Here is a 55,958-nt window from a genome sequence, read left to right on the forward strand (position 1 = left end):
GCGGGCAAGTGTGGCGAGCGTCCCTGCCCTGACAGCTTCGTCAACATGATGACCGAGAAGTTCAAGCTCGACGAGCCGCTCATCGTGCAGTACGGCAACTACATGAAGAACCTGATGCAGGGCGACTTCGGCCAGAACTTCGGCGGTCGGGAGATCGGCGACATCATCGCCACGGCGTACCCGAACACCCTGAAGCTGGCCCTGGTCGCGCTGGCCATCGAGGCGGTCATCGGCCTCGCCGCGGGCGTGCTGACCGGCCTGCGCCGCAACGGCTTCCTGGACAACCTCGTCCTGGTCTCGACCCTCTTCCTGATCGCGCTGCCGGTCTTCGTCATCGGCTTCGTGGCCCAGTGGCTGCTCGGCGTGCAGTGGGGCATCGTCAAGCCGACGGTCTCCAGCGAGATGCGGTTCTCCGAGCTGATCGTGCCCGGCTTCGTGCTGGGCAGTGCCTCGATGGCGTACATCGCCCGGTTGGCCCGGACGAGTATCGCGGAGAACCGCCGCGCCGACTACGTCCGCACGGCGATCGCCAAGGGCCTGCCGATGCGCCGGGTGGTCGGGGTCCACCTGCTGCGCAACTCGCTCATTCCGGTGGTGACCCTGCTCGGCACCGACCTCGGCGCCCTGATGGGCGGCGCGATCGTCACCGAGGGCATCTTCCAGATCAACGGGATCGGCCAGCAGGTCTACCGCGCGATCGTCACCAAGGAGAGCGCTACCGTTGTCTCCATCGTGGTGGTCCTGGTGCTCGTCTACCTGCTGATGAACCTGCTGGTCGACCTGCTCTACGCCGCCCTGGACCCGAGGATCCGCTATGAGTGAGCGCAGCGAACGAACCATCATCGCGGTGTGCGCGGGCGCTCGTGCCCGTGCCGAGCGGAGCGAGGTGCGGGCATGAGTGACCCGAGTGCCGCCTCGATCGTCAGCACGCCGCCCGCGCAGGCGCCGAACGCACTCGGTGCGCCGACCAACGCGGGCCTGCCGGAGAACGCCCGCCAGGAGAAGCCGCGCGGCCTGCTCGGCGACGCCTGGCGCGACCTGCGCCGCAAGCCGCTGTTCTGGATCTCCGCGACGTTCATCCTCCTCTTCCTGCTGATGACCGCCTTCCCCTCGCTGTTCAGCTCCGGCGACGCGGAGAACGGCAGCCTGCAGAACAGCCTCGTCGGCCCGTCGTCGGAGGCGTGGTTCGGCTACGACCTCCAGGGCCGCGACGTCTTCGCCCGGGTGATCTACGGCGCCCGCGCGTCCATCGTGGTGTCCGTGCTCTCCGTGCTCGGTGTGCTGCTCTTCGGCGGTGCCATGGGCATCATCGCGGGCTACATGGGCGGCTGGGTCGACGCGGTGCTCTCCCGTATCGCCGACGTCTTCTTCGGCCTGCCGTTCGTGCTGGGCGCCATCGTCATCCTGACCACCTTCAACGGGTCGGGCACGAGCAACGGCAAGACGGAGATCATGGCTCTGGTGAGCATGTCGCTGATCGTGCTGGGCTGGCCGGTCGTGATGCGGCTGATGCGCTCCTCGGTGCTGGCCACCAAGGAGGCGGACTACATCGTCGCGGCCCGGGCGCTGGGCGCCAGCACCGGTCGGATCATCCTCAAGCACCTGCTGCCGAACTGCCTCGCGCCGCTGCTGGTCTACGGGACGATCCTGGTCGGCTCGTACATCGGCGCCGAGGCGACGCTGTCCTTCCTGGGCGTCGGCCTGAAGAGCCCGGTGGTGTCCTGGGGCATCATGATCAATGAGGCGCAGAGCCTCCTCCGCGTCGCGCCGTACCTGCTCTTCTTCCCCGCCGGGTTCCTCGTCACCGCCGTGCTGAGCTTCGTGATGCTCGGCGAGACGGTCCGCGAGGCCCTCGATCCGAAACTCCGCTAGGGGAGATTCAGTTGTCCGACATTCTGGTGTCCGAGCAGTCCGCGACCGGCGCGTCCGGTCGCCCCTCGGGCAGGTTGCTCGAGGTCGACGACCTCCGGGTGGAGTTCCGCACCCGGGACGGCGTCGCCAAGGTCATCAACGGGGTCACGTACCACGTCGACGCGGGGGAGACCCTCGCCGTGCTCGGCGAGTCCGGCTCCGGTAAGAGCGTCACCGCGCAGACCGTCATGGGCATCCTCGACACGCCGCCCGGCTTCGTCACCGGCGGTCAGGTCCGCTTCCACGGCAAGGACATGCTCGCCATGGCCTCCGAGGAGCGGCGCCGCATCCGCGGCGAGGGCATCGCGATGATCTTCCAGGACGCGCTCTCGGCGCTGAACCCGGTCTTCACCATCGGGTTCCAGATCGCCGAGCAGTTCCGGGTGCGGCGCGGCATGAGCCGCTCCGACGCCAAGAAGCGCGCGATCGAGATGCTCGACCAGGTCAAGATCCCGAACGCCAAGGGCCGGTTCAGCAACTACCCGCACCAGTTCTCGGGCGGTATGCGGCAGCGCGCGATGATCGCGATGTCGCTCGCCCTGGACCCCGAGGTGCTGATCGCCGACGAGCCGACCACCGCGCTCGACGTGACGGTGCAGGCGCAGATCATGGACCTGCTCGCCGAGCTCCAGCGTGAGCGGCAGATGGGCCTGATCCTGATCACCCACGACCTCGGCGTGGTGGCCGACGTCGCGGACCGGATCGCGGTCATGTACGCGGGCCGGATCGTCGAGGAAGCCAACGTCTACGACCTGTACGCCAAGCCGGCGCACCCGTACACGATCGGCCTGATCAACTCGATTCCGCGACTCGACGAGCGGGGTCAGCAGCTCCGGACGATCAAGGGTCTCCCGCCGAACCTGATGAACATCCCGCCGGGCTGCCCGTTCAACCCGCGTTGCCCCATGGTGCAGCCGGTCTGTCGGGAGAAGATCCCGCCGCTGCTGCAGGTCGGCTCCGGCCGGGCCAGCGCCTGCCACTTCGCCGAGGAGCTGGTGAACCGTGACTGAGAACATCCTCGAGGTCCGTGACCTGGTCAAGCACTATCCCGTGACCCGGGGCGTGGTGCTCAAGAAGACCATCGGTCACGTCAAGGCGGTCGACGGGGTCTCCTTCGAGCTCAAGGCCGGCGAGACCCTGGGCGTGGTCGGCGAGTCGGGCTGCGGCAAGTCGACGCTGGCCCGGGTCCTGATGAACCTGGAGAAGCCGACCGGCGGCAGCGTCCACTACAAGGGCCAGGACATCTCCAAGCTCTCCGGCCCGGCGCTGCGCCGGCTGCGCCGGCAGATCCAGCTGGTGATGCAGGATCCGTACACCTCGCTGAACCCGCGGATGACGGTCGGTGACCTGATCGGCGAGCCGTTCGAGATCCACCCGGAGGTGGCGCCGAAGAGCAGCCGCCGGGACAAGGTCAAGGAACTGCTCGACCTGGTGGGCCTCAACCCGGAGCACATCAACCGGTACCCGCACCAGTTCTCCGGCGGTCAGCGGCAGCGCATCGGCATCGCCCGGGCGCTCGCCCTGCGGCCCGAGATCATCGTCTGCGACGAGCCGGTCTCCGCCCTGGACGTGTCGATCCAGGCGCAGGTGATGAACCTGCTGGAGAAGCTCCAGGGCGAGTTCGGCCTGTCGTACGTGTTCATCGCGCACGACCTGTCGGTGGTCCGGCACCTGTCGGACCGGGTCGCGGTGATGTACCTCGGCAAGATCGCCGAGATCGGCACCGAGGACGAGATCTACGAGCGGCCGACCCACCCGTACACCCAGGCGCTGCTCTCGGCCGTGCCGGTGCCGGACCCGACCGTGCGGGACAACAAGGCGATCATCCGCCTCACCGGTGACGTGCCGTCGCCGATCAGCCCGCCGTCGGGCTGCCGGTTCCGGACCCGGTGCTGGAAGGCGCAGGACATCTGCGCCGAGCAGGTCCCGCTGCTGGAGATCCGTAAGGGCTCGGACCACCCGAGCGCCTGCCACTTCGCGGAGAAGCGCGAGATCGTGCAGACGCACGAGGCGTGACCCCCACGGAACCGCCGGCCGACGTCATCGCGACGACGGCCGGCGGTTCCGTCGTTTCCGGGTCACCGTCACCGCCGCGCCCACCCCGGCCCCGGGGGAGCGCGGCGGGCCCGCCGGCCGCTGCCGCCGTACGCCTCACAGGGGGCCGCGGCCGGCGCGGAGCAGCAGCAGCGCGAGCTGCGTGCCGTCGGCGCCGAGGGCGGCCCGGAAGCGCTCCAGGATCTCCCGTTCCCGGGACAGCACCAGCCGGGTGCCGCCGGAGGCCATCCGGGTCACCCCGACCTCCTGGGAGAGCCGGGCCCGCTCCTGCCACAGCTCGATCAGCGCCCGGTCGATCTCGTCGATCCGCTCCCGGATCTCGACGATCCGGGCCGCCGCGGTCGGCTCCGGGGTGCCGGTGCCCGCCTCCGGCTTCGTGTCGTCGGCACCTCCCGGCACGTCGGCCGGGGACCCGGAGGCGCCGGGGCCGGGCCGGCCCGCCTCGGGGCGCGCCAGGCTGCCGTCGGACTCCACCACGTCTGTCATCATCGGATATCCCTCGCCGTCTGGTGCCCGGTGCCCGGATCCCGGGACGGAGAAAGCCCCGGGCTTCAGGAGCCCGGGGCTTTCTCGTAGGTCTGGTTGATCAGGCGCGACCTACGGCTGCCGGACTTCCGGTGCCGTAGTAAAAGTAGAAACGCTGACCGAACACGTCGTCGAGTATGCCGGCCCCCGGCCGGCCCGCGCAAGGATTCGGCGCAACCCGTGCCCGGACGGGCGGTCCCGGCGCCGTCGCGACGCCGGGACCGCCCTCGTCTCAGCCGAGGCGGGTGATGCGGTCGGCGGGCCCGGGGGCGACCGGGGTGCCGGTGCCCAGGTACGCCACGAGCGCGTCGACGTCGAAGCCGGGGGCGGTGGCCCGGTCGGTGCCGGCCTGCAACTCGGTGAAGCCGTCCCCGCCGTTGGCCAGGAAGTCGTTCGTGGTGACCCGGTAGCTGGCTGCGGGGTCGACCGGCGCACCGCCGAACGCCAGGGCGCTCACCCGCGAGCCCGCCGGGGCGGTGCTGTCGTAGGAGTAGGTCAGTCCGACGGAGACCTGGAGGATGCGCTGGGTGGTCTGCCCGTTGAAGCCGACGAACTGCTGCTCCAGCACGTTGCGCAACTGCGCGCCGGTGAGGGTCTGGGTGACCACCAGGTTGTTGAACGGCTGGACGGTGAACGCCTCGCCGTAGGTGATCTCACCGGGTGCCTCGCCCCCGGCCGAGGCCGCGTACGGCAGCGACGCCCGGATTCCGCCCGGGTTCATCAGGGCGATCTGTGCCCCGTTCGACCGGGTGTACGCGAGCTGCGCGTCGGCGATCACGTCACCCAGCGGGCTCTCCCCGCTGGGGCGGGCGTCGCGGACGATGTCGGCCGAGATCCGGCCCACGACCCGGTTGGCGATGGGCGCGACGGCCGCCCGGTACTTGTCGGCCAGCGCCTTGGCGCCCGGGTCCACCAGATCGGGGTTGCGCACGTACGCGCCCGGCGCGCTCTGCTGCCAGCTGCCGTCCGGGTTGCGGACGCCGTTCTCGACGACGACGTTGCGGGCGGTGATCCCGGTGAACCGGCCGGTGCGCCGGTCCAGCGAGTAGTCCACGTCGGTGATCAGCTGGCCGTTGTTGCCGGCGCTGGTGACCACGCTGCGGGCGCCCGAGGAGTTCGGCAGGGAGCAGGAGTAGAAGCGGTGGGTGTGGCCGGAGACCACCAGCCCGAACTCCGGCCGCAGGCCGCGGACGATGTCCACGACCGGGCCGGAGAAGTTGGCGCAGTCCGAGACGCCCGGGGTGGCCGGCGGCGGCGACTGGGCGCCGCCCTCGTGCACGAGCAGCACCATCGCCTTGACGCCGAAGAGCTTGAGCAGGCCGCCCCACTTGTTGGCGGTCGCCACCTCGTCGGTGAACTTCACGGAGGCGATGCCGGCCGGGTTGACGATGCTCGGGGTGCCCTCCAGGGTCACGCCGACGAAGCCGACGGGCACGCCGTTGACGAACCGCACGTCGATCGGGGGCAGGATCGGCAGGCCGGTCTTCTTGCTGACGGTGTTGGCGGCCAGGTAGGTGAACTTCGCGCCGGCGAAGCCGTCGCCGTCCTGGCAGCCGTCGACCGGGTGGCAGCCGCCCTTGTTGATCCGGATCAGCTCGTCGACGCCCTCGTCGAACTCGTGGTTGCCGACGGAGCTGATGTCCAGGCCGATCTCGTCCATCAGCTCGATGGTCGGCTCGTCGTGGAAGGCCGCGCTGACGAGCGGGGTGGCGCCGATCAGGTCGCCGGCGCCGACGGTGGTCGTGCCGCGCCCCTCGGCCCTGGCCTCGGCGCGCAGCTTCTTCAGCCAGGTGGCGAGGTACTCCACGCCGCCGGCGGGCGTGCCGTTGACCGTCGCGCCGCTGCCGCCGGGCGGGTCGATGGCGCCGTGGAAGTCGTTGTAGCTCAGGAAGTTGCCCTTGACCTCCCCGCCGGTGGGGGCGGCGTAGGAGACCGAGACGGGGGCGAGGGCGGCCCACTGGTCGTCGGCGGGGGCCGGCGTGGGTCGGGAAGCGGTCGACAGCGTGGCGACGACGGCCAACGCGAGGGCGGGCGCGGCGAGGTGGCGCAGCGCCCCCCGACCGCGCGAACGCGGCTGAGTCATGGTCGTTCTCCCAGTCGTGTACGGGGGAGGATCCGGATTTTCACCGTCATCGTTCTGCATGGGGGACGCCGACACCAGACGCGACAGGGTGACATCTTCGTCTCGACCGGGTGTAAGGGAGGGTCCCTTTCTGACCCGATGCGTCAGGAAGGGACCCTTCCTGACACCCGAACGGGCAGGGGTGGTGGCGGTTGGATCGGCCTGGACGGCGGCTCGGGTGTGCCGGGGGTGTGCGCGGCGGGGAAGTGTCCGCCCGGCGGCATAGACTCGCCGTGCGATGCATCCTCTCTTCGACATCCCCGTGTCCCCGCCCGCGTCGGCGCCTGCCCCGACCTCGCCGCACCGGCCCAGGTCGGCGGCCGTCCACCTCGATCCGCAGGCGCTGGTCGAGGGCTTGAACGGGCCGCAGCGTGACGCCGTCACCCACGCCCGCTCGCCGCTGCTGATCGTGGCCGGTGCGGGCTCGGGCAAGACCCGGGTGCTCACCCATCGGATCGCCTATCTGCTGGCCGCACGGGATGTGCACCCCGGTGAGATCATCGCGATCACCTTCACCAACAAGGCCGCCGGTGAGATGAAGGAGCGGGTCGCCCACCTGGTGGGTCCCCGCGCCCGGCTGATGTGGGTGTCGACCTTCCACTCCGCGTGCGTGCGCATCCTGCGCGCCGAGCACGAGCACGCCGGGCTGAAGTCGACCTTCTCGATCTACGACGCGGACGACTCCCGCCGGCTGATGCAGATGGTCACCAGGGAGCTCGACCTCGACCCGAAGCGCTATCCGGCGCGTGGGCTCGCCGCCCAGGTCTCGAACCTGAAGAACGAGTTGGTCGACCCGGAGGAGTTCGCGGGCCGAGCCAAGGGCCCCAACGAGCGGGCGCTGGCGGAGGCCTACACGCTCTACCAGCGGCGGCTGCGCGAGGCGCACGCGCTGGACTTCGACGACCTGATCATGGCGACGGTGCACCTGCTCCAGTCCCATCCGCACGTCGCGGAGAGCTACCGTCGGCGGTTCCGGCACGTGCTGGTGGACGAATACCAGGACACCAACCACGCCCAGTACACGCTGATCAAGGAGCTGGTCTCCGGCACGGAGGGGATCGAGCCGGCGGAACTCTGCGTGGTCGGTGACGCCGACCAGTCGATCTACGCGTTCCGGGGCGCCACGATCCGTAACATCCTGGAGTTCGAGCGCGACTTCAGCGACGCCCGGACGATCCTGCTTGAGCAGAACTACCGCTCGACCCAGACCATTCTCAACGCGGCCAACGCGGTGATCGACCGGAACACCTCGCGTAAGCCGAAGCGGCTGTGGAGCGAGGCGGGCGCCGGCGAGCCGATCGTCGGCTACGTGGCGGACACCGAGCACGCCGAGGCCGACTGGGTGGCCCGCGAGATCGACCGGCTGGTCGACGCCGACGAGACCCGCCCCGGCGACGTGGCCGTCTTCTACCGCACCAACGCCCAGTCCCGGGTCTTCGAGGAGGTGTTCATCCGGGTCGGACTTCCCTACAAGGTCGTCGGCGGGGTGCGCTTCTACGAGCGCAAGGAGGTCCGCGACGCGCTGGCCTACCTGCGCGCGGTGGTCAACGACGACGACACGGTCAGCCTGCGCCGGGTCCTCAACACGCCGCGCCGGGGCATCGGCGACCGGGCCGAGGCGTGCGTGGAGGCGCTGTCCAGCCGGGACCGGGTCTCCTTCGGGGCGGCGCTGCGGCGGGCGAAGGACGCCCCGGGCATCTCCACCCGGGCGGCCAACGGCATCGCCGACTTCGTCGCCCTGCTCGACGGCGCCCGCGAGCTGGCCGAGACGGGCACTCCGGAGGAGGTTCTGGAGACGCTGCTGACCCGCTCGGGCTACCTCACCGAGCTGGAGGAGAGCCTCGACCCGCAGGACGCGGGGCGGGTCGACAACCTCCAGGAGCTGGTCAGTGTCGCCCGGGAGTACACGGAGCGGATCGAGGCGATCGGCGAGGAGGGGGAGCGGGCGACCCTGGCCGGCTTCCTGGAGCAGGTCGCGCTGGTCGCCGACGCCGACCAGGTGCCGACGGACGACCCGGACCACCAGGGCGTGGTGACCCTGATGACGCTGCACACCGCGAAGGGCCTGGAATTCCCGGTGGTCTTCCTGACCGGCCTGGAGGACGGCGTCTTCCCGCACCTGCGCTCGCTGGGCGACAGCCGGGAGTTGGAGGAGGAACGCCGGCTGGCGTACGTCGGGATCACCCGGGCCCGCCAGCGTCTCTACCTGTCCCGGGCGGTCACCCGCTCGGCGTGGGGGCAGCCGGCCTACAACCCGCCGTCGCGGTTCCTGGAGGAACTCCCGCCGGAGCTGGTCCGCTGGGAGCGCACCGAGGGGTCGTACACCTCGTGGGCCGGCGGGGGCGGCGGCGTGGGTGGCCGCGCGGACCGTGTGCCCGGCGGGCGCGGGGGCTTCAACGGTGGTACGCCCAAGGCGGCGCAGCTGGCGAAGCGGCTGGGGGTCGACGCCAGCCGGCTGACCACGGCGAGCGAGTTGCCGCAGGGGCCGAAGGTCTCCGCCGGCGACCGGGTCAACCACCAGCGCTACGGCCTGGGCCGGGTGCTGGCCGTGGAGGGGCACGGCCCGGGCGCCCGGGCGCAGATCGACTTCGGCGACCAGACGATGTGGCTGGTGCTCCGGCACGCCCCGGTCGACAAGCTCTGAGACCCGGCACGGCCCGGTTCGGCAGCGCGCCGGACCGGGCCGTTTCCGGTGGTACGGGTCAGCAGGCCACGTCGATGCCCCGGGCGCGCAGGAACGGCGCGGGGTCGATCTGGTTCCACATCTGGCCCTGGTGCACCTCGAAGTGCAGGTGCGGGCCGGTGGAGTCGCCGGTGGACCCCTCCAGGCCGAGGGTCTGCCCGGCAGCGACCTTCGCGCCCACGCTCACCTTGGCGGTGCTCAGGTGGGCGTAGTGGGTCAGGTAGCCGTTGCCGTGGTCGACGAAGACGGAGATGCCGTATCCGTCGCCGACGTCACCGGCCTTGGTGACGGTGCCGCCGAAGGCCGCGCGGACCGGGGTGCCGGCGGGCAGCGCGAAGTCGATGCCGGCGTGCTGGGTGCCCCAGCGCGGGCCGTAGCAGGAGGTGATCGCCGCGCCCTTCATCGGGATGACCCAGCTGGGCTTCGGCTTGCTGGTCTGCTTCGGCTTCGGCTTGGCGGTGGTCGCCTTGGGGCTGGGCTTCGCCGTCGGGCTGGCCTTCGTCGGGCTGGGCGTCGGGCTCGCCGAGGGGGTGGCCGGTGCGGTGGTCTCGCGGGTGGAGCGGTCGGCGCGGTCGGCGGCCTCCGCGCGGGCCTGCGTGTCGACGGCGGCGGCGGGGACGGAGGGCTCGTCGTTCCCGGTGGCCGCGAAGGCGGCTCCGCCGAGGCCGAGCCCGGCCAGGGCCGCCGCAGCGATGATCACGCGGGTGCGGCCGATCCGCCGGTGCCGGACGGGGGCGTCGGGGGTGTTCTCGTTCCGAATGTCTTCCTGCACGGCGGACCTTCACTGATCGAGGGGGCACTGGACCTCGAAATACTGGTGTCGGTACGTGGCGTGACGGGTAGTGGGAGGGGACCTGGGTCGGCCGGTGGCGCGCGCTGCCGCCCGTTTTGTGTATTTGCGTAGCCTTCGACCGCAAAAGTGATCATGGGTGGCAATGGCGTCGACCACAATCACGACCGTGACCCGTATCACTTTCGGCGTGGGGTGACAACGAAAAACCGCCCGGATCGACAGATCCGGGCGGCTGGCGGGCGATACGCAGCGTCAGGGTGCGGCTACCTCGCTGTAGTACGCCTCGACTTGTAGCTGGATGTCCACTCCGTGCTTCTTGAGCCACGGCACCGGGTCGCGCGGCTCGCCCTTGACATGCACCTCCAGGTGCAGGTGGGGGCCGTAGGAGTGGCCGGTGTTGCCGACGAGGCCGAGCTGGTCGCCCGCCTTCACCTGCTGCCCCTCCTTCACGCTCAGCGCGGAGGAGTGACCGTAGATCGCCTCGGCGCCGTCGGCGTGCTGGACGATCACCGTGTAGCCGTAGCCGCCGAACCAGCCGGCCTTGGTGACGGTGCCGCTGTGGATGGCGACGTAGGGCGTGCCCTCGGGGGCGACCAGGTCGACGCCGGTGTGCATCTTGCCCCAGCGCATGCCGTAGGGCGATTTGAACTCGTAGCCCTGGAGGGGGAGCAGCCAGGCCTCGGGCTCGGCGGATTCGTCTGCTCCGGCCCGGTCGCTGTCGCGGGAGGCGCGGTCGTCGGCGTCGGCGCGGGCCGCGGCGTCCTGGTTGATGGTCGAGGCGGCCTTGAGCTCGTCAAGGACCGACGGGCTGACGCTCTTGGCGTCCGGCAGGGCTCCGGCGCCGATGGCGACGATGCCGGCGCCGACGAAAGCGGTGGTGACGACGGCTGCGTAGCGGCTACGCGGGGGGGTGGGTACGCGGCGGCGACCGCGATATCGATCGGGCTCAGACGACAGGCGCTGGCGCACGCACACCCTCCGTTGTCGGGGATCCGATGCGGCTTTCCCAACGCCCGTGAAGCACTGGTGAACGTTGGCTGGCCGCGTCGTCACCCGTCGGTGGACCTGATGACAACCGTGGACACGTTAGCCAACGACCAGTCCCGTCACAAGCCGAAGCGCCGAATTGCCGCCGCGTTCTGTCCCTTTGCGTCCGGGATTGTCATGGCTCATACCCATCGAACGGTGTCCCCCTAACTGCCCGTTCGTCGCGCAGCGTGACCGAACGGCGGAGTCGTCCGGCTTGACGTCGAGGGTCGTCGTGGTAGGGCGTACCTGTCCGGCGTGGGGTCGGTCGGGCCGCGCGCAGCCAGGTTCGCCTCCCGGATTTCCCGGGCCGGGTCGGTCGGGTTACCGTTCGTTCAGGAAGCCGCGAAGCCGGTGAAAGGGATGCGCTGATGAGCTCTCGTGTTCGGGTCGTCGTCGCCAAGCCGGGCCTGGACGGCCACGACCGTGGCGCAAAGGTCGTCGCGCGTGCCCTTCGGGACGCCGGTATGGAGGTCATCTACACCGGCCTGCACCAGACCCCGGAACAGATCGTGGAGACCGCGATCCAGGAGGACGCCGACGCGGTCGGGCTGTCCGTGCTGTCGGGGGCGCACATGACGCTGTTCCGGCGGGTGCTGGAACTGCTCGGTGAGCGCGACGCCCGCGACATCGTCGTGTTCGGCGGCGGCATCATCCCCAACGCCGACCTGCCGGAGCTGGAGCGGCTCGGGGTCGCCAAGATCTTCACGCCGGGCGCGACCACCCAGTCGATCGTCGAGTGGGTCCGGCAGAACGTCGCCCAGCCGGTCGCCTGACCGGCGGTCGCGGGCCGAGAGCGGACTGCACAGGCCGGCGATCGCGTACTGCGGGCCGGTGGCCGGTCGGCGGCTGACGTCGGACAGGGGGAGGGGCCGGACGCACCCCTCACACGTCCGGCCCCTCTATGCACGATGCCCCGCCGCCACCCCTCGACCGACAGGGCATCGGCCGTCTCCCGTCGCCGCGCTGCATCAGCGCTCCGACACCTGACTCAACGACGCCCCGACGGAGGGGTTACGCACCCCCGGCAACATCGCCCGGACGGCTGACATCGGGCCGAAGTCGCGGAAAGGCCGCGCGCCGCCGCCGATTGTGCATTACCACACAACGCGCACCCGCTCGGTTGCCGGCGGTGTCCACCTCGCTAGGCTGCGCCCAATGGCCTGTTTCAACTGATGACAGGCGTCAAACTGTTTTCCATACGCTGGTGGCGGCGCGACGGCGCGCCGCGGAGACGGGACGGGACGCGCAAACGTGGACCTGTACGAGTACCAGGGGCGGGACCTGTTCGAGCGGCACGGCTTGCCCGTGCTTGCCGGCGGCGTTGCCACGACCCCGGAGGAGGCCCGCGCGATCGCCGAACGCCTCGGCGGTCGGGTGGTCGTCAAGGCGCAGGTGAAGGTCGGTGGCCGCGGCAAGGCCGGCGGCGTGAAGCTGGCCGAGGGCGCCGAGGAGACGGTGGCCCGCGCCACGGACATCCTCGGCATGGACATCAAGGGCCACACCGTCCACAAGGTCATGATCACCGTGACCGCGGACGTGGCCGAGGAGTACTACTTCTCCTACCTGCTCGACCGGGCGAACCGCACCTTCCTCTGCATCGCCAGCGTTGCCGGCGGCATGGACATCGAGCAGGTCGCCGTCGAGACCCCGGAGAAGGTCGTCAAGGCCCCGATCGACGCCAACACCGGCGTCGACGAGGCGAAGGCGCGCGAGATCGTCACCGCCGCCAACTTCCCGGCCGAGGTCGCCGACCAGGTCGTCGCGGTCGCCGTGGACCTGTGGAAGGCCTTCGTCGCCGAGGACGCCACGCTGGTCGAGGTGAACCCGCTGGCCAAGACCGGCGAGGGCAGGCTGCTGCTGCTCGACGCCAAGATCACCCTCGACGAGAACGCCGCGTTCCGGCACCCGGACCACGAGGCGCTGGTAGACCAGGCCGCGGTGGACCCGCTGGAGCAGGCCGCCAAGGCGAAGGACCTCAACTACGTCAAGCTCGACGGCGAGGTCGGCATCATCGGCAACGGCGCCGGCCTGGTCATGTCGACCCTCGACGTGGTCGCGTACGCCGGTGAGCGGCACGGCGGCGTCAAGCCGGCCAACTTCCTCGACATCGGCGGCGGCGCGAGCGCCGCCGTGATGGCGAACGGGCTGGAGATCGTCCTCTCCGACCCGTCGGTGAAGAGCGTCTTCGTCAACGTCTTCGGCGGCATCACCGCCTGCGACGAGGTCGCCAACGGCATCGTGCAGGCGCTGGCCCTGCTCGAACAGCGCGGCGAGCAGGTCACCAAGCCGCTGGTCGTCCGCCTCGACGGCAACAACGCCGAGGCCGGCCGGGCGATCCTCGACGGCGCGAACAACCCGCTGGTCCAGCGGGTCGACACGATGGATGGCGCGGCCGAGCGGGCCGCCGAGCTGGCGGCTGCGGGGGTCTGACAATGGCTATCTGGCTGACCAAGGACTCGAAGGTCATCGTTCAGGGGATGACCGGTTCCGAGGGTTCCAAGCACACCCGGCGGATGCTCGCCGCGGGCACCAACGTCGTCGGCGGCGTCAACCCGCGCAAGGCGGGCCAGACGGTCGACTTCGACGGCACCGAGCTGCCGGTCTTCGCCGGCGTCGCGGACGCGATGGCACAGACCGGTGCCGACGTGACCGTGATCTTCGTGCCGCCGCAGTTCACCAAGGGCGCGGTCGTCGAGGCGATCGACGCCGGGATCGAACTGGCCGTGGTGATCACCGAGGGTGTGCCGGTGCACGACACCGCCGCGTTCTGGGCGTACAACGTCGCCAAGGGGGAGCGGACCCGGATCATCGGTCCGAACTGCCCGGGCATCGCCTCGCCGGGTGCCTCCAACGCCGGCATCATCCCGGCCGACATCACCGGCACCGGCCGCATCGGCCTGGTCAGCAAGAGCGGCACGCTGACCTACCAGATGATGTACGAGCTGCGCGACATCGGCTTCTCGACCTGCGTCGGCATCGGCGGCGACCCGATCATCGGCACCACCCACATCGACGCGCTCGCCGCGTTCGAGGCCGACCCGGACACCGACGCGATCGTCATGATCGGTGAGATCGGTGGCGACGCCGAGGAGCGGGCCGCCGAGTTCATCAAGGAGAACGTGACCAAGCCGGTGGTCGGCTACATCGCCGGCTTCACCGCGCCACCCGGCAAGACCATGGGTCACGCCGGCGCGATCATCTCCGGCTCGGCAGGCACGGCCGACGCCAAGAAGAGCGCGCTGGAGGCCGTCGGCGTCAAGGTCGGCAAGACCCCGACCGAGACCGCCAAGCTCATGCGGGAGATCATGTCCGCGGGCTGAGCCCTACTACCGACGTACGACCGGAGGGCCGACCGTTCGCGGTCGGCCCTCCGGCCGTCGTGGGGCGGGCGGCCTCAGTCGTTGTAGAGCGGGTAGTTGCCGCCGGCCCAGAGGATGCCACTACCGATGATGTTGAGCACACCGAACGCGATTGCCAGGTAGCCGAGCACGGGCGACTGGCCGAACCGCTTGGCGTCCCGGATCGACAGGTAGCCGAAGACGATCCCCAGGATGCCGCAGCAGAGCAGGCCGAGGATGATACCGAGCACGCCCCAGAGGACCGTACGGTTCTGGCCGGCCGCGGCCGGTGGCGGCGGGGGCGGCGGATACGGAGTGTTCACGGCTCTCCTCCGGACGTCGGTGCCGCGACCCTCGGTCGCGTCCCTGCGCCCGAGGCTAGACCGGATCGGGGGCGGGGGATGGTGGATCACGGAACTCGTCGCCGCCGCGGGGCGGTATCGGACTGCCACCGCCGGCCCGACATGCCAGAGTAGACGCGATGTCCTCCGTCACCCCTGATCAGCCCAGCCGCTCCGGCGCGAGAGTCGGCCCCGACGCCCGGCCGGCCGCACCCGCCGGGCGGGGCCGGCGGGTGCCCGGGCCGCGCGCCGGCGAGCCGCGCCGCAGCCGCGCCCCGCTCGTCGTCGCCGCCGGGGTCGCGGCCGGCTGGGCGGCGCTCACCTCGTGGCTGCCGGTCGTGGTCGTGCTCTGGCTCTTCCAGCTCAGCGAGGGTGCCGCCTCCGTGCCGGGCGCGCTCCGCGCCGGGCTGGCCGGCTGGCTGCTCGGGCACGGCGTTCCGCTGGACACCGCCGCCGGTCCTCTCGGGCTGGCCCCGCTGGCGCTGACCGCACTGGTGCTCTGGCGGCTGACCCGGGCGGGCGTGCACGCCAGCCGGGCCATCGGCGCGCGGGGCGGGCGGTCACCCCGGCAGACGCTCCTCGCCGCCGGTGCGGTCGGCCTGGCGTACGCGCTGCTCGGGGTGCTCGGCGCGCTGCTCGTCGGCACGTCACCGGTCCGCGCCGGGCTGACGTTCGTGGTGCTCGGCACGCTCGGGGCAGGGGTCGGCTCGGCCCGGACCACGCAGGTGGCCGGTCTGCTCGGCGCGCGATCCCCGGAGCCGCTGCGCGACGGGATCCGCACCGGTCTGGTCGCCGGGCTGCTGCTGTTCAGCGCCGGGGCCGGCGCGGCGGGGCTCGCCGTGGCCACCGGTGGCGGGGACGCCGCCGACCTGATCGGGGCCTACCGCACCGGGGTCGCCGGCCAGGCCGGGATCACGCTTGTCAGCCTCGCCTACGCGCCCAACGCCACGGTCTGGTCGGTCAGCTATCTGCTCGGCCCGGGCTTCGCCGTCGGCACCGACACGGCGGTGCGTACCAGCGAGGTCTCCGTGGGGGCGCTGCCGGCCGTACCACTGCTGGCCGGGCTGCCGCGCGGGCCGGTCGACGGGCTCGGGGCCGGGCTGCTCGCGGTGCCGGTCCTCGCCGGGATGGCCGCGGGTTGGCTGCTCGCCCGCCGGCTGCTCCGGCTCGCCGCCGACGACCGGGCGCCGCTGCGCTGGCGGCCGCTGCTCGGGCCGGCGGCGCTCGCCGGCCCGGTGGCCGGCCTGCTGCTGGGCGCCGCAGCGGCAGCCTCCGGCGGGTCGCTCGGCGGCGGCCGGCTGGCCCAGGTGGGGCCGGTCGCCTGGCAGGTGGCGGCGGTGGCGACCGCGGTCGTCACGGTCGGGGCGCTGGTCGGCGCCGCCGCGACCCGGGCGCTGTCCCGCCCGCCCCGCTGAGGGCCCGACAACGCCGAAGGGGCGCCCCGGACGAGCCGGAACGCCCCTGTCGCGTGCCGCTCAGGGCTGATTGGGCAGGTCGAAGGCGCCGAGGCTCAGCACGACGATCTGGAGCAGGCCCAGCACGACGCCGATGGCGCCGCAGATCAGGCCGGCGAGGGCCTGGCCGTTGTTGTCGGCCAGCCCCTGGGCGGCCTTCTGCTTGCCCAGCCAACCGGTCACCAACGCGGCGATGCCCAGCGGGATGCCGATATAGCAGCAGACCAGCGGGATCGACGCGATGCCGAGGATCATCGACACCAGCCCGAGGGTGTTCTGCTGTTGCCCCGGCCCCTTCCCGGCGAACCCCGCGTTCGGGTACATCGGCGGTGGGTACGCCTGCTGGCCGTACGGGTCCTGGTACGGCTGCTGCCCGTACGGCTGACCCGGCGCCGGCTGGCCGTAGGGCTGACCCGAGGTGGGCGGCTGGCCGTAGGGCTGACCCGAGGTGGGCGGCTGGCCGTAGGGCTGACCCGAGGTGGGCGGCTGGCCGTAGGGCTGACCCGAGGTGGGCGGCTGGCCGTACGGGTCCGGCTGGCCGTACGGGTACTGCGGCGCCGCGTACGGGTCGTTCGGCTGCCCGGAGGTGGGCTGCTGACCGTACGGCGCCGCCGGCGGCGGAGCGTACGGGTCGTGGTGCGGCGGCACGGCCGGATCCTGGTGCGGCTGCTGGCCGTACGGATCCTGTCCGGGGTAACCGGGCTGCATGCGACTCCTCGTCCGATCTGTCAGTAGCTGCTGGTGGAGGTGCTGCCGCCCACCACACCGGCGAGGCCACCGAGCAGGCAGCACACCAGCACGATCACATACCAGCTGATGCCCACGATGAGCGCCCACTTGGACCACTTCTTCGACTCGGCGGCGGCGGCCTGGGCGCCCGCGTAGTCGCCCTGCTGGAGCAGGGGGTTCACCTTGGAAGCATTGATGATCGCCGGGATGGCCAACGGCCAGAAGAGGAAGATGGCGACGATCGACATCGTCATGTTGTTGTCGACGGACGGCGGCTGCTGCGGCTGGTATCCGGGCTGCATTTCGGCGTACTCCTCATTCCACTCGACACCCGGTGGGGCGTCGGATCACTGACGGGTGCGGGCCGGACGCGCGCCGGGCCCGAGCGCCGGCAGCGTACCTGGTCGAGGCCGATCACGTCGTCGGTGAATGTCGTATTGCCCAGCGGATGGGCCCCCCGGCCCGCCCGATAGGCTGGCCCGGTGACCGAGCCCGCGTCCGTCGCCCGCATCGTCGTCCTCGTCTCCGGCTCCGGGAGCAACCTCCAGTCCCTGCTCGATGCGAGCGCCGATCCGGCGTACGGGGCCCGGGTGGTGGCCGTCGGCGCCGACCGGGACGGCATCGCGGGCCTCGACCGGGCCGCCGCGGCCGGGGTGCCGACCTTCGTCGAGCGGGTCGCCGACCACCCCACCCGCGAGGACTGGGACGCCGTGCTGACCGCCCGCGTCGCCGAGCACCGGCCCGACCTGGTCATCTCCGCCGGTTTCCTCAAGCTGGTCGGCCCGCGCTTCCTGGCCGCCTTCGGTGACCGCTACCTGAACACGCACAACACGCTGCTGCCGGCGTTCCCCGGCATCCACGGCCCGCGCGACGCCCTCGCCTACGGCGTGAAGGTCACCGGGGCCACGCTCTTCTTCGTCGACGCCGGAATGGACACCGGCCCGATCGTCGCGCAGGTCGCCGTGCCGGTGTGCGACGACGACGACGTCGAGACGCTCACCGAGCGCATCAAGGAAGCCGAGCGGCGCCAGCTCGTCGAGCAGGTGGGCCGCCTGGTCCGCGAAGGTTGGACGATCACCGGAAGAAAGGTCACTGTTCCGTGAGTTCCACTCAGGACGTACGCCGCCCGATCAGGCGGGCGCTGGTCAGCGTCTACGACAAGGCCGGCCTGGTCGAGCTGGCCCGGGCGCTGCACGCGGCCGGGGTGGAGATCGTCTCGACCGGCAGCACGGCCTCCGCCATCGCCGACGCCGGGGTGCCGGTGACCCCGGTGGAGACGGTGACCGGTTTCCCGGAGATCCTCGACGGCCGGGTCAAGACGCTGCACCCCAAGGTGCACGGCGGGCTCCTCGCCGACCTCCGCAAGGACTCCCACGTCGCCCAGCTCGACGAGCACGGCATCGCGGGAGTCGACCTGCTGGTGTCCAACCTGTACCCGTTCCAGGCCACGGTCGCCTCCGGTGCCGACGTCGAGGAGTGCGTGGAGCAGATCGACATCGGTGGTCCGGCCATGGTCCGGGCGGCAGCCAAGAACCACGCCTCGGTCGCCGTGGTGACCGACCCGGCCGCGTACCCGGCGCTGCTCGCCGCGCTCGACGAGGGCGGCTTCACGCTGGCCCAGCGGCGGGTGCTGGCCGCCCGTGCCTTCGCCGTCATCGCCGAGTACGACGTGGCGGTGGCCGAGTGGTGCGCCGCCACGCTGGCCCCTGAGGAGAATGGCTGGCCGGACTTCGCCGGGCTGTCGCTGCGCCGCTCGGCGGTGCTGCGTTACGGCGAGAACCCGCACCAGCCGGCGGCCCTCTACGTCGACCCGTCCAGCCCGGCGGGGCTCGCCCAGGCCGAGCAGTTGCACGGCAAGGAGATGTCCTACAACAACTACGTCGACGCCGACGCCGCGTGGCGGGCGGCCAACGACTTCGCCGACCAGCCGGCGGTGGCGATCATCAAGCACGCCAACCCGTGCGGCATCGCGGTCGGCGCCGACGTGGCCGAGGCGCACCGCAGGGCGCACGCCTGCGACCCGGTGTCCGCGTACGGCGGGGTGATCGCCGTCAACCGGCCGGTCTCCGTCGAGCTGGCCCGGCAGGTCTCGGAGATCTTCACCGAGGTGCTGGTGGCGCCCGGGTTCGACGAGGGCGCGGTGGAGATCCTCCAGGGCAAGAAGAACATCCGGCTGCTGCACGCGCCGGCCTTCGACCCGCTGCCGGCCGAGTGGCGGCAGGTCACCGGCGGCGTACTGGTGCAGACGGCCGACCGGATCGACGCCGAGGGCGACGACCCGGCCAACTGGCGGCTGGCCACCGGCGGGCCGGCCGACGAGGCGACCCTGCGCGACCTGGCCTTCGCCTGGCGGGCGGTACGCGCGGTGAAGAGCAACGCGATCCTGCTGGCCAGGGACGGCGCGACCGTCGGCGTCGGGATGGGCCAGGTCAACCGGGTCGACTCGGCGCAACTCGCGGTCAACCGGGCCGGGGCAGACCGGGCCCGGGGTGCGGTCTGCGCCTCGGACGCGTTCTTCCCGTTCGCCGACGGCCCGAAGATCCTCATCGACGCCGGGGTCCGCGCGATCGTGCAGCCGGGCGGCTCGATCCGGGACGAAGAGGTCATCGCCGCCGCCAAGGAGGCCGGCGTCACCATGTACCTCACCGCCACCCGCCACTTCTTCCACTAACCCACCCCACCCCCCGCGCTGCCCCACCCCACCCCACCCCCACCCCACCCCACCCCACCCCCACCCCGCGTCGATCTTGCACTTTCCGCCCGGGTATTCCGGTCGAAGCGGGCAATCTGCGGGCGCAAAGTGCAAGATCGGCGGCGCCGAGGCTTCGCCCCGCGTCGATCTTGCACGTTGTGCCCCGGCGTATAGGTGAAATCGGACAGGCTGTGGGCATTAAGTGCAAGATCGTGGGTGTGGGTGTGGGTGTGGGTGTGGGTGTGGGTGTGGGTGTGGGGGGTTAGGGGGTGGGGCGGATCTCGGCGAAGTGGCAGGCCGAGGGGTGTGGGTCCGCCGCGCGGAGGACCGTGTGGGGCTCCTGGGTGGCGCAGACCTCCTGGGCCTTCCAGCAGCGGGTGCGGAAGTGGCAGCCGCTCGGCGGGTCGGCGGGGCTCGGCACGTCGCCGGTGAGTCGGATCATGGACTGCTGGTCGCGGGCCTCCGGGTCCGGCACCGGCACGGCCGAGAGCAGCGCCTGGGTGTACGGGTGGGTGGCCCGCTCGTAGATCTCGTCCTCGGTGCCGATCTCCACGATCTTGCCGAGGTACATCACCGCGACCCGGTCCGAGATGTGCCGGACCACGGACAGGTCGTGCGCGATGAAGATGTACGACAGGCCGAACTCGTCCTGGAGCTTCTCCAACAGGTTGATCACCTGCGCCTGGATCGACACGTCCAGGGCGCTGACCGGTTCGTCGCAGACGATGATCTCGGGCCGCAGGGCGAGGGCGCGGGCGATGCCGATGCGCTGCCGCTGACCGCCGGAGAACTGGTGCGGGTACCGGTTGATGTGCTCGGGGTTCAGGCCGACCACGTCGAGCAGTTCCCGTACCCGCTGCTGCCGGCTGCCCTTCGGCGCCGCGTCGGGGTGGATCTCGAACGGCTCGCCGATGATGTCGCCGACCGTCATCCGCGGGTTCAGCGAGGTGTACGGATCCTGCATCACCATCTGCATGTTGCGCCGCAGCCGGCGCAGCTCGCCGCCGGAGGCCCTGAACAGGTCCCTGCCCTCCAGGGTGGCCCGGCCGGCGGTCGGCGTCTCCAGCCGCATCAGCAGCCGGGCCAGCGTCGACTTGCCGCAGCCGGACTCGCCGACCACCCCGAGGGTCTCACCCCGGCGCAGCTCGAAGCTGACCCCGTCGACGGCCTTGACGGCGCCGATCTGCTTCTGGAACAGCACGCCCTGGCGGATCGGGAAGTGCTTGACCAGGCCGTCGACGGCGAGGATCGTCTCGCCGCGCACCTTCGTGGGGCTAGCGGGCGCTGTCATCACGGACCTCCTGGGCGAAATGGCACGCGCTGGTCCGGCCGTCGTCCAGGACCAGGTCGTGCGGCACCACGTCGACGCAGACCTGCTGCACGTACGGGCACCGGGGGTGGAAGGGGCAGCCGGACGGGATCCGCATCAGGTTGGGCGGCAGCCCCTTGATCGTGGAGAGCTCCTGACCCCGCACGTCCAGCCGCGGGATCGACTCCAGCAACCCCTTCGTGTACGGGTGGGCCGGCGCCCGGTACAACGAGCGGACGTCGGCGTGCTCGATGATCCGGCCGGCGTACATGACCGCGATCCGGTCCGCGACGCCGGCGACCACGCCGAGGTCGTGGGTGATCAGGATCATCGCCATGTCGAGGTCGCGGCGGAGGTCGGCCAGCAGATCCATGATCTGGGCCTGCACGGTGACGTCCAGGGCCGTGGTCGGTTCGTCGGCGATCAGCACCTTCGGGTTCATGGCCAGCGCCATCGCGATCATGACGCGCTGCCGCATGCCCCCGGAGAACTGGTGCGGATAGTCGCCGAGCCGGTTGGCGGCCCCCGGGATCCGCACCAGGTCCATCAGCTCGACGACCCGGCGGCGGGCGTCCGCCTTCGACATGCCCTCGCGCTGGCGCAGCGTCTCGCCGACCTGCCAGCCCACCGGAAAGACGGGGTTCAGCGCGGAGAGGGCATCCTGGAAGATCATCGCGATCTCCTTGCCGCGCACCTGCCGGCGCTGCTCCTCCGGCAGCTTCAGCAGGTCCCGCCCCTGGTAGAGGACCTCGCCGGAGCGGATCACGGCTGGCGGAGTGTCGAGGATGCCCATGATCGCCTGGGCGGTGACCGACTTACCGGAGCCCGACTCGCCGAGCACGGCGAGCGTCTCGCCAGGGTCGAGGTGGTACGAGACCCCGTTGATCACCCTGGCCACGCCCTCGCCGGTGCGGAACTCGATGTGCAGGTCCCGTACGTCCAACAGGTGCCCGCCCTCGGGCGTCGGGGAGGCCGGCGTGGGTTGGACGGCGGACTGACTCACGGTGCCTGCCTTTCGCTTGCGACTGCGGGGCTCGCTGCGCTCACTCCTCGCGCTCGCACGGGTGCCTGCCTTTCGCTTGCGACTGCGGGGCTCGCTGCGCTCGTTCGCATCCGTCACCGCAGCTTCGGGTCGAAGGCGTCGCGGATCGCGTCGCCGAGCATGATGAACGCCAGTACGGTCAGCGCGAGGAAGACCGACGGGACCAGCAGCGGGGTGGCCGACTCCCGCATGTGCACCCGGCCCGCGTCGATGTCGATGCCCCACGAGATGGTCGGTGCCTTGAGCCCGATGCCGAGGAAGCTCAGCGTCGCCTCGGCGGCGATGAACGAGCCGAGGGCGATGGTCAGCACCACGATCGCGGGGGCCAGCGCGTTGGGCAGGATGTGCCGCAGCATGATCCGGCCGTCGCCGGCGCCGAGCATCCGGGCCGCCGCGACGTAGTCCTGCTCCCTGGCGGTGATCACCGAGGAGCGGACGACGCGGGCGGCGGTGGTCCAGCCGAGGAGCGCCAGCACGAAGATCACCGCGCCGATCCGGACCGCCGGGCTGTCGCTGTTGACCCGCTTGAGCAGCACGATCGCGGCGAGCAGGAGCGGAATGCCGAGCACGATGTCGATCACCCGGGAGAGCACCGCGTCGACCCAGCGGCCGAAGTAGCCGGCCAGCATCCCCACGGTGAGCGCGATCAGGCCGGTGAACAGCGCGGAGAGCGCGCCGACCAGCAGCGACGCGCGAGCGCCGTACACCGCCCGGGAGTACGTGTCGCAGCCCTGGAAGTCGTACCCGAAGATCGCTCCGCCGGACGGGCCGGCGTGCTGGCGGGCCAGCAGGCAGTCGCGCGGGTCGTTCGTGGTGAACAGACCGGGAACGGCGGCCATGGCGGCGACCAGCACGACCAGGATGAGGCTGATCCAGAAGATCGGTTTGCGGCGCAGGTCGCGCCAGGCGTCGCCGGCCAGGCTGCGGGGCTTCTGCGGTACGCCGACCTGGCCCGGTGCGCCCGGCTCACCCGACGGCCCCCGCCGTGCGGCCTGGTTCTCGCTGGCGGCGACGGTCTCGAAGTCACTCATGCCGGCCCCTCGCTTCGCTCTGTGCCGGCACGAAACGCTGCGTTGATGATTCGTTCGCTGCGCTCACTCATGCCCGCACCTCGCTGCGCTCGGCGCCGGCACGAAACACTGCGCTGCCGATTCGTTCGCTGCGCTCACTCATAGCGGATCCTCGGGTCGAGTACGGCGTACAGGACGTCCACCACCAGGTTGGAGACGAGGTAGACCACGACGAGCACGCTGACGATGCCCACCACCAGCGGGCCGTCCTCGGTGCGGATGCCGCGGTAGAGGTTGAAGCCGACACCGGGGATGTTGAACACGCCCTCGGTGATGATCGCGCCGCTCATCAGGTTGCCCAGCTCGACGCCGAGGAAGGTGACCACCGGGATGAGCGAGTTGCGCAGCACGTGGACGCTGACGATCCGCCGTTTCACCAGGCCCTTGGATCGGGCGGTGCGGACGTAGTCGGCGCGCAGGTTCTCGGCCACCGACGTCCGGGTCAGCCGCAGCGCGGTGGCCAGCGAGAGCGAGCCGAGGACGATGCCTGGCAGCAGGAGCGCGTACAGGTCGGGGTCGGCGCCGGCGGTGGGCGGGAAGAGCTGCCACCTGACGCCGAGGAGGTACTGGGCCAGCGGTGCGAGCACGATCGTCGGGATGCCGAGCACCAGCAGGGTCAGCACCAGCGTCGAGTTGTCGAAGATGCTGGCCCGCCGGATCCCGGCGAGCACCCCCGCAGTGACTCCGAAGACGATGGTGACCACCATGGCGATCAGCGCCAGCTTGATCGTGACCGGCCAGGCGGCGGCCAGGATGTCGCTGATCGAGCGTCCGGTGAGGGACTGCCCGAGGTCACCCTGGAGCAGGTTCTTGAGGTAGTCGAAGTAGCGGTAGAAGAAGCCGCCGACGCCGGTCCGGTCGAGGTGGAACTTCTCCGTCAGGTATGCCCGCTGCGCCGCCGTGACCGGGCGTTCGCCGGCGAGCGCCTGGATCGGGTCGCCCTGGCCGGCGAACATCAGCGCGTAGACGATCAGCGTGGTTCCGAAGAACGCGAGGATCATCTGGAGCAGACGCCGAAGGATGAAGCGGAACATACTTGGCAGTCTCTCTGAAAAAGGGCAAAGAAGATGGCGGGTCGGGCCACCGTCCGCCGATGGCCCGACCCGTCATGCCGTGGTTGCTACTTGACGGCCTCGATCTTCAGCAGGTCGATCCGGTCGAAGAGATCCATCTCCACGTTCGTGACCTTGGTCGAGTGGCCGAAGTTGTTCTGGCCGTACCGCAGCGGGATCACCGGCAGGTCCTGCGCCAGCAGGTCCTCCGCCGCCTGGTACTTCTTGATCGCCTCTTCCTCGTTCGCGGCGCTGGAGCCCTCGGCGAGCAACTTGTCGAACTCCGGGTTGCTGTAGCCGTAGTAGTTCGTCGAGCCGTTGCTGCTGTACAGCGGGCCCAGGTAGTTCTCCATGGACGGGTAGTCCATGACCCAGCCCAGCCGGAACATGCCGACCGGCTGCTTGTCCTTGACCTTGGTCAGCAGGTCCGCGAACTTCGGCTCGGCGGTGCCCACGCAGTCCACGCCCAGGTTGCTCTTGAGCTGGTTGCAGGTCGCGTCGATCCAGTCCTTGTGACCGCCGTCGCCGTTGTAGGACAGCTCGATCTTCGCCGGGCCGCCTGCGGCCTGGTACAGCGCCTTGGCCTTGGCCGGGTCGAACTCGCCGGCCTCGCCGATGGTGTTGTCGCGGTAGCCCGCGACGACCGGCGAGACGAACGAGCGGGCCGGCTGCTGCGAGTCCTTGAAGATCGACTTGGTGATCTCGTCCCGGTCGATCGCCATCGAGATGGCCTTGCGCACGTCCGGGTTGCTGAATTCCTTCTCGAAGGTCGGGAAGGCCAGGAACTGGAACGACGAGGCCGGGCTCTGCTTGAACCGGTCGCCGAGGTCGGTGCCGGCCGTCGAGAGGTTCTCGGTCGGGATGGTCTTGATGACGTCCAGGTTGTCCGAGAGCACGTCCGCGTACGCGGCGGTCGGCTGCTGGTAGATCCGGAACTCGACTCCGGCCACCTTCGGCTTCTCGCCGGGGAAGGCGTCGTACTTCTCGACCTCGACCTTGGCGTCGTGCTGCCAGGTGCCCTTCATCTTGAACGGGCCCTGACCGACCGGCGCCTGCTCGTAGCCCTCGGCCAGCACGCCGGGCGCGGAGAACGCGGCCTTCGGCATCGGGTAGAAGGCGGTGTAGCCGAGCATGGTCCTGAACTCGCTGTACGGCTGGGACAGCGTGACGGTGAAGGTCAGGTCGTCGACCTTCTTCAGCCCGGTGAGCGTCTTGGCCTTCGGGGCTTCGCCCTGCATGTCCTCGTAGCCGGCGATCTTCTCGAAGAAGTAGCTGGAGTTCTGGCCGTTCGGGGCGTAGGCGCCGTAGTTCCAGGCGTCGACGTAGTTGTCAGCGACGACCTTCTCGCCGTTGTGGAAGGTGTAGCCGTCCTTCAGCTTGACCGTCCAGGTCGTGTTGTCCTCGGACGTCACCGACTCGGCCGCCACCTCGTACGGCTTGTTGGCCTCGTCGTAGTCGACCAGCGGGCTGAACAGGGCGGAGAGCACCTGTGACCCACTCGTCTCGTTGGTGTTGGTCGGCACCAGGTGCTGCGGCTCGGCGATCTCGATCCGCACGGCCGCGTCGGGGTTGCTCTCGCCGGATCCACCATCGCCGCCCGAGCCGCAGGCCACCAGGCCCAGGGTCACCGCGAGCGGGAGGGCGGTCCAGGCAGCGAGCCTACGAACACGCATACAGCCTCCTCATCTCCTCACGCTGCGCAGTCAGGCCCGGCGCTGGGTTTACTTTGCGCAACGATGGGCAACGGTAGGTCGCCGGTGGGCGATCGACAACGGGCGGGTTGCGAACCGATAACGGAGTCGCCGGGGTGGTCTTGCCCCGCCGGCCCCGTTCTGCTATAGGCTCTGACCGGCGATACTGCCGCTGTAATGCGGAAACTTCCGGGTGTCATGGACGGCACCCGCGATCGCCGTGCCCCTCTGCGTCGTTTCGTGGCGGGCCGGCGTCACCGTCCCCGGATCCGCTCCGGCGTCCAGATCCGGCAGGGTTTTGGCCGCCTGTAGGTAACTCACAGTGATGAACAGCACGTAACTCTTCGTGATCGCTTGGCGGCTGCCGCAGGTCGTCGGATCACCGGCCGTGCACCGTGAGACGATCTGGGCGTGACGGCGACGCTTCTGGACGGCAAGGCGACCGCGGCCGAGATCAAGGACGAGCTGCGGACACGGGTCAAGGCACTGGCCGAACGCGGCATCACCCCCGGGCTGGGCACCGTCCTGGTCGGCGCGGACCCCGGCTCCCAGGCGTACGTCAACGGCAAGCACCGCGACTGCGCGGAGGTGGGCGTCGCCTCGATCCGCCGGGAGCTGCCGGCCGACGCGACCCAGGAGCAGGTCGACGCCGTGCTCGCCGAGCTGAACGCCGACCCGGCGTGCCACGGCTACATCGTCCAGCTGCCACTGCCGGGCCACCTCGACACCCAGCGGGTGCTGGAGCTGATCGACCCCGACAAGGACGCCGACGGCCTGCACCCGGTCAACCTCGGCCGGCTCGTCCTCGGCTACGACGGCCCGCTGCCCTGCACCCCGCGCGGCATCGTCGAGCTGCTCCGCCGGCACGACGTGGCGCTGCGCGGGGCCAAGGTCGCCGTGGTCGGTCGCGGCAACACCGTCGGCCGCCCGCTCGGCCTGCTGCTCACCCGGCGCAGCGAGAACGCCACCGTGACCCTCTGCCACACGGGCACCCTCGACCTGGCCGCACACACCCGGGCCGCCGACATCATCATCGTGGCGGCCGGCGTGCCGGGCCTGCTCACGGCCGACATGGTCGCCCCGGGCGCGGCGGTGGTCGACGTCGGCATCACCCGCGTGATCGGCCCGGACGGCAAGGGTCGCTACACCGGCGACGTCGCCCCGGAGGCGGCAGAGGTGGCCGGCAAGCTGGTGCCCATGCCGGGCGGTGTCGGCCCGATGACCCGGGCGATGCTGCTGACCAACGTCGTGGAGCGGGCCGAGCGCGACTGAGCGCCCGCCGGGCCCCGTCCGGCAGCCGGACGGCGGTGACGTTCGCCCCATCCCGGCGATGGCCGCCGCCCCTGGCCTGTTCGGTGCCAGGATGACTGATACGGTCCGGAAAACCGACTGGTAGCAGGGAGTGGGACGACCATGGGTAAGAAGGTCACTGTCGTCGGGGCCGGCTTCTACGGCTCCACCACCGCGCAGCGCCTGGCCGAGTACGACGTCTTCGACACCGTTGTGATCACCGACATCGTGGAGGGCAAGCCCGCGGGTCTCGCTCTGGACCTCAACCAGTCGCGTGCCATCGAGGGCTTCGAGACCAAGGTGGTCGGCGCGACCACCGGCCCGAACGGCGAGGGCTACGAGGCGATCGAGGGCTCGGACGTCGTGGTGATCACCGCCGGTCTGCCGCGCAAGCCGGGCATGAGCCGGATGGACCTGCTGGCGACGAACGCCAAGATCGTCCGTCAGGTCTCCGAGAACGTCGCCAAGTACGCCCCGAACGCCGTCGTCATCGTCGTGTCCAACCCGCTGGACGAGATGACCGCGCTGGCCCAGCTCGCCACGCAGTTCCCGAAGAACCGGGTGCTCGGCCAGGCCGGCATGCTGGACACCGCCCGGTTCACCAACTTCGTGGCCGAGGCGCTGAGCGTACCGGTGAAGTCGGTGAAGACCCTGACCCTCGGCTCGCACGGCGACACGATGGTGCCGGTGCCGTCGCAGAGCACGGTCGACGGCAAGCCGCTGCGTGAGGCGATGCCGGCCGAGCAGATCGAGGAGCTGGTCGTCAAGACCCGCAACGGCGGCGCCGAGGTGGTCGCGCTGCTGAAGACCGGTTCGGCCTACTACGCGCCGTCCGCCGCCGCCGCCCGGATGGCCAAGGCCGTCGCGGAGGACTCCGGCGAGGTCATGCCGGTCTGCGCGTGGGTCGACGGCGAGTACGGCATCTCCGGCGTCTACCTGGGTGTCGAGGCCGCGATCGGTGCCGAGGGCATCAAGCGGGTCGTCGAGACCGACCTGGACGCCGACGAGCTGGCCAGCCTGAAGGAGGCCGCCGAGGCCGTCCGCGCCAAGCAGGGCGACGTCGCCTCCATGTGATCCGTTCCTCGAAGGGGGCACACCGGTCCGCTGGCGTGCCCCCTTCGACGTCGCCCCGGCCTACAGCGGCACGAACGCCTCGCCCAGGTGCGGGGTGGCGAGCACTGCGGGGCCGCGCGCGGCCAGGTCGCGCAGCAGCGCCACCCGCGAGGCACGCGCCGCGGCGGCGTCCTCCTCGTGGGCGTATGCCAACTCGGGGTCGACCAGTTGCACGGCGTGCACCAGCAGGTCGCCGGTGACCAGTAGCCGTTCGTCGCCGACCTCCAACAGCACCGACTGGTGTCCGGGTGTGTGTCCCGGCGTCGGCAGCAGCCGTACGGTCGGATCGAGCCTTTCCGGGCCGTCGACCACCCGGAGCTGGCCGGCGGCGCGCAACGGCGCGATGAGGCCGGCCGACAGTCCCGGGTTGAGGTGCCCCACGGCGGCCAGTTCGGCCCGCTGGAGCAGGTAGTCGGCATTGGGGAAGTACGGCGTGCCCGGTGAGCCGGTGACCGCCCAACCGATGTGGTCGGTGTGCAGGTGGGTGAGCACCACCGTGCGTACGTCGGCCGGGTCGATGCCGGCGGCGGCGAGTTCGGCCGGCAGCCGGCCGGGCACCGGCGCCCAGCCGGCGGCGGGGGAGTCGGCCGGGCCGATCCCGGCGTCGACCAGGGTCACCGGCCCGTCCCCGGCGCGGATGGCGAAGCTGCGGAACGGCAGCCACCACCGCCCGTCGGCGGTCACCGTGGCCGGATCCCGCAGGTCGGCGGCGCGCCAGTGCTCCGGCGTGGCGTCCGGGAACGCCTCCGCGCGGGGTTGGAAGAACGGCCCCTCGCCGTCGGTGAGCGCGGTGACCGTGATAGACCCGAGGATGCGGCTCAGCGGCATCCGGCGATCATGCCAGTGCTCTCCTGTGCCGCGCACCTCCGTTCGTTCCGGCCCCAACCGAGGCCGGCTGGGGGCTGCCGACCAGTTTCCAGTACGCTCGTACTGCTTGAGCACGTGTCCCCCGAGAGGAGCGCCGGCCGATGGCGAAGATCAAGGTAAACAACCCGGTCGTTGAGCTCGACGGCGACGAGATGACCCGGATCATCTGGAAGCAGATCCGGGAGCAGCTGATCCTGCCCTACCTCGACGTCGACCTGCACTACTACGACCTTTCGATCCAGCACCGCGACGAGACCGACGACCAGGTCACCGTCGACGCCGCCAACGCCATCAAGGAGCACGGCGTCGGCGTCAAGTGCGCGACCATCACCCCGGACGAGGCCCGGGTGGAGGAGTTCGGCCTGAAGAAGATGTGGCGGTCGCCGAACGGCACGATCCGCAACATCCTCGGCGGCGTCGTCTTCCGCGAGCCGATCATCATGTCCAACGTGCCGCGGCTGGTCCCCGGCTGGACCAAGCCGATCATCATCGGCCGGCACGCCCACGGTGACCAGTACAAGGCCACCGACTTCGTCGTCCCGGGCCCGGGCAAGGTCACCGTCACCTACACCCCGGCCGACGGCGGCGCCCCGATGGAGATGGAGGTCGCCAACTTCCCCGGCGGCGGCATCGCCATGGGCATGTACAACTACGACGAGTCGATCCGGGACTTCGCCCGCGCCTCGTTCCGTTACGGCCTGGACCGCAACTACCCGGTCTACCTGTCCACCAAGAACACCATCCTCAAGGCGTACGACGGCCGGTTCAAGGACATCTTCGCCGAGGTGTTCGAGAACGAGTTCAAGGCCGAGTTCGATGCCGTCGGCATCACCTACGAGCACCGGCTGATCGACGACATGGTCGCCGCCGCGCTCAAGTGGGAGGGCGGCTACGTCTGGGCCTGCAAGAACTACGACGGTGACGTGCAGTCCGACACCGTCGCGCAGGGCTTCGGCTCGCTGGGCCTGATGACCTCGGTGCTGCTCTCCCCGGACGGCCGTACCGTCGAGGCCGAGGCCGCGCACGGCACGGTCACCCGGCACTACCGGCAGTGGCAGAAGGGCGAGAAGACCTCGACCAACCCGATCGCGTCGATCTACGCCTGGACCCGGGGCCTGGCCCACCGGGGCAAGCTGGACGACACCCCGGCGGTCACCGAGTTCGCCAACATTCTGGAGCAGGTCATCGTCGACACCGTCGAGGGCGGCCAGATGACCAAGGACCTCTCGCTGCTCATCTCGCGGGACGCCCCGTGGCTGACCACCGACGAGTTCATGAACGCGCTGGACGAGAACCTGGCGCGCAGGCTCTCCGCCTGATCCTCCACGCGCCCCTCGGGCGGCACTCCAGTGGTGCTGCCGCCGTGTCACACCGGAGCCCGCCGGCATCCCGCCGGCGGGCTCCGCCGTTCCCGCCTTCCGTCGGCCGGTCCGTCGGCAACGGCCGGAGCGGGGAGTCGAGGGCTGGTGACCGGCGTGTCGTGGGATGACACGCCGATTGCGTCACCTACCTCGGCGCGCCTCGTTGACCTGGGTGGACGAGATGCCAGTCGCGTCCAGGAAGGTTGACCGCGATCGCCTCGCGGTAAGCGTGCCGATCAGCCAGCCTTCCCGGCTGTCGCGCACAGCCAGCCGTTCCTTCCCTGCGGGGGGCCCTGTCCCGGGCCCCCCGCGCCCTGTCTCCACACTTCATCCGCCACCGGCTACCTTTCACGCGGTGCGGAGGAGTTCGGCGGCACGCTCGGGGGCGATGTCGTTGATGAAGACGCCCATCCCGGACTCCGAGCCCGCCAGGTACTTCAGCTTGTCCTTCGCGCGCCGGATGCTGAACAGTTGCAGGTACAGGTGGCCCAGTTCGCGGTCGACGCGTACCGGCGCCTGGTGCCAGGCGGCGATGTAGGGCATCGGCAGGTCGAACAGCCCGTCGAAACGGCGTAGCAGGTCCAGGTAGAGCGGCCCGAAGGCGTCCCGCTCGGCGTCGTCGAGCGCGGGGATGTCCGGCACCGGCCGGTGCGGGGCCACGTGCACCTCGAACGGCCAGCGGGCCGCCGCCGGGACGTACGCCGTCCAGTGTTCGTTGCCGGCGACCACCCGGTCGCCGGTGGCCCGCTCGGCGGTGAGCACGTCGGCGTAGAGGTTGCGCCCACCGGTGCGTTCCGCGTGCCGGCGGGAGGCGGCCAGCAGCGCCCGGGTCCGCGGGGTCACGAAGGGGTACGCGTAGATCTGACCGTGCGGGTGGTGCAGGGTCACGCCGATCTCCACGCCCCGGTTCTCGAAGCAGAACACCTGCTCCACCCCGGGTAGCTCGCCGAGCACCGCCGTGCGGTCGGCGAGCGCGTCGAGGACGGTGCGCACCCGACGCGGCGGGAGGGAGGAGAAGGAGGCGTGGTGGTCGTCGGTGAAGCAGACCACCTCGCAACGGCCCCGGCCGGGCAGGACCGGGGTGAACGGGGTGATCTCGGCTGGCTCGTCGGCCACCCGGCCGCTCAGCGCGGGGAACCGGTTCTCGAAGACGGCGACGTCGTAGTCGGGCGCCGGAATCTCGCTCTGCCGACCTTCGGTGCTGGGGCAGAGCGGGCACTGGTCGGCCGGTGGAAGGAAGGTGCGGGTCTGCCGGTGCACGGCGACGGCCACCCACTCGTCGGTCAGCGGGTCGAGGCGCAGCTGTGACGCGGGCGGCGGCGGGGGCAGCTCGCGCCGGTCCGGCTGGTCCCGGACGGCGTCGTCCCGCTCGTCGAAGTAGATCAGCTCCCGGCCGTCGGCCAGCGCCATCGCGGTGCGCTTCACCTCGCCATCCCCTCACCTGTCGTCGTGGCCATCCGTGCCGAGCCCGTCGCGGGCACGATCACCAGCTCACCCACCCGGTCGTCGAGCGCCCGCCGCGCTCGGCGGGCAGCCGGTCGTCGGTGACCAGTACGTGGGCGGCGGAAAGCTCAACGATCGAGGAGATGGCGACGCCGCGATCAGATGGACCCGAGGCGGGGCTCGACCCATCCCGTCTCGGTCAGATGGTGCAGGACGGACTCGACCGCCTCGTCGATCGTCAGGTCGCTGGTGTCGACGACCAGGTCGGCGTCGGTCGGCTCCTCGTAGGGGTCGTCGATGCCGGTCATCCCGGTGAGCAGGCCGGCCCGGGCCCGCGCGTAGAGGCCCTTGCGGTCGCGCTGCTCGCAGACCTCCAGCGGGGTCGCCACGTGCACCAGCAGGAAGCCCGCGCCGGCGGTCAGCGCCATCTCCCGGGCCGTCGCGCGGGCCTGGGCGTACGGGGCGATCGGGCAGCAGATGCCGACACCGTGGTGCCGGGCGATCTCGGCCGCCACCCAGCCGATCCGCCGCACGTTGAGGTCCCGGTCGGCCTTGCTGAAGCCCAGGCCGGCGGAGAGTTCGCGGCGCACCACGTCCCCGTCGAGCAGCGTGATCGTCCGGTCGCCCTGCTCGCGCAGCACGTCCGCCAGGCCCCGGGCGATCGTCGACTTGCCGGAGCCGGAGAGCCCGGTCAGGAAGATCACCAGGCCCCGGTGCCGTCGCGGCGGCCGGGCCCGGGCCAGCTCCTTCGCCACCGCCGGCGGGGTGTGCCACTCGGGCAGCGGGAAGCCCCGGTCCAGCAGGTCGTCGATCTCCGGCTGGGTCAGCGCCAGGCGCCGGTTACGCGGCGGAATGTCCTCCCGCCAGCGCCACTGCCCGTCGCGGTTGTCGTAGGCCAGCTCGCGCGGCACCAGCACCCGCAGGCCGGCGCCGGAGAGCATCTCGCCGGTGGAGAGCAGGTGCGTGACGCCGTACGCCGCCGACACCCGGGCCCGCAGCAGCGCGTCGCTGATCTCGTCGCGCCGACGGGACAGCGGCACGGCGACGAGCGTGACCGGCGGCATCCGGTCCCGGGCGGCGAAGACGCTGCGCACCAGCGCCTCCGGGGGCAACCCGCCGAGGCCGTCCTCGCCGACCGGGATCATGACCAGCAGGTGGGCGCCGAGCGTGCGGACCGCGTGGGCGATCTGGGCGAGCTGCGGCCGGTGCAGCGGCCGGTCGGCGACCACTCCGAGCACCCGACCGGACGGCAGCAGCGGGCGTACCTCCTCGGGGGTGCGGCGCAGCCGCTGGAACGGACCGTGGCCGCCGTCGCCGAGCCGGCGGACCGTGCCCCCGACGCCGGCCACCCCGTCGCGGACCTGCCACGCGTCGGCGACCTCCAGCGCCGCGACCGGCGCGCCCTCCCCGTCGGTGAGCACCAGGGTGCGGCGGGCCTCGTCGCGCGGGTCGAGGCCCTGGGCGAGCGCGGTGGGCACCTGGAGGGTCACCGGCACCGGCCACGGCGAACCGTCGGCGAGCCGGCTCCGGCGGCTCACCGAGACCAGATCGGCGCGGGTCATGAAGCCGGCCAGCGGGGTGTACGCCCCGGTCAGCAGCAGCTCCAGGTCGGCCAGCTCGCCAGGGCGCGGCGTGTACGCCGGCGCGTCCCGGAGCACCTCGTCGGGCAGCACCCAGCCGTTGCTCATCCATCCCCCAAACCCCACTGGCCGGCACACAGTTTCTCAGCCGGTCGGCGATCGGTCGAGAGCGCCACTCCACCGGGCGAAACGTGCCGGGCCGGCGAGGCCGCCCGTCAGGGCCGGACCCTAGGGGACGCGGGCTGCCAGGATCAGGGGAGCGCCCGGGGCGAGCCGCTGCCCACGGCGGGTGTCAGCTCCCTACGCTGTAGGACGTGACACTGATCGCGACCGAGTCGCTGACCAAGACGTACGGGGGTGGGGTCACCGCGCTGGCCGACCTGACCGTCGCGGTCGAGCCGGGGATCATCGGGTTGGTCGGCGCGAACGGCGCCGGCAAGTCGACCCTGATCAAGATCCTGCTCGGCCTCCTCGCCCCGACCAGCGGCCGGGTCCGGGTGCTCGGCCTCGACCCGACCACCGCCTCGGCCCAGGTCCGCGCCCGGGTCGGCTACATGCCCGAGCACGACGCCCTGCCACCGGACCTGTCCGCCGCCGAGCTGGTCACCCACCTCGGCCGGGTCAGCGGCCTGCCGCGTACGGTCGCCCGGGAGCGGGCCTCCGAGGCGCTGCGGCACGTGGGACTCTACGAGGAGCGCTACCGCCCGGTCGGCGGCTACTCCACCGGCATGAAGCAGCGGGTCAAGCTCGCCCAGGCCCTGGTGCACGACCCCGACCTGCTGCTGCTCGACGAGCCGACCAACGGCCTCGACCCGGCCGGCCGGGACGCCATGCTGGCGCTGGTGCACCGGATCGGCACCGAGTTCGGCATCTCCGTGCTGGTCTGTTCGCACCTGCTGGGCGAGGTGGAGCGGATCTGCGACACCCTCGTCGCCATCGACGGCGGGCGGCTGCTGCGCGCCGACCACATCTCCGCCATGACCTCGGCCATCGACGTGCTCGCCGTCGAGGTCAGCGAGGGCACGGAGGAGTTGGCCGCGCGGCTGGCCGCGCTCGACCTGCCGGTCCGTCGGGACGGCCGGCTGCTGCTCGTCGAGCTCGCCGACGACGCCACCTACGACCTGATCCTCGGCGCGGTCGCCGAGCTGGACCTGCCCCTGCACCGGCTGGACCAGCGCCGGCACCGGGTGGCCGAACTCTTCGCCACGAGGGAGCCCAGCCATGCCTGAGCCGACCGGCGTCATCCACGACATCGGCTACCAGCGCTACACCGGCCCCCGGCTGGGCCGCCGGCACGTCTTCGGCGCGCTCTACCTGCACGGCCTGCGGACGGCGTTCGGGCTGGGCCGCAGCGCGAAGGCCAAGATCTTCCCCTGGCTGGTGGTCGGCATCGTCACCGTGGTGGCCGCCGCCGTCACCGCGGTGCGCAGCCAGGTCGGCGAGGTGGTGATGACCTACGCCCAGTTCGCCGACAACATGAGCTGGCTGGTCATCTTCTTCGTCGCGGTGGTCGCGCCCGAGTTGGTCTCCCGCGACCTGCTCAGCGGGGTGCTGCCGCTCTACTTCTCCCGGCCGCTGCCCCGGTCGGACTACCCGCTGGCCAAGCTGCTGGCGCTGGCGACCGCGCTCTGGCTGTTGCTCGGCGGGCCGCAACTGGTGATGTTCCTGGGCGCCGCCTTCACCACCGGCAACGGCATGCGCGGGGTCTGGAACGAGCTGCTCGACCTGCTGCCGGGCCTGCTCTACGCCGGGCTCTGGGCGGTGGTCTTCGCCTCGGTCGGGCTGCTGGTCGCCTCCTGCACCGGCAAGCGGGCGTTCGCCGCCGGTGGGATCGTGGCCGTGTTCCTGATGACCACGCCGATCGTCGGCACCCTGTCGATCATGCCGTCCACGGCGGTCAACGAACTGGCCTTCCTCGCCTCGCCGTCGACACTGGTGGGCGGCGTGGGCACCTGGGCGCTCGGTGACCTGCTGGTGCCCGAGGGCCAGGGCGGCGGAGTGCCGATCGGCGACTTCGGTCCCGTCTACGCGGTCGCCGCCGTGCTGCTCGTGGCCGGCTGCGTCGCCCTGCTGCTGCTGCGATACCGGAAGGTGGCCGCCCGATGACCACGATCAGCGCCAACCAGACGGCGGCGACACCGACCGCCACCAGCACCCTCGACCTCGCCGGCGTCTCCCGCTGGTACGGCAACGTGGTGGCGGTCAACGACGTCAGCATGAGCCTCGGCCCCGGGGTCACCGGCCTGCTCGGCCCGAACGGCGCGGGCAAGACCACCCTGCTGCACATGATGGCGGGCTTCCTGGCCCCGTCGCGCGGTGCGGTGAGCCTGGACGGCCGGCCCACCTGGCGCAATCCCGACGTCTACCGCCGGCTCGGCCTGGTCAGCGAGCGGGAGGCGGTGCACACCTTCCTCACCGCGCACGAGTTCGTGCTGGCCAGCGCGAAGCTGCACCGGCTGCCGGACCCGGCGGAGGCGGCCCGAAAGGCCATCGCCCTGGTGGAGATGGAGGGCGCGCAGGACCGCCGGATCGGCACCTACTCCAAAGGCATGCGGCAGCGTGCCCGGGTGGCGGCGGCGCTGGTGCACGAGCCGCAGGTGCTGCTGCTCGACGAGCCGTTCAACGGGATGGACCCGCGCCAGCGGCTGCACATGATGGAGCTGCTGCACCGCCTCGGCGACGCCGGCCGCACCATCCTGTTCAGCTCGCACATCCTGGAGGAGGTCGAGCAGGTCTCCGGCACCGTCCAGGTGATGGTCGCCGGCCGGCTGGCCGCCTCCGGCGACTTCCGCACCATCCGCCGGCTGATGACCAACCGGCCGCACGTCTTCGCCGTGCACTCCACCGACGACCGGGCGCTCGCCGTGGCGCTGATGGCCGAGGCGTCGGTGACCGGGGTCGAGCTGGGCCGCACCGGGTTGACCGTGCGGGCCGGCGACTACGGCGCGTTCACCCGCGTCCTGCCGAAGATCGCCCTGGCGGAGGGCATCCGGGTGCGGCAACTGGTGCCCGAGGACGAGTCCCTGGAGAGCGTCTTCTCCTACCTGGTGGAGGCCTGAACACATGTCTACCGTTTCCTGGATCACCGTGCGGGGGCTGTTCGGGCGTCGCCGGTTCCTGCTGCTGTTGCCGCTGCCCGTGGTGTTGGTGCTGCTCGCCGTCCTCTCCCGCGCGCTCGGGGTGGATCCGGGCGAGTGGGGCCCGCCGGTGCTGGTCGGCCTCGGCCTGGCCGTGGTGCTCCCGGTGGTCGCCCTGATCGTCGGCACCGGCGTGCTGGGGGCCGAGATCGACGACGGCACGATCGTGCACGTCCTGACCAAGCCGCTGCCGCGCTGGCAGATCGTGCTGCCCAAGTTGGCCGTGGCCGCCGGCGTCACCGCCGTCACCGTCGCCGTGCCGCTCTACGTCGCGGGCGTGCTGGCTGATTCCGTACGCCTCGGCCTGGCGCTCGCCGCCGCGTCGGCGGTCGGCGCGCTGGCGTACTCGGCGCTGTTCGTGGCGCTCAGCCTGGTCACCCGGCGGCCGGTGCTGCTCGGCCTGGTCTATGTGCTGATCTGGGAGGGGCTGCTCGGCAACGTGGTCAGCGGCACCCAGGTGCTCTCCGTCCAGCAGTACGTGATCACCCTCGCCGACCGGCTCGCCCCCACCGGGCTGCTGGAGACCAGCGTCTCGGTGCCGGTGGCCGCGGTGATGGCCGCGGTGATCAGCGTAGGGTTCACCGCGCTGGCCATCGACCGGCTCCGTTCGTACAGCGTGGCCGGCGAGACGAGCTGACCTCGCAGGCCACGGCCGTCCGGGCAGCCCGACCCCCGATGGTAGGGCTGCCCGGATGGACCGGGCCGGGCGGCTGGGCGAGGCTGACTGCGTGAGCACGGAGACGGGGCTGGTGATGTCGCGGGAGCCCTATCCGGGTGCCGGCCGGCACTGGATGATCAGCCTGGCGGTCGCCGGGCTGGCTGCGGCGGCCACCACGACGGCCGCCCAGTCCACCGGGCACTTCCACTGGTGGGCGAGTTTCGTGCTGATCCCGGGCGCGCTGATCGCCGCCACCGGCGGGCCGCTGCTGGCCAGGGGCGGCGGGCGCGCCTTCGCCGGTTACGTGGTCGCCTGCCTCGGCGCGCTGGTGTTCGCGGTCGGGGCGCTGCTGATGTTCGGCGCGTTCGGGCGGGGCTGGCCCCTGATGGTCATCCTGCCGTGCCTGGCGGTCGCCGGCACCTACCGCTGGCGGCTGGTCCACCCGCTGGCCCGGGGGCTGCACCGGGCCATCGCCCTGCTGGCGCTGGACGGCGCCCTGCTGCTCGGCGGGACCCTCCAACTGACCCGCGTCGGCCTGGTCGACGTGGGAGGCGCCCCGATGTGGGGCGCCTTCCTGATGCTGGCCGGGGTGATCGTGCTGGGCAACGCGGTGGAGCTGACCCGGCACCGGATGCCGTACCGCCTCCAGGCCATCACTTTGCTGGCCGGTCCCGCCGTCGTCGCCTTCCTCCTCGGCCTGCGCCTGCTGCGCGGCTGGTGACCCGCCGCCGGCAGCCGGGGCGGCGGGTCGGGCGCCTCAGAAGGCGCAGGCGATCACGAGTTCCGGGGTCCGGTCGGGGAGCAGGTCCAGTTTGGCGATGCGGCCGGCGGCCCGGAGGTCGTCGCCGATCACCGTGAGCTGCTCCAGCAGGGCCGCCGGGCCGAGCGCCTCAGCCAGCGGCACCTCCGCCTTCATCGACAGTTTCCGCTCCGACTTGGCCCGGCGCACCTGGCCGAGCGCGTCGGCGGCCAGCCGCAGCAGCGCCGGCTCGCCGGCCCCCTGGATCGCCCGGTCCACCTCGTACGTGGTCGGCCAGGGCGCGCGGTGCACCGAGCCGTACCGCCACCACGACCACACCTCCTCGGTCGCGTACGGCAGCACCGGGGCGAACAGCCGCAGCTGCGCCGAGAGCGCGTTGGCCAGCGCCGCCCGGGCGGAGTCCGCCCCCGGCCCGGAACCGTAGGCGCGTTCCTTCACCAGCTCGATGTAGTCGTCGCAGAACCGCCAGAAGAAGCCCTCGGCGACCTGCAACGCGGCCGTGTGGTCGTACGCCTCCAGCGCGGACGTCGCGGCGGCGACCACGCCGGAGAGTTCGGCGAGCATGGCGCGGTCCAGCGGCTCGGTCGCCGGGGCGCGCAACGCGTCGGCGGCGCCCAGCCCGAGGGCGAACCTCGACGCGTTCAGCAGCTTGGTGGCCAACCGTCGGCCGACCTTGATCTGGGCCGGGTCGAAGGCGAGATCCATGCCCGGCCTGCCGTTCGCCGCCCAGTACCGGACCGCGTCGGAGCCGTGCTGCTCCAGCAGGGCCATCGGGGTGACCACGTTCCCCTTGGACTTGGACATCTTCTTCCGGTCGGGGTCGAGGATCCAGCCGGAGAGCACCGTGTCCCGCCAGGGCAGGACGCCGTGCTCCAGGTGTGAGCGGACCACCGTGGAGAACAGCCAGGTGCGGATGATCTCCTGCCCCTGCGGGCGCAGGTCCATCGGGAAGACCTGGGCGAACAGCTCCGGGTCGGTCTCCCACCCGCTGGCGATCTGTGGGGTCAGCGACGAGGTGGCCCAGGTGTCGAGCACGTCCGGGTCGCCGACGAAGCCACCCGGCCGGCCCCGCTGCGACTCCTCGAAACCCGGCGGGGCGTCGCTGGAGGGATCGATCGGCAGCGCGGACTCCGCCGGCGTGAGAGGGTGGGACCAGTCCGGCTCGCCAGCGTCGTCGAGCCGGTACCAGACCGGCACCGGCACCCCGAAGAAGCGCTGCCGGCTGACCAGCCAGTCACCGGTCAGGCCGCCCACCCAGTGCGCGTAGCGGTGCCGCATGTGCTCCGGCACCCAGTGCAGCTCCCCGCCCCGGGCCAGCAGTTCGTCGCGCAGGCCCGCGTCGCGTCCGCCGTTGCGCAGATACCACTGCCGGGTCGAGACGATCTCCAGCGGCCGGTCGCCGCGCTCGTAGAACTTCACCGGGTGGCTGATCGGCCGCGGCTCGCCGACCAGGTCGCCGGAGTCGGCCAGCAACTCCACCAGCGTCCGCCGGGCACCGTTGACGGTCTGCCCGGCCAGTGCCGCGTACGGCTGCCCCGGCACGCCGGCCGGCGGCTCGGACAGCATCCGGCCGTCGCGGCCGATCACCACGCGGGTGCTCAGTTGGAGATCCCGCCACCAGGTCACGTCGGTCAGGTCGCCGAACGTGCAGACCATCGCGGTGCCGGTGCCCTTGGCCGGGTCCGCCAGCGGGTGCGCCCGCACTGGCACCGGCACCCCGAAGACCGGTGTACGCACGGTGTCGCCGACCAGGTCGGCGTACCGCTCGTCGTCGGGGTGGCAGACCAGCGCCACGCAGGCCGGCAGCAGCTCCGGGCGGGTGGTGTCGACGAGCACCTCGCGCCCGCCCGGCCCGGCGAACCGCAGCCGGTGGTACGCCCCGGGCCGCTCCCGGTCCTCCAGCTCCGCCTGGGCGACGGCGGTGGCGAAGCCGACGTCCCAGAGCGTCGGGGCCTGCGCCTGGTACGCCTCGCCCCGGGCCAGATTCCGCAGGAACGCCCGCTGCGACGTCGCCCGGGCCACCCGGCCGATGGTGGTGTACGTCAGCGACCAGTCCACGGAGAGCCCGAGCCGCCGCCAGAGCGCCTCGAAGACCTGCTCGTCGTCGGCGGTCAGCCGCTCGCAGAGCTCGATGAAGTTGCGCCGGGAGACCGGGGTCGGGTCCCTGCGGGCCGCCTCGCTCACAGGAGTCTCCGGGGCCCGCCGGTCCGGGTCGTACGGCAGCGTCGGATCGCAGCGCACGCCGTACACGTTCTGCACCCGGCGCTCGGTGGGCAGGCCGTTGTCGTCCCAGCCCATCGGGTAGAAGACGGTCCGACCGCGCATCCGCTGGAACCGGGCCACCACGTCGGTGTGCGTGTACGAGAAGACGTGTCCCATGTGCAGTTCGCCGGATACGGTCGGCGGCGGGGTGTCGATCGCGTACACGTCGGACCTGCGGCCATTCCGGCTCGGCGCGTCTGACGCCGCGCTGCGACCCGGAACGGTCGGCTTCGCCCGGCCGAACGCGTACGTGCCCTCCTCCTGCCAACGACGCGCCCAGGTCTCCTCGAGCCCGTCCAGGGTCGGACGCTCGGGGATGCCGGCGCGGGCCGTCCTCTCCGTATCGGTCATCCGTCGATCGTAGGCAGCGGCCGACGGCCGGACCACGGGTTAACCGAGTGCGGGAGATCGACCGCCGGCTCCGCTCAGCGGGGGACCGGAGCGCTCAGACTCCTGGCGGCCAGCCGGATCCGCAGCAGATTGCCGGTGCGGGCGTTCGCCCGGTCCAGGATGGTGGAGACCGGGGCGTAGGAGTTCCGCTCGTTCGGGTTCGTGCAGGCGCCCTGCCCCGGGTCGCCGTGCGAGAGGATGCCGAGCGCCTTGCCGTCGGTCTCGGTGAACAGCGGCCCGCCGCTGTCGCCCGGCCGGGCGCAGATCCGGACGTCGATGCCGCCGCTGGTCTTGCCGATGATCTCCCCGCAGCGGGTGCCGGGCAGGTAGCCGGCGCCGGCGCCGGAGTCGACGTACTTCTCGCCGGCCTTCGGCGTGTACGCCGCGCCGGTCGCGCAGACCACCCAGCCGGTCTGGATGGCGCTCCACGGCACGTGTCCGGTGATCGGCACGTCCCGGCTGCCGGTGGCCCCGCACCGGGGGTTGTCCGGCACGCACCAGTAGTTGACCAGGCCGGGGGCGGTGGCGCCACCGCTCGGGGACGACCAGCGGGCCGACGCCCCCCGCTGGTACGGCATGATCGCGTAGTCGTACGGGTAGGCGTTCTCGGCCAGGCCCGGGTTCGGCGCCTCCACGGTCACCGGCACCTTCGGGCCGAGGAACTGGTGCCACGTCCGGTCCACCAACTGGTGCCGCCCCCCGACGACGCAGTGCCCCGCGGTCAGCACGTACGGGCTGCGCCCCGAGACGACGACGGTGAAGCCGGAGGTGCAGCCGCCCACGGTGCCGTCGTCGCGCGGCACGTCCAGCCGGATGCCGCCGCGCATCGGCGCCTTCGCGCAGTAGCGCGGGTCGCAGGCCTTCTGCACGGCCGGGTCGGCGATCCGGGCCTGCGCGCGGGCCGGCACCCCGGCCGCGGCGAGCGCTCCGGCCAGCCGGGCGTCGTCCGTGGCGATCCGGTCGCCGGTGAGTATGAGCACCTCGTTGGTCTGCTGGTCCACCACCACATCGGTGCCGGCGGCTGCGTCGAGGGCGGTGGCGGTCCGGGCCGCCGCGTCGGTGAGTTCGCGCAGCGAGTGCCGCACCGGCACCACCCGGACGTGCGCGGCGTCCGGCACGCCGCTGACCGCCGCCGCCACGGGTGCGACGTCGGTGGCGGCGAGGGTGAGGACGCCGCCGGCGGCCTGGTCCAGCCACATGCCGCCGTACTCGCGGGGGAACTCCTCGGCGAGCCGTTCGGCGAGCGGGGCCGAGAGTTCCTGCAACGCGAGCCGCCGGGCCGCCTCGTCCGGGCCGACCCCGTACCGCTCGCGCAGGTAGGAGACGGAGGCGGGGCTGTCCTTGGCGACCGTGGCGGCCGGACGGGCCGGAACGGTCACCGGCCGGGGTGCTGTCGTCCCGGGGCTGCCACCGGCGCGACTGCCGGGGCCGGCACCGGAGCTGGGCGGCGGCACCTCTGTCGGGGTGGGGTCGCCGTCGTCCGTCGACACTCCGGTCCCCGTCGCGGCGGCCGGCGTGCGGTCGCTGCCGCCCAGCGACGGCACCACCGCGACGACCACCCCGGCCACCACACATGCGGCGGCCACCCCGGCCACCACGACCCGCCGTCGGATCCGCACCCCGCAACCTCCCCCGTGTCGCCGGTCCTCATCGAACGGTCACCGCACCCGCCGCCGAAGCGGCCCACGGGCTGCGCCGATGGACGCACGGAGTCTAGGGGAGAAGCGGTTCCGGCGGGTTCCCGTCCGTCCGGGCGGGGCGCTACTCGACGATCCGGCCGCCGTCGAGCACCAGCACCCGATCGGCCGTCTCCACCGTGGAGAGCCTGCCGTCACCGTCGTTCATGACCGAGGAGCCACTCCTTCACGTCCAGCCCCCAGCGGTAGCCGCCGAGCGTCCCGTCGGTGCGCAGCACCCGGTGGCAGGGGACGAAGAGGGCGGCGGCGTTGCGGGCGCAGGCCGCGGCGGCGGCGCGTACGGCGGCGGGGCGGCCGGCCAGCCCGGCGTAGGCGGTGTACGTCACCGGATCGCCCGGTTTCACCTCGCGCAGCACCTGCCAGGCGTGCGCCATGAACGCGCCCCGGGTGTGCTGCTCCACCGGTACGGCGTCGATCGCGGTCAGCTCGCCGGCCAGGTAGGCGGCCACGGCGGTGCTGACCGGGCCGAGGTCGGCCCGGTGCCGCAACGGCGCCCTCATGGTCGGGTGCACCAGGGGGAGCAGGCTCTCCGGGTCGCCGGTGAAGCCCGCCGCCCGGACCGCGCCGGCCGGGCCGACCATGATGCTGAGCGGCCCGGCGGGGGTGTCGATGACGGTGCTGTCGTTCATGCTCATCCTGCTCTCCAGAGTCGGATCACCGCGTACGAGCGCCAGGGGCGCCAGCGGTCGGCGTACGCGTCGAGGGTCAACGGATCGTCGGGCAGGCCGAGGGTGGCGGCGCCCCGACGTACGGCGAGGTCGGTGGGGAGCATGACGTCCGGGTCGCCGAGGGCACGCATCGCCACGTAGCCCGCGGTCCACGGCCCGATCCCGGGCAGCGCCAGCAGCCGCCGGACGGTCTCCTCGCGGTCCCCGCCCGGGGCCAGGTCGAGCGACCCGTCGGCGACGGCCCGCGCCAGCGTCCGGATCGTCTCCCGCCGCCCCACCGGCATCCCGAACACCTCGTCCGGCACCCCGAGCACCTCCTCGGCGCCGGGGAACCCGGACAACCAGCCCTCCTCCGCCCCCTCGGCCGGTTGATCAAGAAGTTCGCGTCCTGGGGGAGCGCTTCCGAGGGCGTAAACCTCTTGATCAACGCTTCCGGGGCCGGAGCGCGTCGGCCGGGAGAGGTGGGTGAGGAGGCGGGTGAGGGTGGTGCGGGCGGAGCGGACGGAGACCTGCTGGCCGACGATCGCGCGGACAGCCATCTCGAAGCCGTCGACCGAGCGGGGAAGCCGGATTCCCGGTTCGGCGGCGACCGCCCGGGCCAGCGCCGGATCGGCGGCGAGGGTGCCGTCGACGGCGGTCGGATCGGCGTCGAGGTCGAGCAGCCGGCGGCAGCGGGCCACCGCCGGGGCGAGGTCGCGCATGTCGGTCAGCCGCAGCGTCGCCGTGACATGCCCGTCCGCCGGGGTCAGGGCCGCCTCACCTGGGCCGTGCGGCAGCCGCAGCCCCCGCCGGTACGTCCCGTCGCGTACCTCCTCGACGCCGGGCAGCGCGCGCAGCGCGAGAAAGTCCAGCAGCGCCTCCGCGTGCAGCGGCGGGCGGTACGCGAGCCGCAACGTGATGGTGCCGGCGCCACCCGGCGCGGGGCACCGGCGGCGGGCGGTGCGCAGCTCGGACGGGGCGGTGCCGTACACCTCCCGGACCGTGTCGTTGAACTGCCGGACACTGCCGAACCCGGCGGCGAACGCGATCTCCGCCATGCTCAGCCCGGTGGTCTCGATCAGGGTGCGGGCGGTCTGCGCGCGCTGCGCCCGGGCCAGGGCCAGCGGACCGGCGCCCATCTCGGCCCGCAGCATCCGGTGCAGGTGCCGCTCGGTGTAGCCGAGCCGGGCGGCCAGCCCCGGGATGCCGTCCCGGTCGACCACCCCGTCGGCGATCAGCCGCATCGCCCGGCCGACCACGTCGGCCCGCACGTCCCACTGCGGGGAACCCGGGGCGGCGTCCGGCCGGCAGCGCCGGCAGGCGCGCAGCCCGGCTGTCTGGGCGGCGGCGGCCGAAGGGAAGAACCGGACGTTCTGCCGCTTCGGCGTCGTCGCCGGACAGGACGGCCGGCAGTAGATCCCGGTCGACGTGACGCCCGTGTAGAACCAGCCGTCGAATCGCTGGTCGCGGCTGTCGACCGCCCGGTAGCACCGCTCGAAATCCAACTCCACGTCACCGATGATGCTCCTGCTCGGGGCCTCTGGCTCGCGGGAATCGGACCTGGCCGTGCGAGGAGTGGACGGGACGCCGGCGCCGAAAGTGTCGGTTGTGGTCGGTACCGTCCGGCCACCAACTCAAGAAGGGGTGCGGTCATGGCGAGCGTGGCGGGGCGGGAAGCGGCGTCGAAACGGGACGGGCACCCTCCGCTGGACGGCGTGGTGGTGCAGGGCTTCTACGACCGGATGCGGGCGGTCGCCCCGGCTGCCGTCGGCGCGATCGAGCGGGACCGGGCCGGCGATCCGGGGCGGGCGTTCGGCGACACCGCCTGCGGTCGACTCGTGCGGTCGCTCGACGGCGAGGGCCTCCGCGCGCTGGGCATGTGGGTGCACCACTGGTGCATGCGCTTCTACGACGACGACACCCGGGTGGCGCTGCGCCTGGTCCGCGAGATCGCCGGCCGGGCCGGGCTGGGCTGGACGGCCGACGAGGTGCGCTGGATGCTCCGCGAGTCATATTCGGCCGGTCCCGCCGCCGAGGCCCGCTTCACCCTGCCGCTGGCCGCCGCCGGGGAGTTGGCGCCCGGCGCCCTGCGGATCGAGGCGGTCGTCCCCCGCCAGGCCGGGCCCCGCGACTGACCTGCCAGGCCGGGCCGGGCGACTGACCCGCCGAGCCGGGCCGGGCCCCGCGCTGCGGGAGCTGTCCGGCCACGGTGGCGCCGACCGCCACGGCGAAGCCGGCCAGCTGCCAGCCGGTCATCGCCTGCCCGAGCGCGGCCCAGCCGAGCGCGGCGGCCGTCAGCGGGCTGAGCGCGCCGAGCAGCGAGACCTGGGTGACCGGCAGCCGGGCCGCGCCCCGGAACCACAGCGCGTACGCCAGCGCCGTCCCGACCAGCGTCAGCCACGCGTACCCGGCCAGCGCCGGCGGGTCGGGCACGGGCGGAGTCCCCTCGACCAGCAGGGCCACCGGCAACACCATCAGCCCGCCGGCGGTGAGCTGCCAGCCGGTGGCGGTGAGCGTGCCGACGCCCGGTGGGCGGCCCCAGCGGCGGGTCAGGACCAGTCCCGTGCCCATCGCGGCGGTGGCGGTCAACCCGGCGGCGACGCCGGTCGGGTCGAGGCCCGCCTGGGGGCGCAGCACGACCAGGGTGACCCCGGCCAGCGCGGCGAACGCGGCGGCGAGCGCCCGGGGGTGGGGCCGCTCGTGGAGCGCGAGCACCGTCAGGCCCGCCACCAGCAGCGGCTGGGTGGCGCCGAGCACCGCGGCGGTGCCGCCGGGCAGGTGGTACGCGGCGAAGAAGAGCAGCGGGAAGAACGCCCCGATGTTCAACGCGCCGAGCACGGCAGCGCGCCACCACCAGACGCCGTGCGGGCGGTGCCGGGTCAACGCGAGCAGCAGCAGGCCGGCGGGGAGGGCCCGGATCGCACCGGACCAGAGCGGTCTGTCGGGCGGCAGCAGCTCGCTGGTGACCAGGTACGTCGTGCCCCACGTGATCGGCGCGGCGGCGGTGAACAGGATGTCGAGCCAGCGTCGGTCCACGACCCCACCTTAATCCTTGTCGCTAAGTATCTTGCGACTAAGCTACTTCGTGGTGAGCGGAAGGGCGAGTGCGAGGTGCGGCACAATCCGGGGGTGACCGAGCGGGACGACGTCGACGGCATCGTCGAGCAGTGGCAGCGGGAACGCCCCGGGATGCGTCCCGAGCCGATGGCGGTCTTCGGCCGGATCTACCGGCTGGCCCGGCTCGTCGGCGACGAGCAGGAACGCACCTACGCCCGCTGGTCAATCAGCCGGGGCGAGTTCGACGTACTCGCCGCCCTGCTCCGCGCCGGCGCCCCCCACACGTTGGCGCCGAAGGCGCTCACCGCCTCGCTGATGCTCACCTCCGGTGGGATGACCGGCCGGCTCGACCGGCTGGAACGCGCCGGGCTGGTCCGCCGCTCACCCGACCCGGCGGACCGGCGCGGCCTCCAGGTCGCACTCACCCCGGCCGGCCGCGAGCTGGTCGAGGAGGCCGCCGACGCGGGGCTGGCCGTCCAGCGCCGGCTGCTCGACGCGCTGCCCGCCGAGGACCAGGGGCGCCTCGCCGACCTGCTGCGTACGCTGCTGGGCGCGGTGACCGACGGCGGGCGCTGAGCGACCGCGCGGACCGGCCGGCGACGGCGGTCAGGCAGGCCTCGGGCAGGATGGGCACCGCCGACCCCGACGGAAGGACGACCATGCCCGCCAGTGAACCGACCATCCTCGCCACCAGCATGGGCATCTACGCGCCGCGCCGGGAGAACGAGGCCCGGCGGGTCAACCCCGTCTTCGACCTCGCCGCCGAGCTGGCCGAGGCCGGGCCGGAGCCGAGGATCTGCTTCCTCAACCAGGCCGAGGGGGACCAGCCGACCACGCTCGCCCGGGTCTACGAGGCGTTCGCCGGCAGCCGGTTCCGGATGACGCACCTGGCGCTGTTCCCGATGCCGAACGTCGACGACATCCGTGCCCACCTGCTCGCCCAGGACGTCGTCTGGGTGGGCGGCGGCAGCGTCGCCAACCTCTGCGCGGTGTGGCGGGTGCACGGCCTCGGCGAGATCCTGCGCGAGTGCTGGGAGGCCGGCGTGGTGCTCGGCGGCGTTTCCGCCGGCTCGATCTGCTGGCACACCGGCGGGGCCACCGACAGCTTCGGCACCGACCTTCGCGGCTTCACCGACGGGCTGGGCTGGCTGCCCTACGGCAACGGCGTGCACTACGACAGCGAGGAACAGCGCCGGCCGCTGATGCACCGGCTGGTCGGCGACGGCACGCTGCCGACCGCCCACTGCACCGAGGACGGCACCGGGCTGCTCTACCGGGGCGACCGGCTGGTCGAGGCGGTCGCGGACCGCGAGGGCGTCTCGGCGTACGAGGTCAGCCGCGCCCCGGACGGCAGTGTCCGGGAAACCCCGATCGGCCCGCGCCTGCTCCGCTGAACCGGGCGGTCCACCCGGCGACAGCGCACCGCGTTCCAGCGGCGGCACGGCACCGGCGTAAGCTGGCTCGTCGTGAGTCTCACCATCGGCATCGTCGGCCTGCCCAACGTCGGCAAGAGCACCCTGTTCAACGCGCTGACCAAGAACGACGTGCTCGCGGCGAACTACCCGTTCGCCACGATCGAGCCCAACGTCGGCGTGGTCGGGCTGCCGGACGAGCGGCTGCACACGCTCGCCGAGATCTTCAGCTCGCAGAAGGTGCTGCCCGCCCCGGTGTCGTTCGTCGACATCGCCGGCCTGGTGCGCGGCGCCTCCAAGGGGCAGGGCCGGGGCAACGCGTTCCTGGCGAACATCCGGGACGCCTCGGCGATCTGCCAGGTCGTCCGGGCCTTCTCCGACCCGAACGTGGTGCACGTCGACGGCAAGGTCTCCCCGGCCGACGACATCGAGACGATCAACACCGAGCTGATCCTCGCCGACCTCCAGACCCTGGAGAAGGCGCTGCCCCGGCTGGAGAAGGAGGCCAAGCTCCGCAAGGACCGGGCCGCCGCCGTGGCCGCCGCCAAGAAGGCCGTCGAGCTGCTCGACACCGGCGTCACCCTCTACGCGGGCGCCAAGGACGCGGGCGTAGAGCTGGAGCACCTGCGTGAGCTGCACCTGCTCACCACCAAGCCCTTCCTGTACGTCTTCAACGTCGACGAGGCCGAGCTGGGCAACGCCGGGTTCCTCGACGAGCTGCGCGCCCTGGTCGCCCCGGCCGAGGCCGTCTTCATGGACGCCAAGATCGAGTCGGAGCTGGTGGACCTGCCCGAGGAGGAGGCCCGCGAGCTGCTGGAGTCGATCGGGCAGAACGAGCCGGGCCTGGACCAGCTCGTCCGGATCGGGTTCCGCACGCTCGGGCTCCAGACGTACCTCACCGCCGGCCCCAAGGAGGCGCGGGCCTGGACCATCCCGGTCGGCGCGACCGCGCCGGAGGCCGCCGGGGTCATCCACTCCGACTTCCAGCGCGGCTTCATCAAGGCCGAGGTGGTCTCCTTCGCCGACCTGGTCGCGGCCGGATCGATGGCGTCGGCCAAGGCCGCCGGCAAGGTCCGGATCGAGGGCAAGGAGTACGTCATGCAGGACGGCGACGTCGTGGAGTTCCGCTTCAACGTCTGAACACAGCCCATTCCCGCAGGTCAGTAGGTTGCGCCCTGGGCTCCGCCAGCGAGATGGCCGGCGGAACTTGATCCCCTGGGAGCCTCGGGATGGCGAGGGCTCTACACCGGGTTTCCCCCGGTGTTCTCGATCATCCGTCGGAGTACCCTCAGCGCAGTAACGTAGTCGGTGTCATCGATGCCCTGATGGATGCGGGCCCGGATGGCCGGGGCGTGGGTCTTCAGGTCGACGCGGACCTGCTCGCCGGCTTCGGTGATCCACAGCCGGCTCTCGCTGTCACGGCTGATCCAGCCACGTTCCAGCAGAACCTGCGCCTCGGCGTGCAGGTCGTCCTCGGGCTTGATATAGGTGGCTATTGCCTCCTGGAGCTCGGGAATGGTCATGCCGTGGCCGTCAGGGGAGATGTCGTTCTTCGACAGGTTGCGCAGCAGCCAGAACTGGGGCTGGGTGAAGCCGAGTTCGGCCTGCTGGGCGCGGGTGAAGGCGATGAGGGCCTCGTAGGCCAGGCGGGTCCAGTAGGCCGCCGGCTGGGCTGCCAGTTCAGCGTTGGTCATCTGATCGATCGTCACCGGGCCATCCCTGTTCGAGCGATCGCTAGTGGCATGACCGTAAGACCTCAAGCTTGGTTGAGGTCAACAGGCCGCAGGGCCGCGGTAGGTGACGACGGGTGCGAGCGACGGCGGTCCGTCAGAGGAACTGGTACGTCTCCTCGGCGGCTTCCTCGATCTCGGCGGCGGGCGGTGCGGTCACCGTCACCGGCTTGCCGAAGTCGCTCATCCGCATCTCGGTCACGACATCACCCAGGCTCTTGGTGGCGACCGTGTAGGACAGTGCGGTGAGCCGGCCGTCGGCGTCGACTGTCGCCTCGAACGGGATCGCCTTTGGGTCCTTCGCCAACTTGGCGGTCGACTTGATCCCGTCGCGCATCCCCGCCTCCGCGCTGGCGACCTCGGCTGCCTTCTCCAGGTCGGCGATGCCGCGGTAACGGCCGTCACCCACCTTCTCGGCGGACACCACGCCGCCGACGATACCCGTCTGCGACTTCAGGTCGAAGGACTGGCGCATCGAGCTGCCCGGCCGCAGCTTCGTAAGGTCGATCTTCATCCACGGCTTGTCGCCGTCGAGCGAGGCCGACTTGATGTAGGCGACGTCCCCGATCAGCCGGGCCTCGATTGGCTCGGGCGCGTTGCCGGTGATGTGGAGCGCGCGGGCGACCGGGTCCATCTTTCCGACGAGCTGGACGGACACTGGGCCGGCCTTGACCGACGCATCCATTTGGAGGGCGCCGGAAAGGCTGCGATCCATGCCCTGCCGGACGACGGCGATTGGGTCGGCCGGGGAGGTGGCCGGGGCGGACGAAGTCCCGGCGGGATCAGGCTGGGTCCCGGTGGGGCCGTCGGAGTTGGTGCCACAGCCGACCAGAAGAGCGGCGAGGGCAACCGAAAGGGCAGGGATCAGTCGGCGCATGGAGATGATCATAATGAGCGATCTCAACCGCTATTCTCGGCGGCACCGTCCGGGCCATGACGGCTCACCTGGCTCCTCAGGGCGACAATCCGGTAGCCGGGGGGCGATGCCGTCAGGGTCGGTTACGGCGCGGTGCGGCGTCGGTCACCTCAGCCCCGCCCAGGGATCCTCCCGACGCCACAGGGTCGGCAGGTGCAGAGCGACCCGGTCCTGGTGGGCCAGCCGGGCGAGGACCCGCATGGTGACGTCGAGGTCGTCGCCCGCGTACGGCAGGGCGCGCAGCGGCTGGTCGAGCGGGCGGAAGAAGTCGTCCCAGTGGACGAGGACCACGCGACGCGCCCCGACGGCCCGTACGGTCTCGGCCCAGTACGCACGGATGTAGTCCTCGTCCTGCACGCCGAGCTGGCCGACGCCCAGGTAGACGACGTCGGCCCGGTGCCCGTCGAGCGCTCCTGGCCGGTAGCCGGCGCTGCCCTGGACCAGGGCGGTCCGGCCGCTCGCGTGCTCGACGAACACCGACCAGGCTTCACCGCACCGGTAGGCGGACGCCCTGGCAGGGGGCGCCACGGGTTCGGTGATGGTGCCGGGGAAGCGGTCCGGTGGGCAGTGTTCGGACTCGACGAACGTGAGGGTGAACGCACCCAGGGACATCGGCTCGTGGGGCGTGACGACGTGGATGCGGCCGTCGGCGAGACCGGCCCCTCGGCCGACACTGGCTGCGGACCGGCCACCGGCGAGCAGCGCGCCGGTGCGCAGGGCGACGGTCGCGGAGTCCATGACGTGATCGAAGTGGGTGTGCACCGGAATCACGGCGGCAAGGCGGCGGCCCCCGTGGTCCAGCCCCAGCCGGGCGAGCGCGGAGTCGATGCGCGCGTTGTCGGGTGCGAGCCTGCCGAGGGCGACCCTGAGCAGGGACGGCCGAGAGAAGAACCCGTCGGTCAGTACGGCGGTGTCGCCGTCGTCGAACAGCAGGCTGGAGACGCCGAGAAACGTGACGCCGAAGTCCTCCGCCGAGGGTGGGACGTCGAACCGGTCGGCGTAGGCGTCCAGGTCGGGGCGGCCGAGCTTGATGCGCATGGCGGGACGCTACCGCCTGACGGGTGGCCGGCCGGTCGGCGTACGGTCGCGGTCTGCGACCTCGCCCACGCTCCGGGCGATGTCGAGCATCAGGCGGTCCCAGGAGAGCCGGATGTCGCGGCCGGACAGTTCGGTGACGCGGCGTAGCCGGTGCCGCATCGTCTGGGGGTGCAGGCCGAGCCGCTCGGCCGCCTCGGTGGACGAGCCCCAGCGCAGGTATCCACTGAGCCCTTCGCGCAGGTGCGCGTTCCTGGCCTCGGCCACCGGGCCGAGGGCCTCGGCCGCGAGCTCGGCGGGGTCGACGGACGGTTGCCCGCGTAGCAGGGCCACCAGCATCGCGTCGCCCCGGTCGAGGATCGGCGAGTTGGCGTACGCCTCGTCGGGTGCGTGGTCGAGCGCGGCGGAGGCGAGGCGGAACTCCGCCGGGAGCGCGGCGGGGGTGACCTTCCGGATCACGCAGGCACGCCATTTTCGGAACGTCAGTTCGCCGGTCAGGTCGGGGACGGTGGCGGCCAGCAGCACCCCCTGATGACGCCGAAGCGCGTGCAGGACGTCCAACGGCTGGCCGCCGCCGGCCGAGGAGATCGACGAGGCGAGATCAGCGACGTCGCCCTCCGAAAGGACGGTTCCGGTGCTGTCTGGTGCGACCACGACGAGGGCGAGGGCCGCCGGGATCGCGATGCCCAACTGGGCCGCCCGGTCCGCCAGTACGGCCGCAGAGGTCTGCCGGCCGGTCAGGAGGTCGTGGGTGAGGCCTGCGAGCATCTGCGTACGGTTGCTGTTCAACTGTTCGACGGCGCTGTTGTAGCCGGCGAACAGGGACTCCGACAGCTGGTCGACGCCGGTGAGTAGCGTGCGGTTCAGCGCCACCACGTCGGACAGGGCCAGCCCGTCGGAGGCCAGGTCGATGACCAGGTCACTGATCTCGACCGCGGCGACCCGGTAGGCGCGCAGCACCGCGAACAGGGGGCGACCGTCGGTGGCCCGGGCGGCCCCGATGCCCCGGAACCGCTGGAGGTCGGCCGCGGTCAGGGTGCTGTCGTCGATCCACATCTCGATCAGCCTGCGGATCGCCCACGCGGCGATGGCGCGGGTCTCGGCCAACTGGGCGGGGCTGATGGTGCTGTAGGCAGGGACCTCGCGCAGCACGGCGGCGATGACGCGTTCGTCGACCCCGCTACCGCGCTCGACGAGTCGCCGCTGCACGGCCACCCGCTCCGGAAGACCCATGACGCTGTTTTATCACTGAGTGACAAGGCGCGTCCTCATCCGCCGCGGTTTTGATCGTCGGCTAACGCGACGACGGGGAGAGTGCCCGCCATGGACGCAGACGTGATCGTTGTCGGGGCGGGGCTGGCCGGGCTGGTTGCCGCCGCCGAACTCGCGGAGGCGGGCCGCCGGGTGATCCTGCTCGATCAGGAGCCCGGGGCAAATCTGGGTGGGCAGGCGTTCTGGTCCTTCGGCGGACTGTTTCTGGTCGACTCACCGGAGCAGCGCCGGATGGGGATCAGGGACTCGCGTGAGCTGGCACTCCAGGACTGGCTGGGTACGGCCGGGTTCGACCGGCCCGAGGACGAGTGGCCGCGCAGGTGGGCCGAGGCGTACGTGGACTTCGCGGCCGGGGAGAAGCGGTCCTGGCTGCACGCCCGGGGCGTACGGTTCTTCCCGGTCGTCGGCTGGGCCGAGCGCGGCGGGTACGGGGCCACCGGGCACGGCAACTCGGTCCCGCGTTTCCACGTCACCTGGGGCACCGGACCCGCAGTCGTCGCGCCGTTCGCGCGCCGGGTCCGTGACGCGGCCTCGAAGGGACTGGTCACCCTCGCGTTCCGGCACCGCGTCGACGAACTCGTCGTGACCGACGGGGCGGTGACCGGCGTCCGGGGTGCCGTCCTGGAGCCGAGCGACTCCGCTCGCGGAGTGGCCAGCAGCCGCACCGTGGTCGGTGACTTCGAGCTGACCGCCCAGGCTGTCCTGGTGGCCTCCGGCGGTATCGGCGCCGACCACGACCTGGTCCGCAGGAACTGGCCGGCCCGTCTCGGCACCCCACCCGAGCACATGATCACCGGTGTCCCCGCCCACGTGGACGGACGGATGCTGCGGATCACCCAGGACGCCGGCGGCAACGTCATCAACCCCGACCGGATGTGGCACTACGTCGAGGGGGTGAAGAACTGGAACCCCGTCTGGGCCGGCCACGGCATTCGTATCCTGCCCGGGCCCTCCTCGCTGTGGTTCGACGCCACCGGCAAGCGACTGCCCGGACCGCTCTATCCCGGCTTCGACACCCTCGGCACGCTGGCGCACCTGCGGGCCACCGGGCACGACCACAGCTGGTTCGTACTCACCCAGAAGATCATCGAGAAGGAGTTCGCGCTCTCCGGCTCCGAGCAGAACCCCGACCTCACCAACAAGTCGGTCCGGCAGACCCTCGGCCGGATCCGCCCCGGCGCTCCCGCACCCGTCGAGGCGTTCAAGCAGCACGGCGAGGACTTCGTCGTCGCCGACACCCTCGACGAACTCGTCGCCGGCATGAACGCGCTGACCGGCCAGCCCCTGCTCGACGTCGAGGACATCCGGCGTGAGGTCGTCGCCCGCGACCGGGAGCTGGACAACGCGTTCACCAAGGACGGCCAGATCTCCGCCATCCACAACGCCCGCCGGTACCGGGGCGACAAGCTGGTCCGTACGGCGACCCCGCACAAGATTCTCGACCCGAAGGCCGGCCCACTCATCGCGGTCCGGTTGCACGTGATCACCCGCAAGACCCTCGGCGGCCTCCAGACCGACCTGTCGGCGCGGGTGCTCGGGTCTGACGCGACCCCGATCCCCGGCCTGTACGCCGCCGGTGAGGCGAGCGGATTCGGCGGGGGCGGCGTGCACGGCTACCGCTCCCTGGAGGGCACCTTCCTCGGCGGCTGCATCTTCTCCGGCCGGCAGGCCGGCCGCGCGATCACGCAGGCAACCGCATGACGGTTGGCCACGCGGTCCCGACGGTCCTGCCGGATCAGGGCCTTACCAGTCGCGCCACTCGTCGGTGAGCTCATACCGCTCGATGTCGTGCCGGGAGGTGAGCGCCTCGACGTCGAGGCCCGCGTTCGTCAGGACGACGTCGACGTACTCGCACAGGTCCTCGCGTTCGCCCGTCTCGATCATGCCGTGCTCGTCGCTGACGGCGTTGAGGGCGGTGATCACCCGCTCCACCGCGGCGAAGACCTCCTCGTCGGACGGTGCGGAGAGCGAGCGTACGTCCGCTTCGTAGGCGTCGAGAGCGGCGTCGACGGCGGTGATGAAAGGTTCGGACCAGAGGCGGAGGGCGTACGCGGCGTCCTCGGTGAGGGTGCCCGCCGCGATGGCGGCCTTCTGCTCCCGCACATCGCGGCCCCACTTCTGGCTGGGTCGGGTGATCATGCGGGGCAGCCTAGCGGCGACGTCCGACACCGTGCCCGAGCCGGGCGGCACACTCCGGCCCATGGGCGTGGTGCCTGCGGGCGATCCCGGCACGCCACCGATCAGCCGCCGCGCGGGGCGTACATGATGACGGCGACCCCGACCAGGCAGATGGTCGCGCCGACGAGGTCGTAGCGGTCGGGGCGGAACTTGTCGACGACCATTCCCCAGGCCAGCGAGCCGGCCACGAAGATGCCCCCGTAGGCGGCCAGGATGCGGCCGAAGTTCGGGTCGGGTTGGAAGGTGGCGACGAAGCCGTACAACCCGAGGGCGATGACCCCGCCCGCCACCCACAGAAGTCCCCGGTTCTCGCGCCAGCCCTGCCACACGAGCCACGCCCCGCCGATCTCGGCCAGCGCGGCGAGCAGGAACAGCAGGATCGAGCGGACCACCGTCATGGGTGGGACGGTAGCGGGAGCACCACCTGGTCCTGCGGGTCGGGCCGCTCGCGGAGGGCGGTTTCCGCCGGTGCGGGTGCCGTCACAGGGCGGGCGGCGGGTCGCCGACGGCCGCGATGTGCAGGGCCAGCTCCTGCGCGAGGTCCTCCATGCTCTGGCCGGTCTGGGTCCGTACGAGGTTGAGGGCCAGTTCGGCCAGGAACATGAAGCCGCGCGTGCGGGTGGCGTCGTCGGGGAACATGGCGAGCAGTTGCTCCGCGCCGTCGAGGTCACCGCGGTGCTTGGCGGCGATGACCCCGGCGGCGCGTTGTGCAGCGGTGAGGGCCGACCCCGGGTCGGCCGACATCAGCGTGTCACGGTGAGCGGGCTGCCGGCGGCCCGCGCGGCGTCGAAGCGCCTGGTGACGTCGGCCCAGTTGACCAGGTCCCACAGGCGGTCGACGTAGTCCGGGCGCACGTTCTTGTACTGCAGGTAGTAGGCATGCTCCCAGGCGTCGAAGACCAGGAGCGGCGTCGAGCCCTGGCCGACGTTGCCGTGGTGGTCGTAGACCTGCTCGACGATGAGGCGCTGTGCCAGCGGCTCCCACGCCAGGACACCCCACCCGGAGCCCTGCACGCCCTTCGTGGCGGCGGAGAGCTGCCCGGCGAAGCCGTCGAACGAGCCCAGGTGCTCCTCGATCGCGGCGGCCAACTCGCCCTCCGGACGGTCGCCGCCCTCGGGGGAAAGGTTGTTCCAGAAGATCGAGTGCAGGACGTGCCCGGAGAGGTTGAAGGCCAGGGTCTTCTCCAGGCCGACCAGCGTCGAGTAGTCACCCTTGTCGCGGGCCTCGGCGAGCTGGTCGAGGGCGTCGTTGCTGCCCTTGACGTACGCGGCGTGGTGCTTGCTGTGGTGCAGCTCCAGGATCTGGCCGCTCATGGCG

At 71.8% G+C, this 55,958-nt stretch carries 53 protein-coding genes (2 of these 53 running past the window's edge); 24 read left to right on the forward strand and 29 right to left on the reverse strand.

Annotation, left to right across the window (positions count from 1 at the left end; genetic code table 11):
• From GA0070608_RS13975 to GA0070608_RS13990, 4 genes are all read left to right on the forward strand, one after another.
• Positions 1–822, forward strand: partial view of an ABC transporter permease gene (locus tag GA0070608_RS13975; protein WP_091627942.1) — the 3' portion only. It extends 105 nt beyond the left edge of the window; 822 of the gene's 927 nt are visible here — the last part of the coding sequence; its start codon lies off the left edge, out of view; the stop codon is at positions 820–822.
• Between the two features lie 72 nt (positions 823–894).
• Positions 895–1,872 carry an ABC transporter permease gene (locus GA0070608_RS13980; protein ID WP_091627944.1) on the forward strand — a complete coding sequence of 326 codons (978 nt, stop codon included), beginning with the start codon at positions 895–897 and terminating at the stop codon, positions 1,870–1,872.
• Positions 1,873–1,898: 26 nt separating this feature from the next.
• On the forward strand, positions 1,899–2,921 hold the full coding sequence (locus tag GA0070608_RS13985) for an ABC transporter ATP-binding protein (protein WP_091627946.1): 1,023 nt from the start codon (positions 1,899–1,901) through the stop codon (positions 2,919–2,921).
• Positions 2,914–3,927 (forward strand): ABC transporter ATP-binding protein, encoded by a 1,014-nt coding sequence (locus GA0070608_RS13990; protein ID WP_091627948.1) that lies wholly within the window; start codon positions 2,914–2,916, stop codon positions 3,925–3,927. The genes GA0070608_RS13985 and GA0070608_RS13990 overlap by 8 nt, the downstream gene beginning before the upstream one ends.
• A 135-nt stretch (positions 3,928–4,062) precedes the next feature.
• Here the strand turns inward: GA0070608_RS13990 and GA0070608_RS13995 are convergent, their stop codons facing one another.
• A complete protein-coding gene (locus GA0070608_RS13995) occupies positions 4,063–4,455 on the reverse strand; it encodes a chorismate mutase (protein ID WP_091627951.1) in 393 nt (130 codons plus the stop codon).
• Positions 4,456–4,723: 268 nt separating this feature from the next.
• Positions 4,724–6,574, reverse strand: coding sequence for a bifunctional metallophosphatase/5'-nucleotidase (locus GA0070608_RS14000; protein WP_091627954.1), 1,851 nt, complete (start codon positions 6,572–6,574; stop codon positions 4,724–4,726).
• 277 nt (positions 6,575–6,851) lie between these two features.
• On the opposite strand from GA0070608_RS14000, the gene pcrA reads away from it, so the two are divergent.
• A complete protein-coding gene (gene pcrA / locus GA0070608_RS14005; RefSeq protein WP_091627957.1) occupies positions 6,852–9,257 on the forward strand; it encodes a DNA helicase PcrA in 2,406 nt (801 codons plus the stop codon).
• Between the two features lie 58 nt (positions 9,258–9,315).
• On the opposite strand, the gene GA0070608_RS14010 is transcribed toward pcrA, so the two are convergent.
• Together GA0070608_RS14010 and GA0070608_RS14015 are read right to left on the reverse strand one after the other, a co-directional pair.
• Complete coding sequence (locus GA0070608_RS14010; protein WP_091627960.1) at positions 9,316–10,068, reverse strand: M23 family metallopeptidase; 753 nt, start codon at positions 10,066–10,068, stop codon at positions 9,316–9,318.
• 273 nt (positions 10,069–10,341) lie between these two features.
• The gene (locus tag GA0070608_RS14015; protein WP_091627963.1) at positions 10,342–11,058 is read right to left on the reverse strand and encodes a M23 family metallopeptidase; all 717 of its coding nucleotides are present in this window, start codon (positions 11,056–11,058) and stop codon (positions 10,342–10,344) included.
• A gap of 428 nt (positions 11,059–11,486) precedes the next feature.
• Here GA0070608_RS14015 and icmB point away from each other — a divergent pair, with 428 nt between their 5' ends.
• The 3 genes from icmB to sucD all read left to right on the forward strand — a co-directional run bounded on the left by icmB (position 11,487) and on the right by sucD (position 14,438).
• Positions 11,487–11,891 carry a coenzyme B12-dependent isobutyryl CoA mutase small subunit gene (icmB, locus tag GA0070608_RS14020; protein ID WP_091627965.1) on the forward strand — a complete coding sequence of 135 codons (405 nt, stop codon included), beginning with the start codon at positions 11,487–11,489 and terminating at the stop codon, positions 11,889–11,891.
• A 478-nt stretch (positions 11,892–12,369) separates the two neighbouring features.
• Entirely contained in the window at positions 12,370–13,548 is a 1,179-nt protein-coding gene (sucC, locus tag GA0070608_RS14025) for an ADP-forming succinate--CoA ligase subunit beta (protein WP_091627967.1), read from the forward strand.
• A 2-nt stretch (positions 13,549–13,550) separates the two neighbouring features.
• The gene (gene sucD / locus GA0070608_RS14030) at positions 13,551–14,438 is read left to right on the forward strand and encodes a succinate--CoA ligase subunit alpha (protein WP_091627969.1); all 888 of its coding nucleotides are present in this window, start codon (positions 13,551–13,553) and stop codon (positions 14,436–14,438) included.
• Between the two features lie 74 nt (positions 14,439–14,512).
• Here sucD and GA0070608_RS14035 read toward each other — a convergent pair whose 3' ends face one another.
• The gene (locus GA0070608_RS14035) at positions 14,513–14,779 is read right to left on the reverse strand and encodes a hypothetical protein (RefSeq protein ID WP_091627972.1); all 267 of its coding nucleotides are present in this window, start codon (positions 14,777–14,779) and stop codon (positions 14,513–14,515) included.
• Between the two features lie 158 nt (positions 14,780–14,937).
• On the opposite strand from GA0070608_RS14035, the gene GA0070608_RS14040 reads away from it, so the two are divergent.
• Positions 14,938–16,212, forward strand: coding sequence for a cell division protein PerM (locus GA0070608_RS14040; RefSeq protein ID WP_091627974.1), 1,275 nt, complete (start codon positions 14,938–14,940; stop codon positions 16,210–16,212).
• A 60-nt stretch (positions 16,213–16,272) separates the two neighbouring features.
• On the opposite strand, the gene GA0070608_RS14045 is transcribed toward GA0070608_RS14040, so the two are convergent.
• The gene (locus GA0070608_RS14045) at positions 16,273–16,959 is read right to left on the reverse strand and encodes a DUF4190 domain-containing protein (RefSeq protein WP_091627977.1); all 687 of its coding nucleotides are present in this window, start codon (positions 16,957–16,959) and stop codon (positions 16,273–16,275) included.
• Between the two features lie 20 nt (positions 16,960–16,979).
• Positions 16,980–17,282: a CD225/dispanin family protein gene (locus tag GA0070608_RS14050; protein ID WP_091627979.1), complete on the reverse strand. Its 303-nt coding sequence runs from the start codon at positions 17,280–17,282 to the stop codon at positions 16,980–16,982.
• Between the two features lie 180 nt (positions 17,283–17,462).
• Between GA0070608_RS14050 and purN the strand changes: the two genes are divergently transcribed.
• Both purN and purH read left to right on the forward strand, forming a co-directional pair.
• Entirely contained in the window at positions 17,463–18,083 is a 621-nt protein-coding gene (gene purN / locus GA0070608_RS14055; RefSeq protein WP_091627982.1) for a phosphoribosylglycinamide formyltransferase, read from the forward strand.
• Positions 18,080–19,651, forward strand: a complete 1,572-nt coding sequence (gene purH, locus GA0070608_RS14060) for a bifunctional phosphoribosylaminoimidazolecarboxamide formyltransferase/IMP cyclohydrolase (RefSeq protein WP_091627985.1) — start codon at positions 18,080–18,082, stop codon at positions 19,649–19,651. The genes purN and purH overlap by 4 nt, the downstream gene beginning before the upstream one ends.
• A 283-nt stretch (positions 19,652–19,934) precedes the next feature.
• On the opposite strand, the gene GA0070608_RS14065 is transcribed toward purH, so the two are convergent.
• The 6 genes from GA0070608_RS14065 to GA0070608_RS33025 form a co-directional block, all read right to left on the reverse strand.
• Positions 19,935–20,963 (reverse strand): ABC transporter ATP-binding protein, encoded by a 1,029-nt coding sequence (locus GA0070608_RS14065; RefSeq protein WP_091627987.1) that lies wholly within the window; start codon positions 20,961–20,963, stop codon positions 19,935–19,937.
• A complete protein-coding gene (locus tag GA0070608_RS14070; protein ID WP_091627990.1) occupies positions 20,947–21,984 on the reverse strand; it encodes an ABC transporter ATP-binding protein in 1,038 nt (345 codons plus the stop codon). The genes GA0070608_RS14065 and GA0070608_RS14070 overlap by 17 nt, the downstream gene beginning before the upstream one ends.
• Before the next feature lie 113 nt (positions 21,985–22,097).
• A complete protein-coding gene (locus tag GA0070608_RS14075) occupies positions 22,098–23,054 on the reverse strand; it encodes an ABC transporter permease (RefSeq protein ID WP_091627993.1) in 957 nt (318 codons plus the stop codon).
• A gap of 134 nt (positions 23,055–23,188) precedes the next feature.
• Positions 23,189–24,127 (reverse strand): ABC transporter permease, encoded by a 939-nt coding sequence (locus GA0070608_RS14080; RefSeq protein ID WP_091627995.1) that lies wholly within the window; start codon positions 24,125–24,127, stop codon positions 23,189–23,191.
• An 86-nt stretch (positions 24,128–24,213) separates the two neighbouring features.
• Positions 24,214–25,818, reverse strand: a complete 1,605-nt coding sequence (locus tag GA0070608_RS14085) for a peptide ABC transporter substrate-binding protein (protein WP_091627997.1) — start codon at positions 25,816–25,818, stop codon at positions 24,214–24,216.
• A gap of 162 nt (positions 25,819–25,980) precedes the next feature.
• Positions 25,981–26,172 carry a hypothetical protein gene (locus tag GA0070608_RS33025; RefSeq protein ID WP_091628000.1) on the reverse strand — a complete coding sequence of 64 codons (192 nt, stop codon included), beginning with the start codon at positions 26,170–26,172 and terminating at the stop codon, positions 25,981–25,983.
• Between the two features lie 75 nt (positions 26,173–26,247).
• On the opposite strand from GA0070608_RS33025, the gene GA0070608_RS14095 reads away from it, so the two are divergent.
• On the forward strand, positions 26,248–27,108 hold the full coding sequence (locus GA0070608_RS14095) for a bifunctional methylenetetrahydrofolate dehydrogenase/methenyltetrahydrofolate cyclohydrolase (RefSeq protein WP_091628003.1): 861 nt from the start codon (positions 26,248–26,250) through the stop codon (positions 27,106–27,108).
• Between the two features lie 141 nt (positions 27,109–27,249).
• Positions 27,250–28,200, forward strand: coding sequence for a malate dehydrogenase (gene mdh, locus GA0070608_RS14100; protein WP_091628006.1), 951 nt, complete (start codon positions 27,250–27,252; stop codon positions 28,198–28,200).
• A 60-nt stretch (positions 28,201–28,260) separates the two neighbouring features.
• Here the strand turns inward: mdh and GA0070608_RS14105 are convergent, their stop codons facing one another.
• Positions 28,261–29,067: an MBL fold metallo-hydrolase gene (locus tag GA0070608_RS14105; RefSeq protein ID WP_091628008.1), complete on the reverse strand. Its 807-nt coding sequence runs from the start codon at positions 29,065–29,067 to the stop codon at positions 28,261–28,263.
• A 140-nt stretch (positions 29,068–29,207) separates the two neighbouring features.
• On the opposite strand from GA0070608_RS14105, the gene GA0070608_RS14110 reads away from it, so the two are divergent.
• Positions 29,208–30,425 carry an NADP-dependent isocitrate dehydrogenase gene (locus tag GA0070608_RS14110; RefSeq protein WP_091628010.1) on the forward strand — a complete coding sequence of 406 codons (1,218 nt, stop codon included), beginning with the start codon at positions 29,208–29,210 and terminating at the stop codon, positions 30,423–30,425.
• Between the two features lie 390 nt (positions 30,426–30,815).
• On the opposite strand, the gene galT is transcribed toward GA0070608_RS14110, so the two are convergent.
• Complete coding sequence (gene galT / locus GA0070608_RS14115) at positions 30,816–31,892, reverse strand: galactose-1-phosphate uridylyltransferase (protein WP_091628012.1); 1,077 nt, start codon at positions 31,890–31,892, stop codon at positions 30,816–30,818.
• Between the two features lie 176 nt (positions 31,893–32,068).
• Positions 32,069–33,598, reverse strand: a complete 1,530-nt coding sequence (gene cysC / locus GA0070608_RS14120; RefSeq protein ID WP_091628014.1) for an adenylyl-sulfate kinase — start codon at positions 33,596–33,598, stop codon at positions 32,069–32,071.
• 206 nt (positions 33,599–33,804) lie between these two features.
• Between cysC and GA0070608_RS14125 the strand changes: the two genes are divergently transcribed.
• The 5 genes from GA0070608_RS14125 to GA0070608_RS14145 all read left to right on the forward strand — a co-directional run bounded on the left by GA0070608_RS14125 (position 33,805) and on the right by GA0070608_RS14145 (position 38,006).
• A complete protein-coding gene (locus GA0070608_RS14125; RefSeq protein ID WP_091628016.1) occupies positions 33,805–34,719 on the forward strand; it encodes an ABC transporter ATP-binding protein in 915 nt (304 codons plus the stop codon).
• A complete protein-coding gene (locus tag GA0070608_RS14130) occupies positions 34,712–35,596 on the forward strand; it encodes an ABC transporter permease (RefSeq protein WP_091628018.1) in 885 nt (294 codons plus the stop codon). Before GA0070608_RS14125 ends, GA0070608_RS14130 begins: the two co-directional genes overlap by 8 nt.
• Positions 35,593–36,549, forward strand: coding sequence for an ABC transporter ATP-binding protein (locus GA0070608_RS14135; RefSeq protein ID WP_091628021.1), 957 nt, complete (start codon positions 35,593–35,595; stop codon positions 36,547–36,549). The genes GA0070608_RS14130 and GA0070608_RS14135 overlap by 4 nt, the downstream gene beginning before the upstream one ends.
• Before the next feature lie 4 nt (positions 36,550–36,553).
• Positions 36,554–37,264 (forward strand): ABC transporter permease subunit, encoded by a 711-nt coding sequence (locus GA0070608_RS14140; protein WP_091628024.1) that lies wholly within the window; start codon positions 36,554–36,556, stop codon positions 37,262–37,264.
• 91 nt (positions 37,265–37,355) lie between these two features.
• Complete coding sequence (locus GA0070608_RS14145; RefSeq protein ID WP_245715785.1) at positions 37,356–38,006, forward strand: hypothetical protein; 651 nt, start codon at positions 37,356–37,358, stop codon at positions 38,004–38,006.
• 36 nt (positions 38,007–38,042) lie between these two features.
• Here the strand turns inward: GA0070608_RS14145 and valS are convergent, their stop codons facing one another.
• The 4 genes from valS to GA0070608_RS14165 all read right to left on the reverse strand — a co-directional run bounded on the left by valS (position 38,043) and on the right by GA0070608_RS14165 (position 44,552).
• Positions 38,043–40,658, reverse strand: coding sequence for a valine--tRNA ligase (gene valS, locus GA0070608_RS14150; RefSeq protein WP_091628026.1), 2,616 nt, complete (start codon positions 40,656–40,658; stop codon positions 38,043–38,045).
• 74 nt (positions 40,659–40,732) lie between these two features.
• Complete coding sequence (locus tag GA0070608_RS14155; RefSeq protein ID WP_091628029.1) at positions 40,733–42,316, reverse strand: trypsin-like serine protease; 1,584 nt, start codon at positions 42,314–42,316, stop codon at positions 40,733–40,735.
• 212 nt (positions 42,317–42,528) lie between these two features.
• Positions 42,529–43,029: a methylated-DNA--[protein]-cysteine S-methyltransferase gene (locus GA0070608_RS14160; protein WP_091628031.1), complete on the reverse strand. Its 501-nt coding sequence runs from the start codon at positions 43,027–43,029 to the stop codon at positions 42,529–42,531.
• Positions 43,026–44,552, reverse strand: a complete 1,527-nt coding sequence (locus GA0070608_RS14165) for a DNA-3-methyladenine glycosylase 2 family protein (protein WP_091628033.1) — start codon at positions 44,550–44,552, stop codon at positions 43,026–43,028. The genes GA0070608_RS14160 and GA0070608_RS14165 overlap by 4 nt, the downstream gene beginning before the upstream one ends.
• Positions 44,553–44,693: 141 nt before the next feature.
• Between GA0070608_RS14165 and GA0070608_RS33420 the strand changes: the two genes are divergently transcribed.
• Positions 44,694–45,176, forward strand: coding sequence for a hypothetical protein (locus GA0070608_RS33420; protein ID WP_091628035.1), 483 nt, complete (start codon positions 44,694–44,696; stop codon positions 45,174–45,176).
• Here the strand turns inward: GA0070608_RS33420 and GA0070608_RS14175 are convergent.
• The gene (locus tag GA0070608_RS14175) at positions 45,085–46,077 is read right to left on the reverse strand and encodes an EamA family transporter (RefSeq protein ID WP_091628037.1); all 993 of its coding nucleotides are present in this window, start codon (positions 46,075–46,077) and stop codon (positions 45,085–45,087) included. The genes GA0070608_RS33420 and GA0070608_RS14175 overlap by 92 nt on opposite strands.
• Before the next feature lie 93 nt (positions 46,078–46,170).
• Between GA0070608_RS14175 and GA0070608_RS14180 the strand changes: the two genes are divergently transcribed.
• The 3 genes from GA0070608_RS14180 (at position 46,171) to ychF (ending at position 48,650) form a co-directional block, all read left to right on the forward strand.
• Complete coding sequence (locus tag GA0070608_RS14180) at positions 46,171–46,674, forward strand: MarR family winged helix-turn-helix transcriptional regulator (RefSeq protein ID WP_245715786.1); 504 nt, start codon at positions 46,171–46,173, stop codon at positions 46,672–46,674.
• Between the two features lie 83 nt (positions 46,675–46,757).
• Positions 46,758–47,492 (forward strand): Type 1 glutamine amidotransferase-like domain-containing protein, encoded by a 735-nt coding sequence (locus GA0070608_RS14185; RefSeq protein ID WP_091628039.1) that lies wholly within the window; start codon positions 46,758–46,760, stop codon positions 47,490–47,492.
• A gap of 72 nt (positions 47,493–47,564) precedes the next feature.
• Positions 47,565–48,650: a redox-regulated ATPase YchF gene (gene ychF / locus GA0070608_RS14190; protein ID WP_091628041.1), complete on the forward strand. Its 1,086-nt coding sequence runs from the start codon at positions 47,565–47,567 to the stop codon at positions 48,648–48,650.
• A gap of 101 nt (positions 48,651–48,751) precedes the next feature.
• On the opposite strand, the gene GA0070608_RS14195 is transcribed toward ychF, so the two are convergent.
• From GA0070608_RS14195 to GA0070608_RS14210, 4 genes are all read right to left on the reverse strand, one after another.
• A complete protein-coding gene (locus GA0070608_RS14195) occupies positions 48,752–49,219 on the reverse strand; it encodes a MarR family winged helix-turn-helix transcriptional regulator (protein ID WP_091628043.1) in 468 nt (155 codons plus the stop codon).
• A 118-nt stretch (positions 49,220–49,337) separates the two neighbouring features.
• On the reverse strand, positions 49,338–50,117 hold the full coding sequence (locus tag GA0070608_RS14200; RefSeq protein WP_141719465.1) for a hypothetical protein: 780 nt from the start codon (positions 50,115–50,117) through the stop codon (positions 49,338–49,340).
• A gap of 144 nt (positions 50,118–50,261) precedes the next feature.
• Entirely contained in the window at positions 50,262–51,194 is a 933-nt protein-coding gene (locus GA0070608_RS14205) for an MBL fold metallo-hydrolase (protein WP_091628048.1), read from the reverse strand.
• Between the two features lie 9 nt (positions 51,195–51,203).
• Entirely contained in the window at positions 51,204–52,424 is a 1,221-nt protein-coding gene (locus tag GA0070608_RS14210) for a PucR family transcriptional regulator (RefSeq protein ID WP_091628050.1), read from the reverse strand.
• A 90-nt stretch (positions 52,425–52,514) separates the two neighbouring features.
• Between GA0070608_RS14210 and GA0070608_RS14215 the strand changes: the two genes are divergently transcribed.
• Positions 52,515–54,164 carry an FAD-binding dehydrogenase gene (locus tag GA0070608_RS14215; protein WP_091628052.1) on the forward strand — a complete coding sequence of 550 codons (1,650 nt, stop codon included), beginning with the start codon at positions 52,515–52,517 and terminating at the stop codon, positions 54,162–54,164.
• Positions 54,165–54,206: 42 nt separating this feature from the next.
• Here the strand turns inward: GA0070608_RS14215 and GA0070608_RS14220 are convergent, their stop codons facing one another.
• The 4 genes from GA0070608_RS14220 to GA0070608_RS14235 form a co-directional block, all read right to left on the reverse strand.
• The gene (locus GA0070608_RS14220; RefSeq protein ID WP_091628055.1) at positions 54,207–54,602 is read right to left on the reverse strand and encodes a hypothetical protein; all 396 of its coding nucleotides are present in this window, start codon (positions 54,600–54,602) and stop codon (positions 54,207–54,209) included.
• 101 nt (positions 54,603–54,703) lie between these two features.
• Positions 54,704–55,039, reverse strand: coding sequence for a YnfA family protein (locus GA0070608_RS14225; RefSeq protein ID WP_091628058.1), 336 nt, complete (start codon positions 55,037–55,039; stop codon positions 54,704–54,706).
• An 82-nt stretch (positions 55,040–55,121) separates the two neighbouring features.
• Positions 55,122–55,385 (reverse strand): superoxide dismutase, encoded by a 264-nt coding sequence (locus tag GA0070608_RS14230; protein ID WP_245715787.1) that lies wholly within the window; start codon positions 55,383–55,385, stop codon positions 55,122–55,124.
• On the reverse strand, positions 55,385–55,958 hold the 3' portion of the coding sequence (locus GA0070608_RS14235) for a superoxide dismutase (RefSeq protein ID WP_091628060.1). Its footprint extends 53 nt past the window's final position; the window shows 574 of its 627 coding nt (coding positions 54–627); the start codon falls outside the window, past its right edge; its stop codon occupies positions 55,385–55,387. The genes GA0070608_RS14230 and GA0070608_RS14235 overlap by 1 nt, the downstream gene beginning before the upstream one ends.

Source organism: Micromonospora peucetia (genome assembly GCF_900091625.1).
GTDB classification, from domain to species: domain Bacteria; phylum Actinomycetota; class Actinomycetes; order Mycobacteriales; family Micromonosporaceae; genus Micromonospora; species Micromonospora peucetia.

What these genes read in the sequence shown, in the direction of transcription:
- GA0070608_RS13980 (WP_091627944.1), top strand. Translation starts at nt 895, where the DNA reads ATGAGTGACCCGAGTGCCGCCTCGATCGTCAGCACGCCGCCCGCGCAG.
- GA0070608_RS13995 (WP_091627951.1), bottom strand. Translation starts at nt 4,455, where the DNA reads ATGATGACAGACGTGGTGGAGTCCGACGGCAGCCTGGCGCGCCCCGAG.
- GA0070608_RS14000 (WP_091627954.1), bottom strand. Translation starts at nt 6,574, where the DNA reads ATGACTCAGCCGCGTTCGCGCGGTCGGGGGGCGCTGCGCCACCTCGCC.
- pcrA (WP_091627957.1), top strand. Translation starts at nt 6,852, where the DNA reads ATGCATCCTCTCTTCGACATCCCCGTGTCCCCGCCCGCGTCGGCGCCT.
- icmB (WP_091627965.1), top strand. Translation starts at nt 11,487, where the DNA reads ATGAGCTCTCGTGTTCGGGTCGTCGTCGCCAAGCCGGGCCTGGACGGC.
- sucD (WP_091627969.1), top strand. Translation starts at nt 13,551, where the DNA reads ATGGCTATCTGGCTGACCAAGGACTCGAAGGTCATCGTTCAGGGGATG.
- GA0070608_RS14040 (WP_091627974.1), top strand. Translation starts at nt 14,938, where the DNA reads ATGTCCTCCGTCACCCCTGATCAGCCCAGCCGCTCCGGCGCGAGAGTC.
- GA0070608_RS14045 (WP_091627977.1), bottom strand. Translation starts at nt 16,959, where the DNA reads ATGCAGCCCGGTTACCCCGGACAGGATCCGTACGGCCAGCAGCCGCAC.
- GA0070608_RS14050 (WP_091627979.1), bottom strand. Translation starts at nt 17,282, where the DNA reads ATGCAGCCCGGATACCAGCCGCAGCAGCCGCCGTCCGTCGACAACAAC.
- GA0070608_RS14065 (WP_091627987.1), bottom strand. Translation starts at nt 20,963, where the DNA reads ATGACAGCGCCCGCTAGCCCCACGAAGGTGCGCGGCGAGACGATCCTC.
- GA0070608_RS14075 (WP_091627993.1), bottom strand. Translation starts at nt 23,054, where the DNA reads ATGAGTGACTTCGAGACCGTCGCCGCCAGCGAGAACCAGGCCGCACGG.
- GA0070608_RS14080 (WP_091627995.1), bottom strand. Translation starts at nt 24,127, where the DNA reads ATGTTCCGCTTCATCCTTCGGCGTCTGCTCCAGATGATCCTCGCGTTC.
- GA0070608_RS14085 (WP_091627997.1), bottom strand. Translation starts at nt 25,818, where the DNA reads ATGCGTGTTCGTAGGCTCGCTGCCTGGACCGCCCTCCCGCTCGCGGTG.
- mdh (WP_091628006.1), top strand. Translation starts at nt 27,250, where the DNA reads ATGGGTAAGAAGGTCACTGTCGTCGGGGCCGGCTTCTACGGCTCCACC.
- GA0070608_RS14105 (WP_091628008.1), bottom strand. Translation starts at nt 29,067, where the DNA reads ATGCCGCTGAGCCGCATCCTCGGGTCTATCACGGTCACCGCGCTCACC.
- GA0070608_RS14110 (WP_091628010.1), top strand. Translation starts at nt 29,208, where the DNA reads ATGGCGAAGATCAAGGTAAACAACCCGGTCGTTGAGCTCGACGGCGAC.
- cysC (WP_091628014.1), bottom strand. Translation starts at nt 33,598, where the DNA reads ATGAGCAACGGCTGGGTGCTGCCCGACGAGGTGCTCCGGGACGCGCCG.
- GA0070608_RS14130 (WP_091628018.1), top strand. Translation starts at nt 34,712, where the DNA reads ATGCCTGAGCCGACCGGCGTCATCCACGACATCGGCTACCAGCGCTAC.
- GA0070608_RS14135 (WP_091628021.1), top strand. Translation starts at nt 35,593, where the DNA reads ATGACCACGATCAGCGCCAACCAGACGGCGGCGACACCGACCGCCACC.
- GA0070608_RS14140 (WP_091628024.1), top strand. Translation starts at nt 36,554, where the DNA reads ATGTCTACCGTTTCCTGGATCACCGTGCGGGGGCTGTTCGGGCGTCGC.
- valS (WP_091628026.1), bottom strand. Translation starts at nt 40,658, where the DNA reads ATGACCGATACGGAGAGGACGGCCCGCGCCGGCATCCCCGAGCGTCCG.
- GA0070608_RS14160 (WP_091628031.1), bottom strand. Translation starts at nt 43,029, where the DNA reads ATGAGCATGAACGACAGCACCGTCATCGACACCCCCGCCGGGCCGCTC.
- GA0070608_RS33420 (WP_091628035.1), top strand. Translation starts at nt 44,694, where the DNA reads ATGGCGAGCGTGGCGGGGCGGGAAGCGGCGTCGAAACGGGACGGGCAC.
- GA0070608_RS14185 (WP_091628039.1), top strand. Translation starts at nt 46,758, where the DNA reads ATGCCCGCCAGTGAACCGACCATCCTCGCCACCAGCATGGGCATCTAC.
- GA0070608_RS14200 (WP_141719465.1), bottom strand. Translation starts at nt 50,117, where the DNA reads ATGCGCCGACTGATCCCTGCCCTTTCGGTTGCCCTCGCCGCTCTTCTG.
- GA0070608_RS14205 (WP_091628048.1), bottom strand. Translation starts at nt 51,194, where the DNA reads ATGCGCATCAAGCTCGGCCGCCCCGACCTGGACGCCTACGCCGACCGG.
- GA0070608_RS14210 (WP_091628050.1), bottom strand. Translation starts at nt 52,424, where the DNA reads ATGGGTCTTCCGGAGCGGGTGGCCGTGCAGCGGCGACTCGTCGAGCGC.
- GA0070608_RS14215 (WP_091628052.1), top strand. Translation starts at nt 52,515, where the DNA reads ATGGACGCAGACGTGATCGTTGTCGGGGCGGGGCTGGCCGGGCTGGTT.
- GA0070608_RS14220 (WP_091628055.1), bottom strand. Translation starts at nt 54,602, where the DNA reads ATGATCACCCGACCCAGCCAGAAGTGGGGCCGCGATGTGCGGGAGCAG.
- GA0070608_RS14225 (WP_091628058.1), bottom strand. Translation starts at nt 55,039, where the DNA reads ATGACGGTGGTCCGCTCGATCCTGCTGTTCCTGCTCGCCGCGCTGGCC.
- GA0070608_RS14230 (WP_245715787.1), bottom strand. Translation starts at nt 55,385, where the DNA reads ATGTCGGCCGACCCGGGGTCGGCCCTCACCGCTGCACAACGCGCCGCC.